Origin of the sequence: Veillonella sp. 3310 (assembly GCF_003999875.1) — a bacterium.
GTDB lineage: Bacteria > Bacillota > Negativicutes > Veillonellales > Veillonellaceae > F0422.
Genome location: NZ_RQVJ01000007.1, coordinates 1 through 57,671, shown reverse-complemented (window position 1 = coordinate 57,671; position 57,671 = coordinate 1). Strand labels below are relative to the sequence as shown.

Genomic DNA, 57,671 nt, shown 5'->3' with positions numbered 1-57,671 from the left:
TCCGCAATATGATGCATAGTTGTTTAGATGTACATGACCATATTGTGCATTTCTATCATTTGCATGCTCTTGACTGGGTAAGCCCAGTAGAAGCGTTGAAAGCAGATCCTAAGAAAACGGCAGAATTGCAACAACAAGTATTAGATACTTACAATGTGAGTGGATTGCAACCAAACGATTTGGAATCTTCCACATCCGCCTACCCTAAGGAGTTCCCTAAAGGGAATGCTACGTATTATGCAGCTGTCCAAACAAAAGTGAAAAAAATTGTAGAAAGTGGTCAATTAGGCATTTTCTCCGCCCAATGGTGGGATCATCCAGATTATCAATTATTGCCTCCAGAAGTGCATTTGATGGCTATTTCTCACTATTTGACAATTTTGGATCGTCAACGTGATATTGTGACACCACATGTTATTTTCGGCGGTAAAAACCCACATCCTCATTACATTGTAGGAGGTATGCCTTGTTCTATTTCCATGGATGATATGAATGCCCCTGTGAATGCAGCTCGTTTGGCAAGTGTGGACGAATCCATCTCCTTGGCGAAAGATTTGGTGAACTATTTCTACTTACCAGATTTGTTGGCTATTGGTCATCTATATGTGAAAGCCGGTATGGTAGACGGTGGCGGATTGGCGAAAAAACGCGTCTTAGCCTACGGTGGCTATCCAGATGATACGTTCACTGGCATCAGCAATGGAGATTATTTCAAAAAAGCTCTAGTTCGTGCGAATGGTGTAGTAGAAAACTTTGAGCTTGGTTGGGAAAAAGCAACATTTACAGCACTAGAAGGGGAAGATTTGATGAACCCTGACTTCTTGTCAGAAGAAATCAATCATTCTTGGTTTGAATATCCAAATGGTGAAACCTCATTGCATCCAACAGAAGGTGTAACGAAACCAGCTTTCACAGGTCCTAAAACAGGAACCAACAAAAAATGGGAATTCTTGGATGAAGAGAAAAAATATTCTTGGATTAAATCCCCTACTTTCAAAGGTAAAGCTTGCGAAGTGGGCCCATTGGCAAAATATATCGTTGTCTATGTAAAAGTAAAACAAGGCGTCATCAAAGACCCAACTTGGGCTGAAAAAATGATGGTGGACCAAATTGATGCGGTGTCCAAAGTATTGGGCGTGCCAGCTCATGTATGGTTATGTTCCACAGTGGGCCGTACGGCAGCTCGTGGATTAGATGCACAAGTGGCAGCTAACTTGAGTCAACATTTCTACAATCGTTTAGTGGAAAATATCAAAACTGGTGATACTGTAGTGGCGGATACGCGTAAATTTGATCCTAATACTTGGCCAAAAGAGGCAAAAGGTGTAGGCGTACTAGATGCTCCACGTGGTGGCTTAGGCCATTGGTGTGTCATCAAAGATGGTCGTGTAGATAATTATCAATGTATCGTACCAACTACTTGGAATGCGTGCCCTAAAACAATTGCTGGCGAACATGGTGCATATGAAGCAAATATGATGGATACAAAAGTTAAAATTGCAGATAAACCATTGGAAATTTTAAAAGGTATTCATTCCTTTGACCCTTGCTTAGCATGTGCGACACACTTGTATAATAAAAAAGGTGAAAAAATTGTATCTGTTAATACAGATGCCCTATGTAAATAGGGAGGAGGCGCATCTATGTTACCATTAAATAAAAAGCCTTACCGTGTATTTAGTTTATGGCTCCGCATTTTTCATTGGACCATGGTGCTTTGCGTAACGGCTCTATTCTGGACTGGCTTATACATTGGAAATCCAGGGTTCCAAGCTACACCAGGTAGTGTGGAACCGACAATCGCAGTGGGCGGTTGGTTCTCTATGGAAATGATTCGCAAGATTCATTTCATTGCAGCCTTTATTTTAATTGCCTCCTTGGTATTTCGTATTTACGGAGGAATCCGATATCGTGGTGATCGCTTGTTCCCACGATTCCATAAAAAATCCTATTGGATTGGCATTTGGGATACTATGAAACATTACATGATGTTGCCACAACAACGGGAGCATCGTTTCTTACGTAACTCTTTGGCTCGTACAAGTTACGTGGGTGTCTATGTGATGTTGTTTTTAGAAATTTGTACAGGTCTTGCTATGTATGCACAAGTGTATCCAGATACTTGGGTGGCACAAATTTTTAATCCAGTGAATTTGTTATTTACAGAATATCAAGTGCATATGATTCATCATTATATTGCTTGGGGATTCTTGTTATTTACTATTATTCACGTATATTTGGCATTCCGAGAGGATGTTATGGAAGAATCTGGAGAAGTATCCAGTATGGTTTCAGGTATGAAATTTTACCCTACAGATCCAGAAGATATAGAGGACTTATATGGACCAAATAAAAAGTAATCCCATCGTACTATTAGGGGTAGGCAATATTTTGCTCACTGATGAGGGATTCGGTGTCCATGTGGTGAACCAATTACGGGAGGATTATGTATTTAATCCTCCTATTACCATTCTAGATGGGGGAACCATGGGCATGGAGCTTCTTACCTATATGCGAGGTATGACAAAATTACTATTAGTAGATGCTATCAATGGTGGTGATGCACCGGGTACAGTGTATGAGTTTCCACATGAGGAAATGAATAGTTATTTTACAGAGGCTATTTCTGTGCATGAGGTAGGAATGCAAGATATCTTACGTATCCGTGCGTTACAAGAAGATCCTCTAGAGGATGCCGTTGTCATCGGTGTAGAACCTGCAAGCTTAGAATTAGGCCTTACTTTGAGTGATGCTACGCAAGCTGCGGTAGCTGAAGTGAAAGAACGGGTGCTGAGGGTTTTATCTAATTGGCATGTAACAGCTACCCCTGTGAATGAAAAAAAGGCATAGGATGCTACACAATATGAAACTGTAATGATTAGATAAGGAGTTTCTATGCAAAATGAATTTGGCCGTGTAAAAGCGGTATTTCAAGAATTAAAAAATGCTCTGCAACAGTTGCGCAAAACAGGTGAAACCTATACGATTTATGTGGAAAACACTGGGCTTACGATGGAAGAACAAGTGGAAGTGTTAGAAACATTAGGTCGTGGTGATGTAACAATACATCTAAAGGATACAGATCAACCGGTAGAGTGGTATGAATCTACCATTCGTGGTGTATGGATTGGCACTTTCCGCAATGGTCGAGATGAAGCCATTCTCTATACCATCGAAGTATGTCGCTATCCAGAGCTAGCAGGTGCTTATGACGAAGATATCATTGGTGGGGAAGCAGATTTACAAGAGTGGATCGAAGCAGCGGACCTATAATTGGTATGATTGTCTATAAAAAATGTTACACCTATTAGGTGTTTACTGATGTTTACTATATCAATAAATCATAGTTGACATTATTTTTAAAAGAAAACATATAAAAAAGTATAGATAAAACTCTTTCATTATAATTTAGTGAGAGAGTTTTTCATTTGCGGGTACAATATTTTATGCTTAAACATAGTAGATTTTAGTAGGAAATAACGCATTGATAAGATTAAATATATGTGTATTTTAAATGGTTTATAAAGGGTGGATGTTTGTCCATCTGATGGATGTGGCATAGGATTTATAATACCTCTACAAATAGAGAACTATATGCATTTTTCAATAAATGATAATAGATTCTATCATAATAAACAGTTATAGCACCTATTCTTAAAGAATTGAAAAAGATAAGGCATGGTGTTACAATAATACACAAGAGAAAGGTCTCTGTTTTAAGTTGAGGAGGGATTACTTTGCGTAACATTCACGTTGAGAAAGTAACAGAAAAGGTAGCAGAATTATGTATGAATGCAGCATATCATCTTCCAAAAGATATGTATAATGCATTGAAAAAAGGCTATGAATGTGAGAAATCTCCAGTAGGTAAAGGGGTACTAGATCAAATCATTAAAAATGCGGAAATCGCTGATGCTGAAGATCGTCCAATCTGCCAAGATACTGGTCTTACTATCGTATTCTTAGAAGTTGGTCAAGATGTTCATTTTGAAGGTGGAGATCTTGAAGAAGCGGTACAAGCTGGTGTAGCAAAAGGATATGTTGATGGATATCTTCGTAAATCCGTAGTAGCTGAACCTTTGTTCAACCGTGTAAACACTAAAAATAATACTCCAGCAGTTATTTACACTAAAATTGTTCCAGGCGACAAAGTTGATATTAATGTAGAGTTAAAAGGCTTTGGTTCTGAAAACAAATCTGGCGTAAAAATGTTGGTTCCTGCTGATGGCGTTGAAGGCGTTAAAAAAGCAGTTCTTGAAATCGTTAAAAAAGCTGGCCCTAACCCATGCCCTCCAATGGTACTAGGTATTGGTATCGGTGGTACAATGGACTATGCAGCATTCCTTTCCAAAAAAGCTCTTCTTCGTTCTGTAGAAGTACGCAATGCACATCCTGAATATGCAAAATTGGAAGAAGAAATCAATGCAATGGTTAACAAAACTGGTATCGGACCTCAATTAGGCGGTACAACAACAGCAGTTTCCGTTAATATCGAGTGGGCAGCAACACATATCGCTGGTCTTCCTGTAGCAGTAACTATCTGCTGCCACGCTAGCCGTCATGCTCACGGTGAAGTTTAAGAGGGGGAATAACCATGGCAGAACAAATTCGTATTCAAACACCTTTAACTGAAGAACAATCCCGTAAATTAAAAGCTGGTGATATGGTTCTTATCTCTGGTAAAATCTATAGTGCTCGTGACGCAGCTCACAAAGTAATGACTGAAGCATTGGCACGTGGCGAAGAATTGCCAATCGATTGGCATGATAAAATCGTTTACTACTTAGGACCAAGCCCTGCTAAACCAGGAGACCCAATTGGTTCCGCTGGCCCTACAACATCTGGTCGTATGGATGCTTACACTCCAACAATGCTTGATCAAGGTATCAAAGGCATGATTGGTAAAGGTTCCCGTAAACCAGAAGTTATCGAATCCATGAAGAAAAATGGCGTAACTTACTTTGCAGCCGTTGGTGGTGCAGCAGCTTTAATTGCTAAATCTATTAAAAAATATGATGTTATTGCGTATGATGACTTAGGTCCAGAAGCTTTGGCTGAATTAACTGTAGAAGATTTCCCTGCAATCGTTGTTATCGATAGCGAAGGAAACGATTTCTACGAAATCGGTCAAGCTCCATACCGTGAAGACGTTTAATGAATCACTAAGAGGCTTTCTTTAGAAGGCCTCTTTTTGTATTACATATGTATTAAAGAGGAGAATAGAGATGACAGAATCTAGATTTGAAGGGACAGTATTGGGATATATAGGATATAGCATTATAGCTAGTTTAATCAGCATATGCACATTAGGTATTGGACTTCCTTGGGCTATCGTAATCTTTCATAAATGGGTTTGTGAAAATACAATAGTTGATGGTAAACGACTCTATTTTGATGGTACGGGTTCTCAATTATTCGGCAATTATATAAAATGGTTTGTTTTAACTATTATTACATTGGGGATTTATGGGTTCTGGTTATTTAATAAAACTACACATTGGGTTGTGAAACATACGCATTTTGCAGATTAAAAGGTAAAAGCTAGTATAGAATGTATTCTATACTAGCTTTTTCATCTTTTATATAAAAAGATTGTGATATAATACAGGTAGGTTAGTATATAACTAGAAAGGAGAGATTATGATAGGACTTATAGTAAGTGGTATTATTTTGCTCCTCATCGAAATGATGATACCTGGGTTTGGTATCTTTGGTCTAACAGGCCTGTTGCTATTTCTCTGGGGTATTTATGATTGGATGGGTGGAGGCCCTATGGCATTGATCACGGTTACAGTGCTTTCAGTGGTAGGTGTACTCTTGTTATGGTGGATTGTGTCGATTTTCCCTAACACACGGTTAGGAGAGCGATTGACATTACGGTTGCAATCTACGAAGGAAAAAGGCTATGCTAGTCATCCTGACCCTAATCGTTGGTTAGGTAAGGTTGGAGAAACCAAAACGGTATTACGGCCAGCAGGGACGATGATAGTGGAAGGAACATTCCTCGATGTTGTCACCGATGGCGAGTTTTATGAACCGGGTACAGAGGTAAAGATTATTTCTGTTACAGGTGGTCGTATTGTAGTGAGAGCTACAGATAGATAGGAGGTACTATGGAAACAATTATTGGAACTGTGGGATTCATTGTTTTTCCGATTATTCTCATCATCGGCATTTCTTTATTTTTACATTTTGTCCCATTAGGACTTTGGGTATCTGCCTTAGCAGCAGGCGTGAACGTAAGTATTATGACCCTCATTGGTATGCGCCTTCGTCGTGTATCGCCGTCTCAAATCGTGCTTCCTTTGGTGAAAGCCAATAAAGCAGGTTTAGATGTGACAGTAGACCAATTAGAGGCCCATTATTTAGCGGGTGGCGATGTAGACCGTGTAGTTGATGCGTTGATTGCGGCAGAACGGGCGACTATGGAGTTAACCTTTGAACGTTCTGCAGCCATCGATTTAGCGGGTCGTGATGTATTAGAAGCGGTACAAATGTCGGTCAATCCAAAAGTGATTGAAACACCAATTATTTCTGCAGTGGCTAAAAATGGTATTGAACTAAAAGTTCGTGCCCGTGTCACAGTGCGTGCTAATATTGACCGTTTAGTGGGTGGTGCTGGTGAAGCCACAATCATCGCCCGTGTTGGGGAAGGTATCGTTACTACTGTAGGTTCCTCTGAAGAGCATACGGACGTGTTGGAAAATCCAGACCATATTTCTCGTACTGTATTGAATAAAGGTTTAGATGCAGGTACAGCTTTTGAAATCTTATCCATCGATATTGCTGATGTGGATGTAGGACGTAATATTGGTGCTCAATTGATGACAGACCAAGCGGAAGCAGATAAAAAAATTGCCCAAGCCCAAGCGGAAAAACGCCGTGCTATGGCGGTAGCGCAAGAACAAGAAATGCGTGCCCATACACAAGAAATGCAAGCAAAGGTAGTAGAAGCCCAAGCAGAAGTGCCAAAAGCCTTGTCCCAAGCGTTACGTGAGGGTAATTTAGGGGTTATGGATTACTATTCGATGAACAATATTATGGCGGACACTAAGATGCGTGAAAGTATTTCTGAAGGTGATTATGCGTCTACTATCGATGGTAAAGGTACACATGAATAAAATGGAGGAGGTATCCGATTATGGAAATAGGGATACTCATTCTGATTATCTTAGGTTCCTTTATATTTAAAAAAGGAAAGCCCAATGAAGAGTCTTCACAAAAACCAGTTCCGAATAAGGATATGACTTGGGAGGAAATGGAAGAATACTACGGGATTACACTGTCACGGGATTCAGATGAATCTGTGAAAATGGAGCCTGATGTAATGAAGGGAACTACCTCTGAAAGGGCTGAGAATACAAGTAATTCAATGGGTGTGGATACCTATGAGAAACCGGTAGATTCGTCGAGATACACTACAGAGGAAATGTGTGCTGAAGTTCATGAACGAACAGGAGATACAAGAAAAAATTTTGCAAGATCATCTGTTGAAGAGGTTCGGGAAAAAAGAACTGGTTATCCTAGTACCTCTAGGCAGGAATCTTTGCGTTTGGCTGCTAGGCATGGCATGGTGTGGTCTATGATTTTAGAAAAACCTAAAGGAGTACGTATGTTACGCCGCCATAATCGATAGCAGTGTAGTAGTATCTATGGAAAATAGCTATCTTTACTGCAGTGGGATATATATGCACAATTGATTGAGACTTACATTCCGGACTAGATAATAAGCTATATAGTATATATAAAGATGAGCTGTTATGATGGGGAATCCCCTTCATAACAGCTCATTTTTCCTATAGCCCCACATATATTTGGTTCGTGCATAATCTAAAAGCGACCCTACTTAGTAGAGTCGCTTATGTTGATTATAAAGTTTTAATATCTGTTTCTTCTAAGGAAGTAACGATAGCATCAGCTAATTCTTCAAACAATGGTAATTGTTCGTCGTGTAATGCCCCTTTAATATCAAGTGGTGTACCAACGATTTCCATGTTTTTGAATTCGTTTGTGAAGTACTCAACCATGCGTTTCATAGCACCGGATGCCCAAGAGTGGTTGCCGACGATAGATACTTTATGGTTATGGAAGTTTAATGCATGTAATTCATGTAATAAGTTTTCCATAGTCAAGTACAAGCCTAAGTTATAGGTTGGCGACATACATACTAAATGGCTATATTTCCATGCATCAGAGATTATGTAGGATGGATTTGTTTTAGATACATCGTAAATACGGATATCTGTTACACCGCGTAAAGACAATAATTTTGCCAATTGTTGTGCCATTTCAGCAGTGTTGCCGTACATAGAACCGAAAGCGATGACAACGCCTTTTTTCTCAGCATTGTAAGTGCTCCAGTGCATATATTTATTAAGGATGTAAGAGATGGTTTCAGGAGTTCTCCAGATTGGTCCATGAAGTGGAGCAATGATTTTAACATCTAAAGCAGATGCTTTTTTCAATGCGTTCTGTACTTGTGCACCGTATTTACCTACGATATTTGTGTAGTAACGACGAGCTTCATCCTCGTAAACACGATCGAAATCTAATTGATCAGCGAAGATGTTGCCGTTAATAGTGCCGAAGGTACCAAATGCATCCGCAGAGAATAAAGTACCAGTTGTTGCTTCATACGTACAAGTTACTTCTGGCCAGTGAACCATTGGCATAGTATAGCTGTGAAGTTTATGGCGACCAAGATCGATGGTGTCACCTTCTTTTACTTCATAGTAGTTCTCAGGCGCTGGACGGCCATAGAATTGTTCAAAGAAACGGAATGTAGTTTTGTTACCTACCATTTTTACATTTGGATAACGGTCTAGTAATTCGACTAATGTTGCACAATGGTCTGGTTCCATGTGATTTACGATTAAATAATCTAACTCACGACCATTCAATAAATGTTCTACATTGTCAAAGAATTCTTGACGAATGCTATCATCTACAGAGTCTACGATACATGTTTTTTCGTCATCAATAAAATAGGAATTGTAGCTTACACCATTTGGAATTGGGAATAGATTTTCAAATCGTTCAGTGCTCCAATCGTTGCTACCAATCCAATAAATATGATCAGTCAATTTTTGTGCGCAATGCATAGTTAAATTCCTTTCATACATACGGGGGATTGTTATGCCCCAGATTTTCTTATCAAATATATATTACTAGTTTATAAGCTAGAACGCAACTATTTTATATAGGTATATAAGAAATACATAGATAAAGTTCAATTTATAATTTGACAATAGTTATAAATGTAGGTAAACTTATAAGCATATATAATAGTAAAATATGATAAAAATGATATGATTTCATAGTGGATTGAGGTTATTATGTCTGTATCTGCAGAATTACTGCGTGCCTTTGTAGGTGTAGGGTTGCATTTATCTTTTTCGAAAGCAGCCAAAGCAAATGGTGTTTCTCAATCGGCCATCAGTCAAAGTATTAAACAGTTAGAAAAAGATTTAGGAATTCCTTTATTTGAAAGAACAACTAAATCAGTAGCTTTTACAAAAGCAGGGCGTGAACTCTTTGAAACGTCCGTAGAAGCTTTTTCTATTTTAGATAACGGAATTGTAAAATTACAGGAACGATTATCTCGTGAATATAAAAGTTTACACTTGGCGGCTACAGATACATTGAGTAAACATTTTTTATTGCCTGCTTTCAAAAGTTGGCAAGAGAAAAAATTAGACATTAGTCTACGAGTGACCAATCGGCCGTCACGAGAATGTGTGGCAATGATTGAATCTGGAGAGGCTCAAATTGCTGTAGTGAATGCCTATGATGAGCTATATGATAACAATCATCTTGAGGTGATGGAACTAGCATCTATGCAAGATATATTTGTAGGAGGCACTACGTATCAAGATGAGTCAAAGGTTTGGACCATCGATGATATTATGGCAGAGCCTTTGTTGCTGCTGACAATCGGTGCTAGTAGTCGAACATTTTTTGATGCAGTTACGTATAATCGCTGTACAAGTCCGGCCTTTGAATTAGGCAGCTTAGATGTACTGATGGATTTGGTAGAAATTAATTTAGGCATTTCTCTAGTGCCTGAATTAGTAGCTAGAGAGAAATTAAAACTTGGTTCATTAGTGGAACTGAAAACAAATTTGCAGATTCCTGAACGGCGTATCGTACTGGTACGGTCTAGGATGGATGCATTAACAGAAGGCGTTTCGCAATTTATCAATATATTGAAAGACAGAAAACAATAAGGAGGATCATCGTGGAATTATTAAAACAACGTATTGATGCAGAAGGTATTGTATTGAACAATCGAGTGTTGAAAGTAGATGGATTTTTAAATCATCAAATTGATCCTAAATTGTTTGTTCAAATTGGCAAAGAAATTGCTAAGCAATTTGAAGGACGAGGTATTGAACGTATCGTTACTATTGAAGCCTCTGGGATTGCTATTGCTTTGCAAGTAGCTATCGAATTGGATGTGCCATTGGTATTTGCGCGTAAGAAAAAATCAATTTTGATGACAGAAGATGTATATCACTCTGTGGTATATTCCTATACAAAAGAAGAAAACTACGATGTCACGATTTCTAAAAAATTCTTGCCTTCTGGTGAAAAAGTATTAATTATTGATGATTTCTTAGCTAGTGGTGAAGCAGCTATGGGATTAGCAAAGTTAGTAGAAGGTGCAGGGGATACAGTGGAAGGCATTGCTATTGTCATTGAAAAATCCTTTCAACCAGGTCGTGAACGCTTAGAAAAAGCAGGCTATGATGTGCACTCCCTAGTGCGTATTGCGCGATTTGAAAATGATCGTTGCATTTATGTAGAAGATGAAAAGTAATAATGATTGAAATGAAACCTAATTTTGTGGTATCATTATGGTAATGAGTTTTAATTTACATGTAATAAAAATGGAGATAAGACAGTGAACAAAAAAGCGGAATTATTTCAACAGTTTATTGAAGAAAATGAATTAACAAATCTTTTCACTCTTCGCGAGATTGAAAATGACCCATATAATACAGTAGTATTTGATGCAACTGTAGAATACAATGATATTGTATTCCCATTGTTTGTGGTATTAGATGATACACCATTCGGCTTTGTTCGTTTAGAAATTGCAGGTGGTCGTTTTACCCCAGAACAACGAAAAGCAACATTAGATGTATTGAATCAATTAAATAGTGAATTTAAATGTTTCAAACATTATTTGATGGAAGAAGATGGATATGAAGCAATTCTTCTAGATGTAAGCGTATTGAGTGGAGAGACATTCGATCCTGCATTGGTAGCATATACCATTTTTGAAGTATTGTATCCACATACACAAAAAGATTTAACACGTATTATTGCAGCTGTGGAAAGCGTGAAAGTAGAATCTCCTGCTGAGGATGTAGCGACAGAAAAAACGACTGAAGAAGCTTCTAAAAAAGCAAGTAAACCACGTAAAACCACAAAATCTAAAAAAGGTTAAGATGTAGTAAAACTAACTTATATGGGCATTGTGACAAACAATGCCCTTTTTTTAACGAGGTGATATCCATGAATGAAAAGGCTAGAGTATTTGAACAATTTCTTGTAGATGAGAAATTGACATGCTTTGAAAAACGTGAAGTGGGAGATGAAGATCATACAGTTGTATTTCGCTCCTATGTACAAACAGAACTAGGGGATATTCCCGTGTTCTTATTATTAGATGATACGATCTATGCTACCATTCGCTTATTGATTGGTGCCGGCGTTGTGACTAAAGAAAATCGTCAAGATATCTTAACGTTTATCAATCGTGAAAATAGTACATATAAAAGTTTTAAATACTATATTGAAGAAGACGATGATAGTGTGTATTTAGATTGTATTAATCAAAGTGCTAATTCTAACTTTGATCCACGGTTGTTATATGTATTAATGACTCAAATTGTTGAATACATCCCAGGAAAAATTCAAACTATTGGCGAGGTATTCCGTGTTGAGCAATTACCGCCACCAGAACATGCACATGAATGATTTAAATAATTAATGAGTGAAAATGATTAGAATAAAATAAAAACCATCACTTTTGATTGAAATTAATCAAAAATACGCATGTGCACTTGGGATAAACAATTCAATTCGTGTAATGTAATTCAAAAATGCTAAAAAATGTAGAGAGATACACAATTCGTGAGATGTGAAGTAGTGGTTTTCTATAGCATATCTATTGTATCTCATGCTATAATAGGGATAGGTTATTTATACTATAGATTCACGTAGTATAAGGGGTGATACAATGGCATTAGGTGAAAATTTAAGACATGCCCGTAAACGGATTGGGCGGAGTCAACTAGATGTGGCTCGTGATATTGGTATTAGTAATGCTGCCCTGTCAAATTACGAAACAGGATATCGAGAGCCTGATTTGGAAACCTTAAAGCGATTAGCTAATTATTATGATGTAACGATTGATGAATTGGCAGGCAATGCAAGCATGGCCAGAGAAATTCTTTACGATTTGAGTAGCATCGTAAAAAATGGGCGAATTGCACACAATGGTGTAGAATATGTATTAAGTGATTCACAACGATTAAAATTGAGACGCCAAATTGCACATGCATTTGAAATGTTCAATGAAGGAAAATCCAATTGGTAGGATAAACATGTTATTCTAGGGACGTTTGTGGAATAGCATATCATCGTATAGAAAGCGTAGAAGCTCTCGGGTACGTTTGAGAGTGCAAGTTACTGTATCTACAAAATGAAAAGCACAGTTCTATGAAAATAGGACTGTCTTTTTTATTGTCCAAGTATATATGATATAATTTACTGAAGAGGGTTCGTGCCTATTTGCAGTAGCGGAGGAATGAATCTTATAGAATATATTCATACAGTATATAGATAGATAAGACGAGTGAAAGCGAGGTTGAACTATGGATAAACCAGTTGTAGTAGTGCCAGGGTTGGTGCGCAAAGATGCAGTGGCTTATTTGAGCGAGCATGTGACAGTACGTCAGTGGACAGAAAAAGAAAAGATGCCTAAAGAAGTATTAAAGGAATGGCTTCGTGATGCAGATGGTCTGTGGAGCATTAATCATTTTACAGTAGATGAGGATCTAGTGAAAGATGCACCTAATTTGAAAGTAATTGCACAAGCCTCTGTAGGATATGATAATATTGATGTTGATGCTTTAACAGCGCGTCACATTCCTTATGGCAATACGCCTGACGTATTGACAGAAACTACGGCGGAGCTAGCTTTCACATTAATGGCAGCTGCGAGCCGTAGAATTTATGAGAATGCTCAATTTGTTAAGGATGGTAAATGGGCTGAACGTCCTTCTAATATAAAAGGGAAGGATTTAAGTCGTATGACATTGGGTATTATTGGCATGGGTAAAATTGGTGTGTCCGTATCTCGTCGAGCACGTGCTTTTGGAATGACCGTGCAATATCACAATCGTAATCGCCGTAATGATGATAGCTTGTTGATGACCACCTATGTATCCTTAGGAAAGCTATTAACTACTAGTGATGTGATATTAGTAATGGCTCCATTGACAGAAGAAACCTATCATTTAATCGATGCAGAGGCCTTTGAAATGATGAAGGAAACAGCATTACTTGTGAATGTAGGCCGTGGAAAAATTGTGGACACTGATGCATTAGTAAAGGCATTAGAAACGGGTCAAATTGACTATGCCGCGCTAGATGTGGTGGATCCAGAACCAATTGGGGCAGACCATCCTTTACTTAAAACAGGCAAATGTTTAGTGGTGCCACATATTGGGTCTTTCACAGATCGTACACGAAAAGATATGGCGATGTTAACGGCGAATAATCTGATTGCTGGTGTGCATGGTAAACCACTGTTGACTTGTGTTAATGAAAGTGTCAATTATAAGGCCACTGAGGAGTAGTTTCTGGTGTTTTAACAGGTGTGCTAGAAAATGATGAGATTCATAAGAAACCGATGAAACATAGCTAGTCCTGTGGTATAATAAAGAGAATGTGCAGAACGTGCACTTGTGTATAATCAATGTAAGAGAGGAAGAATCACATGGAATCGAAAGAGACGATGATGAGTACGGAAGAAACAACGCCTCAAACTATTAACTTTATTGAAGCGATTATTAATACAGATAATGAAGAAAATACCTATGGAAAACGTGTGCATACACGATTTCCACCAGAGCCAAATGGGTATTTACATATTGGACATGCAAAATCCATTTGCCTAAATTTTGGCCTTGGGAAAACATATCAAGGGCTAACTAACTTGCGTTTTGATGATACAAACCCAGTGAAAGAAGATGTGGAATATGTAGAGTCTATTGAAGAAGATGTAAAATGGTTGGGTTTTGAGTGGTATGGAGATGTGCATTATGCATCTGATTATTTTGGTAAACTATATGAATATGCCCAAGTGTTGATCAAAAAAGGTAAGGCTTACGTAGATGATCAAACACCAGAAGAAATCCGTGCTAATCGTGGTGATTTTACAACACCTGGTACGAATAGCCCGTACCGTGATCGCAGTGTAGAAGAAAATTTACGACTCTTTCAAGAAATGAAAGAAGGTAAATACAAAGATGGGGAAAAAGTATTGCGTGCCAAGATTGATATGGCGGACCCTAATATCGTGATGCGTGACCCTGTATTGTATCGTATTTTGCACGCTGACCATCATCGCACAGGTTCTGAATGGAATATTTATCCTATGTATGACTATGCGCATCCGGTATCTGATGCGATAGAACGCATTACCCATTCTGTATGTACCTTAGAGTTTGAAGTGCATCGTCCACTATACAATTGGGTATTAGAAGATTGGGAAGATACAGAAAAACCAAAACAGATCGAATTTGCTCGCTTGAATGTAACAAATATGGTCATGAGTAAACGTAAATTGCGCCAATTGGTTGAATTGAATCTTGTGAGCGGTTGGGATGATCCTCGTATGCCGACGATTTCTGGTTTGCGCCGTCGTGGATATACACCAGAGTCCATTCGTGATTTCTGTGAGCGCATTGGTGTAGCCAAAGCAGATAGCCTAGTAGAAGTAGGCTTATTAGAGTTTTGTATTCGTGAAGATTTGAAATTGAAAGCTCCGCGGTACATGGCAGTGTTGGATCCTGTAAAAGTTGTCATTACTAACTACCCAGAAGGTCAAACAGAAACATTAGTGATCGAAAATAATACAGAAAATGAAGCCATGGGCACTCGTGAAGTGACATTTGGTCGTGAAGTATACATCGAACGTGGTGATTTCATGGAAGAGCCGGTGAAAAAATTCTTCCGCCTAGCACCAGGTAAAGAAGTACGCTTAAAAGGTGCCTATATCATTGAATGTCAATCTGTGGTTAAAGATGACAATGGCAATATTACTGAAATCCATTGTACCTACGATCCAGATACAAAATCTGGTACAGGATGCCAAAAGAAAGTAAAAGGTATATTACATTGGGTAGAAGCATCTACAGCAGTGGATATGGAAGTACGTCTTTATGACTATCTATTAAAAGCTGAAGATGATGAAACAGCAGATAAGGATTTCTTACAACAGTTAAATCCAAACTCTTTAGAAGTGAAAGCTGCTAAAGGGGAAGCTGCATTCCGCACGACACAAGCAGGTGACCACTATCATTTCTTGCGTACCGGCTATTTTGTAACTGATAAAGATAGCACACCAGATCATATCGTAATGAATCGTACCGTAGGTATGCGTGATACTTGGGCTAAACTACAAAAGAAACAAGGTTAGGCGAATACCATGAGTAGAAATATAACATATCTTTCATGGGCGATAGTTTTTGCTTGGTTTATGACTAGTATGATGACTAGTGTAGAAGCAGCGGATAAGGCGTCTATCAAATGGCCGTCCACCATGTTGGTGCAAGAAAGCTCAAGCAATAGTATCCTTTCTTCTGGGGTAGGAAAACCGTTAGAAGAGGGGTTACGTGAAATTGGCATTGATATGAGTACATCGTATCAGATACTGGATAAGCGAGGGAATAATTACTATTATGCCCGCTATGGAGAAGGAGCTTTGCTCTATGGGTTTGGTCCACAGAGAGAATCTTGGTTTCCTACAGTAACATCGGTTGGATCAAAATACGCGATATCTATGGTTCAGGACTATGAAGCCTATGTAAAGGAGCATCCAGAACTATTCAAGCTGGTTGTACCATTTCGAGAAGTAAAAAAGAATGTATACATAGGTGAAATCATTGTGAATACATGGTTCAAACAAGTGGAATACCCTATGTATCTGCAGATTGCATTCTTCACAGATGGAACAGGGGCACCACGGTTACGATATGTCATGACCCATGTGAAAGATGAAATGCTGAGAAAACAACTAAATTATTTATTATAAACAAAAGTTGCAAACTTTAAGAGTGACTATAGGTCTAGAGGACGTTGAAATAGTGATATCTTAGAGAATGCAACTTTTGTTTTTAAATGAAAAAACTTCTCATGCTTATTGACAGATGATAGGATTGTTTGTATTATAATAATAGAAATAATTTTCATTATTTTGATTCATCTTTCGAGATGATATATATCCGGATTATCTATTTGCTGTGAGAGCAAGTGTTCTCCCCAAAATAAGTAAAAAGGCAGGTACAACAAATGGAATCCATCGAGCAGATTATCGGTTACCATTGTGCGCCCGCGATTCGAGGAATTAAAGTGGCAAATCTTGTTGCTTTACCTCAGCATTTAGGGGCTAAGATGGTAGAAAAAACAAATGAGTATAATGATAAATTTAATCAAAAAGGACTGTTCTTTTATGAACTGTGCCATTGTGAAAAACGAAAATTATTACTCGTATTTCGTGAACGTATGCTTGAGGACTATTTGAGACAACCTGAGGTGCTAGCATTTTTACATCATTATGGATATGAATCCTATGAAACATTGGCAGATTGGTTATTACATTTGCGTGAGCGTATTGAAATGAGCGATGTGTTTCCTCATGAAATCGGTGTATTTTTAGGATATCCATTAGAAGATGTAAAAGCGTTTATTCAATTCCGAGGAGCAGGCTATAAAGTCTGTGGTGACTGGAAAGTATATGGAAATCAAGCGTCAGCTATGCACGCATTTCATTGTTTTCGAATGTGCCGTGACTACTGTCACGCACAGTTGAATAAAGGAAAATCTTTAGAGTCTTTGGTTGCCGTAACGGCATGCTAGGAGGTAACATTATGATCGCTGTAATTTATTGGTCTGGAACAGGTAACACAGCTGCAATGGCAGAAGCTGTAGGTAAAGGCATCGCTGATGCTGGTCAAGAAGTGGTAGTAAAATCCGTTTCTGAAATCACTGCTGATGAAGCAGCTGGCTATGAAAAATTAGCATTAGGCTGTGCTGACATGGGTGCTGAAGAATTAGAAGACGGCGAATTTGCACCATTCTATGAAGCATTAGAACCTAAATTGGCAGGCAAAAAAGTAGTATTGTTCGGCTCCTACGGTTGGGGTGGCTCTTGGTTAGATGACTGGGCTGGCCGCGTAGAAGGCGCTAATGGCGTTGTAGTTGACAAATTACCAGTAATGGGTGAACCTGATGATTCTGGTAAAGAACAATGTGAAGCATTAGGAAAAGCTTTAGTAAATGCATAAGCCAATATACGGCATATGATACACCAATATACTAGCTCTTAATCATAAGGGGTGGATAGATATATCTATTCACCTCTTATTTTATTTTTGCAACCTGATTGCTAATTCGGAATCACTCACAGATTGACCGTGCACGTTAAACTTTACTATAATAAAGAAATAGTTATAGTTATTAGTATAGGAGGTATTGTATGCAAGTATTACAAAACTGGAAATTACATGCATTGGCTCTTGTGATTACCATCATTGCAGAAATGATTGGAATCCAACGATTTGGAGCTGTGGTATTCTTACCGCTTCTTTACGCGTTGATTATGGGTTTATTTGTATCCATTCCATCATTCAAAATTTTAACAGTGGAAACCATGGAAAAATCAGCGGATTATCTTGGGATTGCAGTGATGCTCTTAATGGTTAAAGTAGGATTAGGGATTGGCCCTAACTTAGAAATCTTATCTACAGCTGGATTAGCTCTTATGTTACAAGAGTTAGGTCATTTCTTTGGTACTATTTTATTCGGCTTACCAGTGGCATTACTAGTAGGAATGCGCCGTGAAGCAGTAGGTGCATGTTACTCCGTAGACCGGGAACCTAATGTGGCGATTATCATCGATAAATTTGGCTTTAGTTCTCCTGAGGGTCGTGGCGTGATGGGTATGTATATCTGTGGTGTATTGATTGGCGCTATGTGGGCCTCTGTACTAGCAGGATTCTTTGCTCAAATGGGCTGGTTCCATCCATTGGCATTGGCTATGGGGGCAGGTGTAGGTAGCGCTAGTATGATGGCTGCTTCTACAGCTCCTATTATTGCGGTGTATCCAGAGTATGAAGCTCAAATTGCAGCCTTAGCAGGGGCAGCTAATTTGTTGACTACCGTATTAGGTGTGTATTTTGGTATTTTCGTATCCTTACCGGTGATGGAAAAAACATATAATTTCTTTACAGGCCGCACACGTGAACAAGATTTAGCAGAGGAGGGACAATAAGATGACTATGAGTGAAAAAATTACGCAATTTGTCATTGTCATATGCATTGCAGCGATTATGACTGCCGTGGGGAACATCATTGATGGTAAGCATCTATTGGGCCCAAGCCTTGTAGGTGTGTTTGTTATTGCAGGCTTAGCTATTATTGGTGCTATTATTTCTTATTTGCCATTAGCAAACCGTTTCCCTATGGTATTCTGGGTATCTTTAGTAGGTGTCATTGCCTCCTTGCCAGTCATGCCAGGACAAGCATGGATTATTGCACAAACAAAAGAAGTAACATTCTTAGCCACTACTACACCTGTATTGGCTTACGCAGGTCTTTCCCTAGGAAAAGACTTGGGAGCATTCCGTCGTCTATCTTGGAGAATCATTCCAGTAGCGTTAGCGGTAACAGCTGGTACATTTGTATGTGCTTCAGCAGTAGCACATTTTGTATTGCATATGCAAGGTGTAATTTAAATACAATGATATAGGTTATAGCTGAACCTAATGAAAGAGAGTTGATGAATTCTTATCAACTCTCTCTTTGTTTTCATGATACAATAGGATGTAAGAGTCATATATAGATACCTTTTAGTGAAGGTATTTTCATACAATGTAAAAGGAGACAGACTATGTTAACGAAAGAAGAAGTGAAACAACGTGTATGCGATGCCATTGTAGCAGGGCAAGATCGCTTGCGTATGTTGGCGAGTGCCATTATGGATGAACCAGAATTGGGATATAAAGAACATAAGACATCTCAAAAAGTACAAGATATGTTTACGGAATTAGGGATTCCTTTTACAACGGGGCATGCCATTACAGGTGTGAAAGGACGTCTGCAAGGCGGCAAATCTAAAAAAACAGTAGCCATGATTGGTGAACTGGATGCCATTGTATGTCATCGACATCCAAAGGCAGATCCTTTAACAGGGGCAGCCCATTGTTGTGGTCATAATGTGCAAATTGCCAATCTATTTGCAGTGGCTATGGGCTTACAAGCAGAAGGTGTTATGGAATCTCTCGGTGGGGATGTAGTTTTATTTGCGGTCCCAGCAGAAGAGATGATCGAAGTAGATTATCGCAATACATTGCGTGAAAAAGGAATGATTAAATATTTAGGCGGTAAGCAACAGCTGATTTATGAAGGAGCTTTTGATGATATCCATATGGCGATGCAAATGCATGTGGAAACAGCGGACACACCGACTGGAGAAATGAATTTAGGTAGTACCTCCAATGGATTTGTGGCAAAACTGATTGAATACCATGGTAAAATTGCCCATGCAGCGGCATCTCCTCATGAAGGGATTAATGCATTAAATGCAGCTTTGATGGGGGTGATGGGAGTCCATGCTATTCGTGAGACTTTCAAAGAGAGCGATTATTTCCGTTTCCATCCTATCATTAATCAAGGGGGAACCTTGGTCAACTGTGTACCAGATTATGTGCAAGTTGAAAGCTATGTGCGTGCTTCTAATGTACAAGCTATTGTGGATGGGAATCAACGTGTCAATCGTGCCTTGAAAGCTGGCGGAGATGCAGTGGGGGCTACTTGTGTGATTCATGATCTACCGGGCTATTTACCGATGCGTGATAATCCAGATATGAACAGTTTATTGCGGTCTAACTCAGAACCGCTATTTGGTACAGACAATGTACGTCAACGGGTGCATATGACAGCAAGTACTGACATGGGCGATGTATCCCATTTAATGCCTGTTATCCACCCTTGGGTGGGATGTATTGAAGGGGTGCTCCATAGTGCGGAATATAATATTACCGTACCAGATGTAGCCTATATTAAAACGGCTCAAGCCTTAGCCATGACTATTGTTGATTTATTATATGATGAGGCACAGGTTGCGGAAGAAATTTTAGAAAACTTTGAAGCTCCTTTAATAAAAGAAACGTATATTGAATTGTTAGATTCTATTGCCAGTGGAAAATAGTAAAAATTCTCATATCTAAAATAGTCGATGTATGATATACTATATACAAAGAATAAAGATTATCCATTGGTTTAGAAAGGATGACGTAAATGAAACAATATGATGTAATCGTAATTGGTACTGGTGGTGCCAGTTTAGTAGCTGATGCAGCATTAAAAGCAGGCAAACGTGTAGCTGTTATTGAAAAAACAGGCTTTGGTGGCACTTGTTTAACACGTGGCTGTATTCCAACAAAAGTAATGGTTACTGCAGCGGATGTGGTACATGAAAGCCATGGTTGGAAAAAAATTGGTGTAGAAACTGCCACACCGACTCTTAACTGGGATGTAGTGAGTGAACGGGTTTGGAAAGCTATCAATAAAAGCAAAGGGGTTAAAGAGTTTTATGAAAGCTTTGATAATGCTGATGTATACCATGGAGCGGCGACTTTTGTAAGCGATAAAGTGTTATATGTAACATTACAAGATGGTACAAAAACAGAAGAAATTACAGCACCTACGATTATCATTGGTACAGGCGGTCATTCTAAAGTGAACCATGTAGATGGCTTAGAAGAAGCGGGATATATTACGAGTGAGAAATTATTTGGCAATGAATATCCAAAAGTACCATATAAACGACTAGCTGTATTTGGTGGTGGTCCTATTGGTACAGAATTTGCTGGCGTGTTTGCTGCAGCGGGTACAGAAGTGACATTGATTCAACGTAATGTGCGTTTGTTGCCAAAAGAAGATGAAGCGATTTCTGCTCATATTTTAGAAGAAATGAAAGCCATCGGCGTAAACGTATTAACAGATACTGTATGCGATAATGTGCGAGTAGACAATAGTGATAAAGTGATCACTGTGAAAAACCGTACTACTGGGGAAGTATCTGAAATCCGTGTAGATGAAATTTTGGTGGCTACTGGTATTGCTCCGTCCGTAGAAGATTTGCACTTAGAAAATACGCACATTGAACAATTACCAGGCGGTTGGATTAAAACCAATGAATTCTTAGAAACATCGGTAGAAGGTGTGTATGCTTTAGGTGATGTAAATGGTAATGCAGCTTTCCGTCATCGCGCTAACTATGAAGGGGATATTATCTCTCATAACTTATATCGTGCTACGTCTCCAACAGACTATCGTTGGGCTCGTTATGATTTGATTCCTATGGTGACTTTCACCTATCCAGAAGTCGGTCGTATTGGTATGACAGAAGCGGAAGCAAAAGAAGCCGGTTATGATGTAGGAGTTGGTATCAACCATTATTCTAACTCCGCCAAAGGCATGGCCCTAGGCATTGATAAAGGTGATGTACACGATGGATTCATCAAAGTGGTAGTTGATAAAGCTACAAATCGTCTATTAGGGGCTCATATCGTGGGACCACAAGCATCGATTTTGTTCCAACCATATGTACATTTAATGAATAGTGGTGAAGTGAAATTAGTGCCGGTTCATGAAGACATCGGTTCTAGCACAACAAAAGAACTACGTGCACAAGGATTGACACGGTATTTGGATCCACAATCGGTTATCTCCATTGGTGAGGCGATGGCTCCACATCCAACATTGTCAGAGGTTTCTATGTGGACACAAGTGTTCTACGAACATAAATGGTAATCCATTAATAATATATAAATTTAAAAACTGTAGTGATGGGGAGGCTATCACTACAGTTTTTTAGTTCTATGACAGATAGTAAAGTATATAATCGTACCCTAGTAGTATAAAGGAGGCTACTAAGGATACTTGTAAAACTACTTCGTGGCAATGCTAATGTGGATGATTAGTTTACAATATGATCCTATATCCTATGAAAATGGAATGAGCTATTCCTGTAACACTTAGGGTATGATAATTTTGAAAACTATCGTTCTCAATTAAAAATATAGTTGATAAAAGAAAAATAAAAGTATATAATGAGAAAGTAATTGAGAATAAAAGGTTTGCTACACAGAGTAATACAATACTTGTGTTATATACCTTTATCATAAGTAGTACAGAATAAAGAAAGGAAGGAAGTATGTATGACAGAAGTTTTAATCCGTTTATTTGTTAAGAACAAAGATGAAGTAAAAGATACTAGTGTACGCCAACAATATGGTATTATGGCAAGCATAACAGGTATTATGGTAAATGTGTTAGTTTGTTTAGGCGAATTAGTCATCGGTTTTCTTATCGGCTCCATTGCCATGATTAGTGATGCCATCCATAATGTAGCAGATGCAGGAGGATCATTAGTATCCTTTTTGAGTTTTAAATTATCTGGACGTAAAGCAGATGCAGAACATCCATATGGACATGGTCGAATGGAGTATTTGTTATCCATTGGTTTTTCTATATTACTCTTTGTCGTAGCTGCTCAATTAGGCATTGAAGCGGTAGAACACATTATGAACCCAGAGGTAGTGGAGTTTTCCATGTCTGCACTAGCTGTTATGTTAGGCGCTATGGCTTTAAAGATTTGGTTATCCTTCTTCTTGCGTTCCATTGGTAATCGCATTGATTCCCCTATCTTGCGTGCCAATGGGAAAGAAGCTTTATCTGATGTATGGGCTACCGCAGCAATTGCTATTGGCTTATTGTTAGGTGGCATATTCCAATTGAGTGTTGACGGGTATTTGGGATTAATTGTAGCATTGATCATTGCAAAAGCTGGTTTTGAGGTGCTGAAAGAAGCGACAGACCGTTTATTGGGATTTGAACCTACAGCAGAGCGTGTGCAAGAGATTATTAGTTTTGTAGAATCTAAGCCCGGTATCTTAGGCACTCATGACTTAATGATTCATGACTATGGTCCAGGGCATGAGTACGCCTCCATTCACGTGGAAGTAGATGCCAAGCAAGATGCGATGACCATTCATACTATGGTTGACCGTGTAGAACGACAAGCTTTAAAAGAATTGCAGTTAAAGCTCACAATCCACATGGACCCAATCGTCGTGAATGAGCAAACTGTGGCCTTACAACAACGGTTAGTATCAGTTATCCAAGCCTACGATGATAGTTTCTCTTTGTATGATATCCGCATCGATGTGGAGAATAGAAAGATAGGCTTTGATGTACAAGTACCGCATAGTGTGAAATATACAAAAGAGGAACTTTCACAGAAATTGAGTCAGTTAGTGGAAGCGGTACTGCCGACATTTGTCGTGAAACCGAATGTAGTGCACGGCTATACTGGTGTATAATGATAAGTAGACAAAATCTAGGAACTATAAATATATAAAATATAAGAGGCAAGATGAACAATGGATGTCAACTTGCCTCTTATTTTTCTATTGCTTATTGGTGTCCCTAAATATATTATAAAACCAGTATATTTATATGTTATTACAGTTCTTATATAAAAGAAACTGAGCAGATTAATTGCTGTCTTCAAAACTTAGGAAAGAGCCAAAATAGTATACAAGGGATACTAAAAGGACTGGTACAGATTGTGCCAGTCCTTTGTAGTGCTTACTTTTATAAGCTATATGTATTGTATATTCTATTGGGCGTCCCATACCAAAGAACAAGTAGACCTTTCAAACGCTATGTATGAATTGTTCTCTTATACTTTGTCTGCTGGATAGCCATTGCGTGCATAATCTACAGCAGCTGTAAATAAGATATCTGTAGAAGAGTTCAATGCTGTTTCCGTAGAGTCTTGGATTACACCGATGATGAAACCAACACCTACTACTTGCATAGCTACGTCATTGGAAATACCAAATAAGGAACAAGCAAGTGGGATTAATAATAGGGAACCACCAGCCACACCAGAGGCACCGCAAGCGGAGATAGTAGCAATAATGCTAAGCAAGATAGCAGTGGCTAAGTCTACGTGGATACCCAATGTAGATACAGCAGCTAATGCCATTACAGTGATCGTGATGGCTGCACCGCCCATGTTGATAGTAGCGCCCAGTGGAATGGAAATGGAATACGTATCAGGTGTAATACCTAAGCGTTTTGCTAAATCCATGTTTACTGGAATGTTCGCAGCGGAACTACGAGTGAAGAAGGCTGTCACACCAGATTCACGAAGACAACGGAATACCAATGGATATGGATTGCGTTTCATTACGATAGCTACGATTAATGGGTTGATGATGAGTGCTACGGCAAACATGCAGCCTAATAATACTAATAATAATTTACCGTAAGTGAGTAAAGCACCTAATCCATTTTCGCCGATGGATTGAGCCACTAAACCCATGATACCAAGGGGAGCAAATTTGATGATCCATTGTACAGCTAGTGTGATTGCATCAGAGATAGAAGACATCACATCTTTTGTTTCATTTGCTGCATGGCGAAGGGCGAAACCAAATAATAAAGCCCAACCAAGAATACCGATGTAGTTACCACCTAAGATGGCTTTCACAGGATTTTCTACGATATTTGTTAATAAGGTAGAAAGTACTGCGGTGATACCGTTAGGAGGTGCTGTATCGGCTGGAGATGCGGATAATAACAAGGTAGTTGGGAATAAGAAACTGCCTACTACAGCGATAGCTGCGGATGCAAATGTACCGATTAAATACAAGACGATGATGGAACGCATGCCTGTTTTTTGACCAGAACGATGGCGGCTAACTGCTGCGATGACCAAGAAAAATACTAACACCGGTGCTACACCTTTTAATGCACCTACGAAGATGGTACCTAATAAAGATAACTTCACAGCATTTTCTGGTGACCATACGGCAATACCGGTACCGATTAAGAGGCCTATGCAGATCTGCTGGATAAGGCTAAATTTATTGATAAATTGAAATAATGCCCTCATAGAAAACTCCTTATACTTATAAATACTTAAAATCGAGTACAAATATCTACTCATAAAAGACATAAGCACATTATAAACGGAATAGATTCTTTTGGCAAGAGAAAAAAATCACAAATTATGGAATATCCTTAGCCATTCGTGTATAATGAATAGCGATATAATTAACTGGAGGTATATTGTGGAATTTAAAACACATGAAGATAAAAAAGCCTATGTGCAAGATGTATTTTCTCATATTGCGAAACATTACGATATGATGAATACCTTATTGAGCTTTAACCAAGATGCGCGGTGGCGTAGATTTGCTATCGAGCAATTAGAATTGACAGAAGGTATGCGATTGGTTGATATTGCATGTGGTACCTGTATGTTAACAAAAACTGCATTACAAGAAATTCCGTCCTTACATGTAGAGGGACTTGACTTTAGTCCTGAGATGCTTGCAGTTGGACAGAATCGGTTAGAGAAAGAAGGGTATACAGATCGTGTGACCTTAACCCAAGGGGATGCGATGGATTTACCTTATGAAAGCAATTCTTTTGATGGAGCTGTATCTGGTTTTGCCTTGCGCAATGTGCCAAGCATTGAACAAACGATTCGAGAAATGAAGCGTGTTGTTAAACCAGGTGGCAAAGTGGTTACTTTGGAATTAGCAAAGCCAACTATGTTTGGATTTAAACAAGCCTATTATTTATATTTTGAAAAGATTTTGCCTGTGTTGGGTAAATTGAGTCGTGATCAATCATCCTATGCGTGGCTCCCAGAATCCTTGCGCCGTTATGTAGGGCAAGAAGGTGTTCTTCAAATTTTTAAAGATGTGGGACTACAAGATGCTAAGTATTTTAAACTTACAGGTGGCATTGTAGCAGTTCATGTGGGCACGGTACCCGAAGAATAGAAAAAAGCTGTCATCCACGGCGACGTGATGACAGCTTTTGTTTGTTTTATTCATGTCCAAAGCGATTTGGATTTTTTAATGTTTCTTCATAGATATGATTTACAATCTTCCAGTTCACAATGGTGAAGAAGTTGTTAATATATTCTTCACGGCTGGAATGGGAATACATATACTCCCATAGATTGATACCTAATATTGCAGTTTGCATATCCATAATTGGATTATCTTGTTCTTTGGTGGAAGTAATGGAAAGGGTATTATCTGGGTTGATGACAAGCCAAGTCCATCCATTACCAATATGAGCGAGAGCCTCGTCAGTAAACTTCTTTTGGAATGTTTCCAAGGAACCAAAGCATCGATTGATAGCATCTTTGACTGGTCCGTCGATAGTACTTGTATTCGGGCTTGTCAAGGTGTGCAAAAATAAGGTTAGATTCTTATAGGTACCACCATAAATCTGAATGTCTTCACGAATTTCTTGTGGTACATGGCTTAGACCACCTAGTAGACAATCAATATGGCCGAAACGAAGGTCCGTAAATTCTTCTACTAGTTCATTAAGTTGAGATATGGCATGGCTGTATACATTAGTATACAAAGACGTGAGTATTTCTCTGTCGATGATTGGCTCTAAGGCGCGGTCAGAATAAGGCAGTGGTTCTAATTCAAAATATTTCATGGACACCTCCGTTGCAAAGACTTGATAATGATATATATTATCACAGTTAACTCTATGGTAATAGATAGGGAATTAAAAGTCAAGAAGCAAAGGACGTTTAAAAGATGCTTTCTATATACAATTGCACATTGAATAAACAATACAAAATCGGTATAATAAGAGATAATCAAAATACATGGAGTTACATCAATGGTTGAAAGGAGTTTTGTATGAAAACACAAAGTAAACATTGGATACTAGGCGCTGCTATTATTGGTGTGATAGCCTTAGGTCAAACGGCGTATGCGGCACAAGATCCGTTAATGTTACCAGAGCAAGAAGGCTTACAAGTTATTTCAGAAATACAAGCTAAGATTACAGTGGAGAGTCCCAATTGGGAAGTAAAGCAAGTGGTGGATACCTTTGCTAACTATGGGCAAGATCATAGTAAACAATTATATGAATTGCAAACGCATCAAGTTATCTCTGCAGGGCAATTGGACGTCATTAATGCATTGTATTATATGAATGTGCGGAAAAACTTTTACATTGAAAGCCATCGTTGGAAAAAAGATAGCTATGGAAGAAAAGTGTTAAATAGCTTATACGCAGATTATCAAAACTATTTAAATAGTCATCGTTATGTATCAGCCAATGAAGTAGATGCTTACAAGGAAGAGTTCTTAGGTATTTTGGCGCGTCATGCAGAGAAAGTGCACAATGATGAATTGCGTACATATATGAACGAAATGGTCATCTTTGGGCTAGAGCAAGCTATGAAAGATCATAACCCTTCCGTCCAAGAATACAAAGGAAAATAAGCCTTAGCCTACTCGTCATAGAGTAGGCTAATTTTTTGACAAATTATATAAGTTATGGTTTAATGTAATGGTGTTGTAATTAGTACAACTTCTTAATAATGTAAAAATGAATGGAGAGATGACATGAGTGAGCTCGCTAAACAGGTCCACCCTGTTGACGAAATGTTACCCCTATCTAAGTTGTTTTCCTATGGATTACAACACGTATTGGCTATGTATGCAGGTGCAGTAGCTGTGCCTATTATTTTGGCAAATGCATTGGGATTATCAACACAGGATTTAATACGCCTCATTAATGCGGATCTATTTGCTTGTGGTATTGCCACATTGATTCAAACCTTAGGAATAGGACCAGTAGGTGCACGTATTCCTATGATTCAAGGCGTTACCTTTGCATCAGTAGCACCTATGATTATTATCGGAACAGAGCATGGTTTACCAGCTGTATATGGTGCCATCATTGTGGCAGGATTATTTACCTTTTTGATTGCTCCTTATTTTAGTCGTCTCATTCGATTATTTCCGCCTGTAGTAACGGGGACGATAGTTACTATTATCGGTATTAGCTTGATGCCTGTAGCCATCATGTGGATTGCCGGCGTATCTCCGGAAGATCCGAACTATGCTAGCTCCACGAATCTATGGTTAGCAGGATTAACATTACTCATTGTAGTATTAGTCAATCGATTTGCAAAAGGTTTTCTCAGCAATTTATCTGTTCTCATCGGATTATTGGGGGGGACTATCATCGCCTATTTCTTAGGCGTTGTCAACTTTACAGAAGTTGGCCAATCAGATTGGTTTGGTATTGTGACACCATTAGCGTTTGGTATACCTACCTTTGATGTGAGTTCTATCATCGCTATGCTTGTGGTCATGTCTGTCTGTATGGTAGAGACCACGGGAGATGCCATTGCTATAGGTGAAATTGTGGATAAAAAAGTGGACAAGAAAACATTGAGCTCTTGTTTACAAGCGGATGGATTGTCTACTTGTATTGGAGGTTTTTTAAATAGTTTTCCTTATACGGCATTTGCACAAAACATTGGTTTGATTGCAGTAACGAATGTGAAAAGCCGTTTCGTGGTGGCTACATCTGGTGTAATCTTGATGGTGTTAGGATTGTTCCCTAAATTGGCTGCTGTAGTAGCATCCATTCCGAGTCCTGTATTGGGTGGTGCAGGGATCGCTATGTTTGGTATGATTATTGCTAGTGGTATCCGTTCCTTAGGAAAGGTTGAGTATGAGGATAATCATAACTTAGTGATTGTGGCTTTAAGCATTGGTGTGGCTATGATTCCTATCGGAGCCCCTCAGTTTTATCATAATTTTCCACCTGCTGCAAAAATTATTTTTGAAAGTGGCATTACCTTTGGCAGCATCTTAGCTGTCGTGTTAAACATGGTCTTTAACGGACTAGGTCATACAGATACAAAAGAATAATTGCTTTCATCTGTAAACATTGATGAAAGAATGAGCACGTCTCTAAAGAAATGCATTTATTGTGTTTCAAGATGACGTGCTTTTTATTATAGATTTACTGTGTAAACGTGATATAATAGGAACTATATAGGTAATTTTAAATATAATAATCTAAGGAGATATAATGGACGCAAAAATTATTGCTATTTCAATTAGCAGAGCAAAAGGACAAAAGAAAACAAACATCCCTGAAGCGGAGTTAGTAGTAAATCATGGTATTGAAGGAGATGCTCATGCAGGCCCATGGCATCGTCAATTGAGCTTGCTTGGTATTGAAAGTATCGAATTAATGCGTAAAAGCGGTGCTGATGTGAACCCTGGTGATTTTGCAGAAAATATTACTGTAGAAGGCTTGACTTTATTCCAATTGCCAGTGGGTACTAAATTAGCCTTAGGTAAGACTATCGTAGAGGTTACACAAATCGGCAAAGAGTGTCATCAAGGTTGTGAAATTATGCAACAAGTAGGAAGTTGCATTATGCCTACGCAAGGGATTTTTGGACGTGTTTTAGAAGGCGGAAAGATTCAAGTAGGTGATGCAGTGCGTATTGTTGAGGAGCCAGTCAATGCGTGATAGCCAAGGGCGTGTCATTGAGTATGCACGTATCTCCTTAACGGAAGCGTGTAATTTTTGTTGTGCCTATTGTCGGCCTCAGGAGATTACAGAAGCTATGGCGCCTGTGTTGCCGCCAAGCTTTTGGTTGCCTTTGTTAGAGGCATTGCACTTAGGAGGCGTCAAAGCTTTGCGCTTAACTGGGGGAGAACCATTATTGTATCCATATCTATATGAGTTGTTAGAGCGTATACAAGAGAGCCAATGGTTTTCCGATATTTCTATGACTACCAATGGTAGTCTATTAGAAACTCAGGCACAACGTTTATTTACAGCAGGGGTACAGCGATTAAATATTAGTTTAGACTCTGTGGAAGAAGAAGGATTTGCCAAAGCTGTAGGTCGCAATGGACAATTAGCTGGCGTGCTTCGTGGTATAGAAGCTGCAAAAACTGCAGGCTTTCAAAATATAAAAATCAATACTGTAGTGCAAGCGCCATTTTCTGACAAAGAAGTGGAAACCTTGTTGCATTATGGAAAAGAGTGGGATGTGGTCTGGCGATTTATTGAATATATGCCATTCCAAGGGAAACAAAGTCATGTGCCAACCTTTGGAGAGTGGAAGGAGCAGATTGAACGCATTGTGGGATCTGAGTTAACTCCAGTCACAGACCGATTGGGATTTGGACCAGCTCAATACTTCCAATTGCCAGATGGACAACGAATTGGCTTTATTTTTCCTTTGTCCAATCAATATTGTTCTTCTTGCAATCGCATTCGTTTCACTGCAGATGGATCGCTACGCTTATGTTTGTTGCGTGATGAAGATTTAGACTTGCGTGGACTTATACAAAATGGCGGTACACCAAAAACTATATTGCATTGCATTGAAGAGGCATTACAAGGTCGATACGCGAGTCATGATGGAAATTCCATTGAAAAAGTGGAACGTCCTATGTGGCGTATCGGAGGTTAGGAGTTATGATGAAAGTAGAATCTTTTGGACACTTACAAACAGGCCAAGAGGCTCATGTATATACAATAGAAAATGACGCACTGCGAGTACAAATTAGTAATTATGGTGCCACCATTGTCGCTGTCTATGACAAAGTGTTGCAACGCCATTTAGCATTGGGCTATGATTCTGTGCAGGACTATGAAACAAAGCATGGACAGCTAGGTGCTACCGTGGGTCGTGTGGCAAATCGTATTGCCAATGCAGCCTATACGTGGAATGGAACAGTTCACCAGCTAGAAGCAAATAATGGACCCAATTTATTACATAGTGGTAAAGGAAATATAGGGCATCGTTTATGGGATGTAGTGGAGGAGAGTTGTTCTGATACAGTGGTACATCTATCTCATTCCATTACATCTGCTGAAGATGGATTTCCAGGGGAGGTCTATGTAGAGGCGGTATTTAGATTGGTAGAACAGACGCTAGTAGTAACGTATGTTTACACAACTTCAGAAGATTCCTTTGTCAATTTGACGAATCATGTATACTTTAATTTACATGGAGAAGGTGACTTATCGAACCATGTATTAGAATTAGGATCTCATCAGTATATGCCATTTGGAGACCATCAAATTCCTCAGCTTGAACCAGCATCTGTAGAAGGAACACCGTTTGATTTTAGAAAAGGCATGGATCTACAAAAAGCATTGGACTATTATGCTGATGCCTTGAGCCAATATAAAGGATATGACCATGATTTTCTAACGGCTCCGGTAGAAGGAAGTAATGCAGTAGATTCTGTTGTGCCTTTTGCGGTGTTACAAGGTAAGGATGTGACAGCAGTATTCCATACGGATGCGCCACATTTTCAGGTATATACAGGAAATTGGTTAAACGAGGATGGTCGAGATCGTCATTATGGCAGTCATGCAGGGATTGCCATTGAGCCACAATTTGTGCCGAATGATATCAATATGAATGGTGAAAGCAAGACCAAAGCAGATACTGTCTATGAAAGAACAATTGCCTATTCATTTTATCATCGGTAGGCGTATCTACTAGCAAGGAGATAAGAGGCTAATGAAATCATTTACTTATTATAATCCAACCAAAATTGTATTCGGTAAAGATTGCGTGAAAGAATCATTAGTTGCTGAATTAAGCAACTATGGAACCCGAGTACTACTCACCTATGGTGGAGGTAGTATTAAAAAGAATGGCATTTATCACGCGGTAAAAGAAGCCTTAGAACAAGCGGGTAAAGAAGTGTTTGAGCTAAGTGGTATTATGTCAAATCCACGGACTACGAAAGTACGGGAAGGTATTGCTTTATGCAAAGAGCATAACATTGACTTTATCTTAGCTGTGGGTGGTGGATCTGTGATTGATTGCACTAAATTCATTGCAGGCGGAGCTAAGTTAGCAGATGCGGTTGATTTTTGGCAAACCTTCTTTTTAGACCATCAACCTGTAACGGAAGCATTGCCATTTGGGGTGGTCTTAACCATGGCAGCCACTGGTAGCGAAATGAATAATGGTGGTGTGATTACAGACTGGGAAACACAGAAAAAATTAAGTGCTTATGGACCTGTATTATTCCCTCAATTTTCTATGTTAGACCCTACCTATACCTATACATTACCGAGAGAACAAGTTGCTTATGGTATCGTAGATATGTTGTCTCATCTATTGGAACAATATGTGTCTACACCAGATGATGATAATGTGACGGATTCTGCCATTGAGGGAATCTTTAAAAATATAGTGCGCAATGGTCGAAAATCTATGGAAAACTTAGAAGACTACGAAGCACGTTCTAATATTATGTGGGGTGCTACCTTAGCCTTGAATCGTTCCTTAGGATTAGGAAAAAATCAAGACTGGATGACCCATGCCTTAGAACATGCTCTATCAGCTTTTTATGATATTCCTCATGGGGCAGGCTTAGCGATTATGCATCCAGCGTATTTGCGTTGGATTTTGCCTAAGGCTACAGCACGGTTGATGCGGTTTGCTAAGGAAGTGTGGGACATTGAACAAGGTACGTTGAGTGATGCAGACTATGCCTTAGCAGGTATTGAAGCTTTAGAAACATACTTCAAAGAAATAGGGGCTCCATCTACCTTGGAAGAAGTAGGTATTCCGAAAGAATCCTTACCACATATTGCGAATAGTTGCGTCCGCTATCCGACTGCATACAGCAATCTAACAGCGGAGGATGCCTTAGCTATCTATGAAAGTGTTTATAAAAAATAGTATCAGATCTCATGTGTGTCTTGCTAAGATAGGCTTTCAGATTGACATTTATAAGAGAAGTCAGTATAATTATAGCTATTGTTAATAAGAAATTTAAGTAACTTTTTCATAAGGGAGGCAGTGTCGTGTGGCACTGTTTTCTGTATATGAGGAATAGAAACGGAGAGACATACATGGCAGAGGTAAAAGAAACCTTACTTACAGCCGAAGGGTTGAAGAAGCTAGAAGAAGAATTAAATCATTATAAATCTGTACGTCGTATCGAAGTGGCTGAACGTATTAAAATTGCTATTTCTTATGGTGATATTTCAGAAAACTCTGAATATGATGATGCGAAAAACGAGCAAGCTTTCATCGAAGGTCATATCATCGAGTTGGAAAATAAAATTAATACGGCTAAAATCATCGATGAAAATGTAACAGGTGATACAGTAACGGTAGGTAGTAAAGTGACTTTGTTGGACGAAGAGTTTAATGAAGAATTAGAATATACTATCGTAGGTTCTTCTGAAGCGGATCCTTTCAATAATCGTATTTCTAACGAATCCCCTGTGGGCGTAGCGATTTTAGGAAAAGCGAAAGGTGACAAAGTAGAAGTGAACACACCAGATGGTATGGTGAGTTTTAAAATATTAAGCATTCAATAAGGGTAAAGAAGTATAAGGAGGCCCCTCATGAGCGAAGAAAAACATGTGCCGGAACAATTGGATTTAAACGATCAAATGTTGGTACGCCGCGAAAAGTTGGCGCAATATGAAGAGGATAATATCTATCCATTTGGACAACGATTTGTTGTTCAACATAAGGCACTCCAAATTAAGGATGAGTTCCGTGATTTTGATGGTCAACCAGTTGTGATTGCTGGTCGATTGATGACAATTCGTTCTCATGGTAAAACAGCCTTCGCTAATTTGCGCGATTTATCTGGCGATATTCAAGTATACTTCCGTAAAGATGTGATGGGAGAAGAAGATTACAAATATGTAAAAATGCTTGATATGGGTGATATTGTAGGTATCGAGGGCCATGTGTTTAAAACACAAAAAGGTGAAATTACTGTTAAAGTTAATAAATTGACTTTATTGTCTAAATCCCTTCGTCCATTACCAGAGAAATGGCATGGTTTAAAAGATACAGAACTTCGCTATCGTCAACGCTATGTGGATTTAATTGTAAATCCAAGTGTTCGTGATACATTTGTAAAACGTACGAAAATCGTAGCAAAAATTAGAGAGTATTTAAACAGCAAGCAATTCATGGAAGTAGAAACTCCTATGATGCATGCTATCCCAGGTGGTGCGGCGGCACGCCCATTTATTACGCATCACAATGCCTTAGACATTGATATCTATATGCGTATTTCCCCTGAATTATACTTAAAACGTTTAATCGTTGGTGGTTTAGAGCGTGTGTATGAAATTAACCGTTCTTTCCGTAATGAAGGTGTATCTATCCGTCATAATCCAGAATTTACTATGATGGAATCCTACCAAGCCTATGGTAACTTTGAAGATGCTATTGCTTTAACAGAAGGTGTGGTATCTTACTGTGCTCAAGAAGTACTAGGTACGACAAAAATTAACTACCAAGGCATGGATATTGATTTGACTCCACCGTGGAATCGTATCACTATGCAAGAAGGTATTAAACAATACACTGGGGAAGATTTTGATGCTATTGAAACATTGAGCGAAGCACGTGCGATTGCAGATCGCTTAAATGTAGAATATGGTGAAGCCGATGGTATTGGTAAAATTATGAATTTATGTTTTGAAGAATATGTAGAAGAAAACTTGATGCAACCAACTGTAGTATATGGACATCCAGTTGAAATTTCTCCATTGGCAAAACAAAATCGTGAGAAACCATTGACTACAGAACGATTTGAAATCTTCATTTATGGTCGTGAATTAGCAAATGGCTATTCCGAGTTAAATGATCCAATCGATCAAAAACAACGTTTTGAAAATCAATTAAAAGAACGTGAAGCCGGTGATGATGAAGCCCATCGTATGGATGAAGATTTCGTAACGGCCTTGGAATACGGTTTACCACCAACTGCAGGTTTGGGTATCGGTATCGACCGTCTCGTAATGTTCTTAACAGACTCTGCATCTATTCGTGATGTGTTGTTATTCCCTCTTATGAAACCAGAAGCGGTGAAAGTAGAAGAGGAAGAAACAGTAGAAGAATAATATATGTATGCGTAGGTCACAAGATATTGTGGGATGCGTAGATGGACAGCGACTAAACACTAATGCGTTTGGTCGCTGTTTTGTTATCCTCTGAGAGATAGGGAGAGGGCAAGAGGAAATTGCCCAAGTAAATGCCTATAAAGGTAGAAAAGTAATAGTAAATGTGCTAATATTAAAGATAGATTAATTAAGTACTTAAATGAATTCTATGAGGTCATGATTATGTTGGATTTAAAATTTGTCCGTGAGAATATTGAAACGGTACAAGAAAACCTAGATCGTCGTCATACAACGGGCGACTTGGCTAGCTTTGTGAAGTTCTACGATGAAAGACGTGCTATTATTCAAGAAGTAGAACAATTAAAAGCAGTACGTAATGCAGTAACAGCAGAAATCAGTCAATTAAAACGCAATAAAGAAAATGCAGATGATAAAATTGCAGAAATGCAACGAGTTGGTGATGAAATTGGTGCATTGGATAACAAATTGCGCGAAGTAGAAACAGAGTTGCAACAAGTAGCCTGGATGCTACCTAACATGTGTGATTCCTCTGTGCCAGTAGGTGCTGATGAAAATGAAAATATCGAACAACGCCGTTGGGGTACACCTCGCTCCTTTGACTTTGATGTAAAAGCGCACTGGGATTTAGGAGAATCTTTAGGGATTTTAGATTTTGAAAGAGCGGCTAAAGAAAGTGGTGCTCGTTTCACGATTTACAAAGGAATTGGTGCTCGCTTAGAACGGGCGTTGATTAACTTTATGTTAGACAAGCACGGTAGTGCTGGTTTTACAGAAATGATGACGCCTTACATCGTTACTCGTGAAACCTTGACAAACACAGGTCAATTGCCAAAATTTGCTGAAGACATGTATAAAGTGGAAGGGGAAAATTATTTCCTAATTCCGACGGCGGAAGTGACATTGACAAACTATCACGCCAATGAAATTTTGACAGCTGATGAATTGCCTAAATATTACACAGCTTTTACAGCTTGTTTCCGTGCCGAAGCAGGTTCTGCTGGTCGTGATACACGTGGTTTAATTCGCCAACATCAATTCAATAAAGTAGAATTAGTAAAATTTGCAAAACCAGAAGAATCTTTTGCAGAGTTAGAAACATTGACAGCGCAAGCAGAAAGCATTTTACAAGCCTTAGAATTGCCGCATCGTGTGATCACATTATGTACAGGTGATATGGGATTCGGCTCTGCTAAAACATACGATATTGAAGTTTGGATGCCAAGCCAAGGCGTATATCGTGAAATTTCTTCCTGCTCCAACATGACGGATTTCCAAGCACGTCGTGGTAATATTAAATTCCGTCGTGAACAAAAAGGTAAACCAGAATTTGTACATACGTTAAATGGATCTGGTTTAGCTGTAGGTCGTACAGTGGCTGCGATTTTAGAAAATAATCAAGAAGCAGATGGATCTGTACGTATTCCGACAGCGCTTCAACCATATATGGGTGGTTTAACTCATATTCATCCAGAGGTTTAGAAAGGAGTCCGCTATGAAATTCTTCATTGATACAGCTAATTTTGATGACATTAAAGCAGCCTATGAAATGGGCTTTATTGCAGGGGTAACAACAAATCCATCCTTAATCGTGAAAGAAAAACGTGACTTACACGAAGTGATTCAACAAATTGCTGATCTTGTAGAGGGACCAGTGAGCGCAGAAGTTATTGCTACGACAGCACCAGAAATGGTGAAAGAAGCCCATGAATTAATTAAGTTGGGTGACAATGTAGTGATTAAAGTACCTATGACAGCAGAAGGCTTAAAAGCAGTATCTGTACTTTCTAAAGAGGGAATTAAAACAAATGTAACATTGATTTTCTCTGCTAACCAAGCATTATTGGCAGCTCGTGCAGGTGCTACCTATGTAAGTCCTTTCGTTGGTCGTGTAGATGATATTTCTATGGATGGAATCCAATTAATCGAAGATATTGCTGAAATTTTTATGATTCATAATATTTCAGCAGAAATCATTGCAGCTAGCGTTCGCACGCCTATGCATATGACACAATGTGCCAAAGCAGGCGCACATATTGCTACAGTACCGTTTAATGTGTTACAACAATCCTTGAAACATCCATTAACAGATGCAGGATTAGCACGTTTTCTAGCGGATTGGGAAGCAGCCAATAAATAGTAGACACAAGTGGGAGGATCAAAATGGATCGCACATTAGCCTTAGAGTTTGTTCGTGTTACAGAAGCAGCGGCATTAAAAAGTGGTCGTTTATGTGGTCGCGGAGCCAAAGATGCAGCGGATCAATTAGCTGTTGATGGTATGCGCCAAACCTTCGATACAGTGCCAATTTCTGGTACCGTTGTGATTGGAGAAGGTGAAATTGATGAAGCGCCAATGTTGTACATTGGTGAACGTGTTGGGGCAGGCGGAGAAGAAGTAGATATCGCCGTAGACCCTATTGAAGGTACAAATCTAATTGCAAAAGGTCAAAATGGTGCTATTGCTGTATTGGCTATTGCTCCTAAAGGCGGTTTATTACATGCCCCAGATATGTACATGGAAAAATTGTGCGTAGGACCACGTGCCAAAGGTGTTATCGACTTGAATGAATCTATGACGGAAAACTTACGCCGTGTAGCTGCAAAAATGGAACGTGCCATTGATGATTTAACAGTAGTGATGTTGGATCGTGAACGTCACCAAGGATTAATGGATGAATGTCGTGCTGTAGGAGCGCGGATTCGTTTGATCACGGACGGTGATGTGAACCCAGCTATGGAATGTGGTTTAGAAGGTTCTGGTATTCATATGGTTGTGGGTACTGGTGGAGCTCCAGAAGGGGTATTAGCAGCAGCTGCTTTAAAATGTACAGGTGGGGATATGCAAGCTCGTTTGAAACCAGCTACAGATGAAGAAATTCGTCGCTGTCATGAAATGGGTATCACTGACCTAAACAAAGTCTTGACTATCGATGACTTAGTAAGTGGAGATGATGTTATCTTCTCTGCTACTGCTATCACAGAAGGAAACGTATTATCTTCTATTAAATACTTCCCAGGTGGCGCTCGTACTCATTCCGTAGTGATGCGTTATAAAACAGGAACCGTTCGTTTTGTAGATACTATCCATCGATTGGATAAGAAGCTTTCTATGAAAGTGAAATAAATAGCATACATCTATTCTAGGAAAGGCCGTCATAAGACGGTCTTTTTCTTGCGTATCAAGGAAAGATTTAGTATACTAGAGTATGAATGTTTGTCAGTCAAAACATGTTTGAAAGGTGATAGGGTATCACCATTGAACGATAACAATAGATAAGATTAGGAGGAATTCAGTTGGAAAAGCTTATTATTCAAGGAGGTACGCCTCTAGAAGGTCGTATTCGAGTAAGTAGTGCAAAAAATGCGGTACTACCAATTATTGCAGCGACTTTATTGGCGTCTACTCCAAGCACCCTGCTTGAAATTCCAGATTTGGAAGATGTTCATACTATTTGTGATGTAATCGCATCCCTTGGTGTGAAAGTAACAAAAGATGGAGAAAATATTACTTTTGATGCGTCTACAATTTCTGCTACAGAGGCGCCTTATGATTTAGTGCGTCGTATGCGTGCGTCCTTTTTGGTGATGGGACCTTTATTGGCGCGCAAAGGGGAAGCTCGTATTGCCTTACCAGGTGGTTGCGCTATTGGCAGTCGTCCTATTGATTTGCATTTAAAAGCTTTTGAAGCACTAGGTGCGACTATCACTATGGGAGAAGGTTTTGTAGAAGCAAAGGCTCCAGAAGGTTTGAAGGGTAACTTAATTTATTTAGACTTCCCAAGTGTGGGGGCTACTGAAAATGTCATTATGGCAGCCACTTTTGCAGAAGGTAAAACCATCATTGAAAATGCTGCAGAGGAACCAGAAATCGTTGATTTAGCTACATTCTTGAATAGTATGGGGGCTAATATTCGCGGTGCTGGTACGGATGTGATTCGTATTGAGGGTGTGAAAGAATTAAAGGGCGCCGTACATACAGTGATTCCAGACCGCATTGAAGCGGGTACGTATTTAATTGCGGCGGCTATGGCTGGTGGCGATGTATATGTAGAAAATGCCCTTTCAGAGCATTTAAAGCCGGTGGTAGCTAAGTTAAAAGAAGCTGGTGTTACCGTAGAAGAAGATATTGATGGTATTCGTGTTATCAGCGATGGACAGTTGAAAGCAACATCTATCAAAACATTACCATATCCTGGATTCCCTACAGATATGCAAGCCCAATTTATGGCGATGACAACGATTGCAAAAGGTACAAGTACTGTGATGGAAACAGTCTTTGAGAATCGTTTCATGCATGTAGATGAATTGAAAAAAATGGGGGCATCTATTGAGGTAGATGATCGTAAAGCCATTGTTACAGGCGTAGAGCAATTGGTAGGTGCTGAAGTGGAAGCTACCGATTTACGCTGTGGCGCTGCCTTAGTATGTGCAGGGCTAGCAGCTTCTGGTGTGACTAAAGTAGGCCAATTAACACACATCGATCGTGGCTATGATAATTTAGTGACAAAATTAAAAGGAATAGGTGCTAACATTGTTCGGGTGGACGAGTAAGCCAAAACAACCTCAAACAAAAGAGGATAGACGTAAACAACGTCGTGTACGTAGAAAACCAATAGGAACGACTACAAAACAAACATCTTTTAAACGAGAAAGTCGTCCTGTATCATTCCTTGAAAAAATGAGCCTTTTATGGACTACAGATATTGGCATCGATTTGGGAACTACCAATGTAGTCATGTATGTTAAAGGACGAGGTATTGTACTAGATGAGCCTGGATTTGTGGCGTGTGATACAAAGACTAGAGAAGTGATTGCCGTAGGTCATGAAGCACGAGCTATTTTAGGTAGAACCCCAGAGGGCATTGAAGTGATTCAGCCTTTGAAAGGTGGGGTCATTGCCGATTATGATACTACAGCGTATATGTTGCGTCATTTTATCCGCCGTGTAGTACCTGTATCGGGAATCATTCGTTCTCGCATCATAGCCTGTGTACCTTCTAGTATTACTCCAGTAGAAAAACGGGCTGTCTTAGAAGTACTATTACAAGCTGGGGCTCGTAAAATAGTTCTCATGGAAGAACCGTTAGCAGCAGCTATTGGGACAGGTTTGGATAAAGCGGAACAAGTAGGGGCTATGGTGGTTGATATCGGTGGTGGGACCACGGATATTGCTGTGATTTGTGATTCTGGTGTGGTAGTCAGTGAGAGTTTGCGTATCGGTAGTGATACCTTTGATGAAGCATTACTACAATATATGAAGCGGAAGAAAAAACTTCTCATAGGGCCACTCACTGCGGAAGACTTAAAAATTGAAGTGGGAACCGTAGATCCTAGGTCGGATGAGGAACGAGCTATCGTAAGAGGTCGACATAGTGTGACAGGCTTGCCACGGGCAGTGGAAATTACTTCAAAAGATATGAAGTTTGCTCTAGAAAGACCAGTACAACATATCATTGAAGGGATTATTAGCATTTTAGAAAAAACACCGCCAGAATTATTGGCGCAAATTAATGACCATGGTATTATTTTGACTGGTGGAGGCTCTCAGCTTCGTGGCTTAGACCGCATGATTACAGAAAAAACGGGTCGTCCTGCTTATGTAGTGGAACATCCTAGGTATTCTGTTATCTTGGGTACAGGAAAAGCGCTGTCAGAGTTGAATCAATTACGTGATACCTTAGAAGAACTACGATAAGCGGCTCTTGACTTCATGATTCTTTCACATACAAAGTATATGATAAGGAAAGTAAGATAATGTATGAAAAGATAGACTATTTTACTAGGAATTGATTGTTCTGACTCTTGAAAATATGATATACTGTACATGTAAGAAAAATGTAGGAGGTGTATATATATGAAAAAAGTTTTTCTATATAGTTTGGGGGCATTGTTAGCAGCATTTTTAGTGACATCTACTGCAGAAGCTGCACCGGTAAGTCATGAAACTGTGTTATCTGGTGAAGTCGTATCTGTGGTTAGTGTAGGAACTTCTGTCAAAGAAGGGGACCCATTGCTAACAGTACAAACATTAGGGGGACCTATGGTAGCATCCCGTGCCACCGTGAATGGCGTGGTACAAACAGTCTCTGTGGAGCCAGGTGCTACAGTGGAACGAGGTCAAATTATAACAGTAATCAATAACTAATTATTAATAATCAATAAGAAGAGGCGATATAGATGCAATTACATCGTTTTTGGCGTCGGTACACGAAGGGTGTGCTGGCGCTCTTATTGTGTGGGGCAACTTTTACAAGTGCTCATGCAATAGAATTTATGAAAGTAGAGGATTTACACCGTGGCATGGTAGGTCATGCGGATACAGTAGTACAAGGGGATAAAATTGATTCTTTTAAAGTGGAAGTCCTAGGCGTTATGAAACAACGTGGTCCATCGGGTGATTTGATTCTAGTGAAAGTATCAGGTCCCATTATTGATGCATCTGGCGGTATTGTTCATGGTATGAGTGGTAGTCCTGTATACATTGATGGAAAATTGGTAGGTGCCGTTGCCTATGGTTGGGGATTTACAGACGGTACTTTGGGTATGGTAACACCTATCGGTCAAATGGTGAAACTGTGGGACGAGAAGTACCAAAAAGATTTACCGAATCCGTGGAAAGATACACAATTGATTCCATTGGGTACACCATTGATGGCGGATGGCTATGATGAAACATCCTTAGCGTATTTGGGAACAAAATTTAAGGATTTTGGCTATAAAGGATATGCTACGGCTAGTGATAGTAGCGATGACATGGTGAAACCGATGGTGCCTGGTGGCTCTATTGCGGCATTATTAGTAAAAGGTGATTTGAAGATGGGCGCCGTAGGTACTGTTACCTATGTAGATAAGGATAAAGTGGTTGCTTTTGGACACCCATTTGATAAACGAGGCTCTACTGGATATTTCATGAATAACTCCAGTATTTTTACAGTAGTAAAGAGTATAGACTCTGGTTTTAAATTGGGATCCTTAGGGCGAGAAGTAGGTGTTATCACAGAAGATCGTGGAGCAGGTATTGCGGGTACCGTTGGGGTATTTGGAAAAGGTGTTCCTGTGCGTATGCAACTTCGTGATTTAGATCGTGGAGTAGAGCGAAATGCGGCGGTCACTGTCGTGGAATCTTCTAAACTGACGCCGACCTTGGTGGCGACCTCCGTATATAGCTTGCTGAACAAAACACTAGACCGTGTAGGTGGTGGTACAGCTAAGATCAATATTAAGATTACACCTGTAGATCTTAAGTTGCCTACGTTGGAACGACGGAATATGGTGTACTCTAGTAGCTCAGTATCTGAAAAATCCATCGATGAATTATTTGATATTGTGGAAAGTTTAATGAATAATGCGTTCAAAGACTATGAAATCCGTGATATCCAAGTAGATGTACAAGTGGAAGAAGCAAAACGCACGGCTACAATTATCGATGCTAGTGCAGACCAAGTCATTGTATCCCCTGGGGACAACATTGTGATTACCGCTAATTTACAAGCCTACCGCGAAGGAAAGATTCAACGAGAAATTATCTTTAAAGTGCCAGAAGATCAAAAGCTAGGAACCTATACACTTGAAGTGCGTGGGGGCGGCGTGATTCCGTTGCCATACTTGTTTGAAAAACAAAAATATAATTTGACAGATGAAATTGTAGAGCGATTGAAAGTGCATAAAAACTTTGATGAATATTTCAAAGATCTCAGTGAAGATGATCAGAATAACCAAATTGTAGCAGAGTTTTTAGCCGATGATATCAGTATGGTAGAAGAGTCTGGGGACAAGGCGAAAAAGCAACGCCTAGAAGCAGACGAGGAAGATGTGGACGATGATGAGTTGCCAAATGGGGGCAAACATAAAAAAGGTTTGAAAGCATCTGATGATGACGAAAAAGAAAATAACGAGGCTACACGGGTAGTCGTTGATTATGTTGTCTTAGGTGATGGACAGTTTACGGTACAAGTAGTAGATAAAAAAGATAGAGACCATTTGCGTAAACAGCGGATCAAAGAAAAAATTTCAAAGTTAAAAGAGAAAGTAAAAGTAGAAGAGTCAGACCAAAAGAAAACTAAATAGCCTCATCTAAAGAGAGCAGGAAGTGATATACCATCATTTCCTGCTTTTATTATGAAAACTCCGATGGTACTACTGCACATTCAAAGAGTTTTGTGATATACTAAAGATTGATACAAATACTCAGGAGGAACTATGATTTGGTTAACATGGATTGGTAAGCAAATGATCTTTTTCCTATCCCAGATAGGTGAGGCCATGTTGTTACTATGGAGAACCATAGGACAATTACCAAAAATAAATTGGAAACTCACAATCGAACAAATGGCACACTTAGGGGTGTATTCCTTGCCGATTTTATCATTAACTATGTTTTTTGCCGGCGCTGTGATGACATTGCAAGTAGCCGATGTATTGATTCATTACGGAGCACAAGGAACCGTAGGTGGTATTATGGCGATTGCCATGGGTCGTGAATTGGGACCAGTACTGGTAGGGGTTGTCTTATCAGGTCGTGTGGGTGCGGCGATAACGGCAGAGCTAGGAACGATGAAAGTAACAGAGCAAATTGATGCACTCAAGGTAATGGCAGTAAATCCTATCGGGTATCTGGTGGTGCCTCGTGTGGTGGCTTGTATGATTATGGTACCTATCTTGACATTTTATGGTGTTCTTATCGGTACAGGTGGTGGATACTTGGTGGCTACCATGGTGAAAGGTCTAGCCGGTTCTACCTATTTAGATTCCATTCAAATTTTTGCCATCCTATCTGATTTGACCTATGGATTAATAAAATCTTGCGTGTTCGGCGCGGTGATTGCCCTAGTGGGATCCTATAAAGGAATGTACACAGATATGGGGGCTACCGCTGTTGGCTATGCCACTACCAGCTCTGTAGTAACCAGTATCATTTTAGTCTTTATATTAAATTACTTTTTATCGGTGTTATTATTCTAGGAGGACCTATGATTGAATTACAAAATGTGGTCCTAGCCTATGAAAATAGAACGATTTTAGATCATGTAGATTTAACTATCCATGATGGAGAAACTCTAGCAATTTTAGGGGGCTCTGGAGCGGGCAAAAGTACTTTGCTTAAATTGATTATCGGTCTTTTACGACCTACAAGTGGTACGATTTTAGTAGATGGTGTAGATATTACGCAAATCGATGAGAATGAGTTCGACAAATTACGACAAACTATGGGAATGGTCTTTCAGTATTCTGCCTTGTTTGACTCTATGAGTGTAGGTGAAAATGTAGCCTTTGGATTACGTCAACATACGACTATGAGCGAAGAGGAGATTCAGCGTACTGTAGCTAAGAAGCTACGTATGGTAGGATTGCCAAAGACTGAACAGTACATGCCGAGTGAACTATCAGGAGGTATGAAAAAACGGATTAGCTTGGCTCGTGCCATTGCTTTAGATCCTAAAATCATTTTATATGATGAACCGACATCAGGATTGGACCCGATTACATCGGGCACCATTAGTCGTTTAATACGGAGCATGCAATCTCATTTGCAATGTAGTTCTATCGTGGTCACTCACGATATGAACTCAGCCTTTTTTGTGGCAGACCGCATTGCCTTACTAGATAAAGGAAAGTTTATTGAAGTATCACCAACGGAAGAATTTAGATATTCTAAGAATCCGAAGGTGCAACAATTTATAGAGGGACGTAAATCTGTAAAAACAGAGATACAAGAAGAAGGAGATATGCCATGAAGTGGACAACAGAAGCGAAAGTAGGCCTATTTACCGTAGTGGGGGTAGTCCTATTTGCTGTGTGTATTGTATTTTTAGGACGATTTGACATATTTGCAGCTCCTACTATGCATATTGCTGGGAATTTTCAATCTGTAACGGGGTTGAAAGAAGGCAATACAGTGCGCTTTTCTGGAGTGAAAGTAGGTAAAGTTAAATCTATGCAAGTCACTGACAAAGGGATTACGGTGGCTATGGACATCGATAAGGATGTAAAAATTCCTACAGATTCTGCATTTACCATGGAAAGCGATGGTATTTTAGGAGATAAATTCATACAAATTACGCCGGGTCGTAGTACTCTGTATTTAGATGATGGTGCTTTCATTACAGGGGATGGAAAAAGTGAAATCGATAAAACCATGGCGCAAGCTACGAAATTGATGGAAGCGGCCACCACTACATTGCAATCCATGAATGGCATCATTGGTGATGAAAAAACACAAAGCGCTTTACGCAATGCCTTACAATCGACAGAGTTAATTGCTCAAAATACAGCAAATTTGACGGCTCAAATGAATGCTATGTTAGCGAATAATAGTGACAATATTTCAGCTTTAACAGCAAATATGGTAGGTATTACACGAAATATGGAGTCCTTGACAAATCAAATGGATACGAATATGAAACAATTTAATGCAGATGGACAAGCAGGTACAGAGATGCGTCAAATTGTGAATAATTTGAAAACGACTACAGATAGTATTTCAAAAATGGCAGGCGCTATGGAAGGGGTTGTAACAGACCCTAAAAGCGCTGCAGATATTAAGGAAACTTTGCATAATACAGCACAATTGACGACTAAGCTAAATCGTCTTACCGGTGGGGACGTGAAAGCAGGTTCGGATGGAAAAAAGTCGGATCTTAAGACGCAAATAGGAGCAGAGGTATTGTATAATCCAGAGGATAAAAAAGCTCGTACTGATGCAGATGTGCGCCTTATGACGAAAGACTCTATCTATACCTTAGGGATTTCCAATATAGGAAATGGTTCTAATGTAGACCTTACCTATGGGAAACGAGTGCTAGATCAAGTATATCTGCGAGGTGGTTTATTTGATGGAAAATTAGGTATTGGAGCTGATTTTGGAATGGGAAAACCACTTTCACTATCTGGAGCTCTATTCGATATCCGCCATGGTTCCTATCGGATTCGTTCAGATGTTCAATTATGGAAAGATACCTATGCGGTAGGTCAATGGACTTGGTATGGTCATGATCATAACCGTGTGAATTATTTTGGGCTAAGAAAAACATTTTAGGAGGACTCAATGAATACAAAAATAATGACAGTAGCAGCGATGTTAGCTGCCTATGCATGTACAGTAGGAGCAGCGGCACCGCAAACAGATACAGTAAAATTAGTAGATTTTCAACAAAAAGCAACGGCGCAAGCGGCAATAATGACAAAGGTATATAAAAACCAAGCACAGACAAACGGTCAATCTGTGTCGGTTACATTGCCACAATCCATTGCATTAGCGTTGAAAAATAATAGAACATTACATCAATCTCAATGGGATTATGAAGCGGCAGTAGCGCAAGTAGGGGTTGCTACCAGTGGTAGAAATCCATTAGTGACGTATAATTATAGTGCTAACCATACAGGAAATGAAGTGAACGGTGTTAGTAAAACTGGAAATGCCTTTTCGCATCAATTAGGTGTGGGAGTATCTGTATTTAATCGTGCTTTGGATGCGCAAATTGAAGCAGCTAAATACAACCGTGATGGCAGTAGCGCAGCATTAATGGAAGCGGCACAAACAGCAAAATTAACGGCAGCAACTAATTATTTGTCCCTTATCATGTCTCGTAATAAGGTAAATGTAGCAGAACAAACAGTCCGTGATTACGAAGAACATTTAAAAAATGCTAACTTACAATATCAAGTAGGTATTGTATCTAAATCTGATGTACTGGCTACGAATACACGATTAGCGAATGCAAAAACTGCTTTAGTAGAAGCGAAAAACGCTGCTAATTTAGCAGAGGCAAAGTTCAATAATCATGTAGGGTTACCAGTGTCTACGCCGGTGGTAACGGCAGATAAAGAGCTATCTTATACACCATATGCTATTTCATTAGAATCGGCTAAATCCTACGGTGTTTTACATCGTGGCACGATTGTACAAGCAGCGATGCTAGTAAAAGGGGCTGAAGAAAATCTAAGACGTGCTGATGCCTCAGATATTCCAGTGGTCAAAGCGAATGCTAGCCGTGGTATGAATGGTACTCACTGGGCTGGTAATGATACTAAAAATTGGGCTGTAGGGGCTACACTATCTTGGAATGTATGGGATGGTGGACAATCAAAAGCAAATGTGACAGCAGCAAAAGCTAATGTAGAAAAAGCGAAAGAAGCCTATGCACAAACTATTGAAACTGTACAATTGCAAATCCAAGAAGGATACTTATATTTAAAAGCAGCAGAACAAAAAATTCAAAGTACTCATGCAGCAGTAGAAGCAGGACAGGAAGATTTCCGCATTAAAACATTGCGCTACCGTTCTGGAGTAGGCACGAACGTGGATGTCCTTGATGCAGAAACTGCCTTGGCCACAGCTCGTAACAATTATGTAGATGCTTTATATAACTATAACTTAAGCATGGCTACTTTGGAAAAAGCTATGGGTATTCCTGTAGAAGCCACAGTGGGTAGTGGTGTAAAATTTGTTAATCAAGGATAGTGATCATACCGATATGAGGTGAATCATGAAGAGGAAACACTGGCTACTAGGTATTGTACTCAGTGGATGTGTAGCAGGCGTTGGATTCGGCTTACAACCATTGAGTGAAACCTATGTAGGGCCTTATGTGCAAGAACAATTACATACAGCACTGAATGGAACTGTTTCCTATTCAACATTTCACATTGGTTGGGATGGTTCCGTTCAAATGAAAGATCTTATCGTAGACGATGCGAAAGGGCAACGTGTGCTTACCGCAGAGGCGTTGACGTTATCCATTCAATGGCTCAAGGTATTGCAATATCCTTTTGGACAGGTATCACCAGATGCTTTAATCGGTACGGTTACTGTTAGTTCACCGCATGTCAATATGGTGAAAGATGAACAGGGACAATGGAATGTACTACAGTTAGTGAAGGAACGAGAGTCGGATAGTCCTAGTCAATTTAGTGGATTACTACGATTAGAGAATGGGAGCGTATCTCTTTATTTACCTCATGCAGAACCGTTGCTCTTATCGGATGTAAATGTGACCGTCCTAGGTGATGGTGGACATATGCTAGATGGAGTAGTGGATGCCCAATTAGGAAAGGATCGTATTCATTCCAACATACAATGGGCGTTGGATGACAGTGGTAATCGATCATTCTATGTGGAAACACCACATTTAGATATGACTCCTATTATGAGTCGAATCTCTTTACCTAATACGGTAGGTTCTATAACTGGTGAGCTGACAGATGTAGCATTGACAGTCACACAACGTGGGGGCTTCTGGTATGGGGAAGGTGGACTTTCCTTCCAAAACGTGGGGACAACTATTCAAGGCTATCGGTTAACATCTGGGAAGGGGACACTTCAAATCCATGGAGATGTGTTGTTCTTGGACGGAATTGAAACCAATGTGAATGATGAGTACCTTCGTGTGAGTGGGACTGTACATCATGTCTTTGATGAGGATCCTACATTACATGTCAACGTAGGTTTAAAAGAATGGAATCTAGCCTCGTTTGGTCAATGGCCACTGACAGGAACTATTACGGCAGAGGCACTGCTAATAGGACCTATGTCTAATGTAAAAGCTAGTGGCGATGTAGAGGTACGAGATGTTGCCTATGAAGGGATCACAGTGAACCATGGGAAAGCTCATCTTTCCTATGGAGATCAAGTGATTCATGTAGGAGATGCAGAACTGAGTACGCAAGGTGGAACTGTGACTGGTACTGGCTCCTATCATATGGATACAGAAGATTTCTCCGCACAAGTAGAGGTACAAGATGTATCCTTATATGGACTGCCTCTTGAGGGCTTGCCTTCTGTACAGGGCACAGTGAGTGGGTCCTTAACCATTGAAGGGGAACAAGGATTGATTTCCAATATAAACGGATCTGTACATGGAAGCCACATTGGGTATCAATCTATCTTAGTGGATACCTTGGATGCCAGCGTATCTTGGGATGGTACACAGCTAGTAGTGCCGTACCTAAATGGTACTTGGGGTCAAGGCACTTTCACGGGTAATGGTCGATTAGGCAATGGTACATTTGGTATTAATTTACATGGTACTAATATTGGATTAGAACAGTTCAATGAGTGGAGCCCTAAACCGTTGGGCGGTACTGTTTCTGTGGAGGCTAACTTACAAGGGGCCCTAGAAAATCCGACAGGAACGGTTATGATTGCTGGTGAAACTCTTTCCTATGGAACAACCAAGTTTGACCGTGGACTTATTAAAACAAAGTTAGATGATAATACCCTTACTATTCTTGAAGGGGAGCTGGAATATAGAAAAAGCACTTATGACCTAGATGGATTTATCCAGTTAGACGGTGCGATGGATATCAAAGGCTCTGCAAAGGATGTGCGTATCGAAGATGTATTGCCAACCTTTACAGATATTCCTATGATGGGATGGCTTAATACGGATATTCATGTGCAAGGAACGTTACAAGAACCGCAAATAGAAGGTCATCTAAAAGCTTGGGATGGTTCCGCATATGGTAAACTTTTTACATCCATTGAAGGGAATTATACATATCATGATGGTCATCTCCATTTGCCAAGGTTAGATATCAGTACTTATGGATCCTCTATCATTGTAGATGGGGATATACAAGATAAGCAGTTAGATATTAATTTTGTAGGCGATGCAGTACCTATTGAACCTTTCGTTCGTGATGCGGGACTCCACATGGTTGGCTATGTAGGGGCAGAAGGTCATCTCGGTGGCACGGTGGATGCACCGATCTTTGAAGGAAACGTGCAGTCCGATACGATGCAGGTGCAAGATACTACCTTGCATGATATAGCAGGTTCTGTGTATATTACACCACAGGTAGTACATCTACAAGGGTTAACTTTCACAGGCAGTGGCACTAGTCAATACGAAGTGAAAGGTGGGGTTCAATTAGAGAATCCAAAACGCTTATTTGGGTATGTACGTGTCCGAGATGGAGATTTGCATCAATTATTGGCATTAACCAATGCACAAGTACCAGATGTGAATGGCAAGTTGCAGGCTACCATTGAGTTAGGTGGTACTAGTGACAGTCCAAGATTAGATGTAAAAGGGACTCTTGAGGATGCGACTATTCGTGATGAAGTGGTAGGAACGGCTACGCTTGACCTAGGTTATGGTGGAAGAACCATTGATATTCGTACCTTCAAGTTACCTATTAAAGAAGGGGTCATTGTGGGCAAAGGTAAAGCTGATTTAGATGGCTCATCGGATATTCAATTAGTGGCGTCAAAAGTGCCAGTGCAAACCGTATTGCCGCTAGTTACAAAAGATGTAAATGCACAGGGAAATTGGAACTTTATCATCAATGTACATGGACTTACAAAATCGCCAAAGGTAGAATTTTCCAGTGAAGTGGAACAAGCAGTCATCAATGGTATTAGTCTAGATCAGTTGAGTATATTAGGAACTATGGAAGACCAAGTAGTGAATATTCAACAAGGAATGATTAAAAAATCAGACTCTTCAATAAAAGTTCGTGGTAAGCTACCATTGAGCGCTTTTGTAACCAATGAATACGTAACGGATGATAAAAGCAAGCAATTTGACGTGTACGTGGATATGAATGAAGCAAACTTGTCCGTTCTGCCCTTGATGTTTAAAGAAGTGCAGTCCGCTGACGGTGCTATTCGTGGTGTTGTTCATGTGACAGGCAATTCGTCGAATATCTTGGCCAATGGTACTGTAGAGCTCCCTAGTGGGTCCATGCAATTACAATCTTTGAAAAAGCCAGTGACTCAACTAAAAGGGCAGTTGTTGTTCCGTGGTAATCATGTAGATATTACAGGTAGCACCACCATGGGAAAAGGCAATGCAGGCCTATCTGGGAATATTGGTTGGATGGGTTCTCGTATTACATCCTACTATGGTGCGTTACAGATGAAAGGCATTGAAATTGGTCATGAGTTTTATACAGGACCGTTAGATGGAGAACTATATATTGTGGATACACCGGAAATGCCGAAATTGGTGGGAGCTATTACATTGCATGACGTGGTGGGTTCGATTCCATTGAGCTTTGAAAGTTCAGATACATCGATTCCAGTGGGTTTAGACTTGACCATCGATGCAAAAGAAAACGTGCGTCTTTATAATCCATTGCTTTACGATATGTTCTTACAAGGTAAGGTTAAATTTGAAGGAACTGTAGGGGAACCGAAGGCGAGTGGTAAGTTATCCGTCAACAAAGGATATGTAAAATATTTGAAAAATCGCTTTAAAATCACAGAAGGACAGGCGAAATTTGTCACGGGCAGTATCATTCCTGAGCTGAATGTACGGAGTATGGCGAATGTGAAAAACTATCGCATATCTTTACAAGCGGAAGGACCTGCGACGCAGATGAAATTAAAATTAACGTCTGAACCTAATTTGTCGGAACGTCAAATCATTTCGCTGTTGACATTTGGTCGAAATGTGGGCAATGCTAGTGGAGTTACATCGGAAGATGCCAATGCATTACTGACATCTAGCTTACAGTCTTTGGCATTTGGCTATATTGAAGATGTGTTGCAAGATACCTTGGGATTGGATTTGGTGAATATTACCACAGGTTCTTTAGATGGAAAAGACTCTCGTGATTTGCAGGAAAAAAATAATTTTAACGTTACTATCGGTAAATATGTAGTACCAGATTTGATGATTACCTTAACTAGGGGCCTTAAAAATGACCATGTGTCATATGGTTTTCAGTATGATATCAATCGTAGCATTAGTGCTACAGGATGGATTAATAATGAAAATAAACACTACTTAGGGGCGCAGTGGCGTTATCGATTCTAAAGGAGGTGAAAGTATGCTCAATGATTATATTGCCAGTGTGGATACAATTGAATTGTTGACCTGGGAAGAAGAACAAAAGCTCTGGAAGGCTTACGAGGAACAAGGAGACTTAGAGGCTCGTATGACGATCATTGAGCATTACCAACCTTTAGTGTTGAAAGAAGCTAATGTGTATCAATCTTCTAAGGTAGATAGGATGGATTGCATTCAAGAGGGTACGATAGGGCTCATTGAAGCGGTAGAGCGATATGATTCTAAGAAAGGCGTAGCCTTTTCCCTCTATGCAGTGCATCGTATTCGAGGTCGTATCTTGGACTATCTTCGTAAGGAAGGTAAGGAAGGGATTGTGCTACAATCGGAAACAGAAGATGGTGAAACTTGGTGGGAACAATTGCCCGCTGAAGGTCCGTCTACAGAAATTGTTTGCGAGGAACGCATGTATGGAGCTATGGTTACATCGGCTATGAAACAGTTACCTTTAGCGGAGCAGCACGTAGTGGAAGAAGTGTATTACAAAGATCACAGTGTAGCATCCATAGCGGATACCTTGGAATGCAGTCATAGTTATATCCATCGATTGCGAAGAAAAGGCTTAGCACGTCTTAAAGGTTTGTTGGAAACCGCAAAAGAAACATGGGATAAGAGTTAAATATGAAGTACTACCCAAGTATCAACTGATAAGTTGATGACAAGGGTAGTGCTTTTTATCTATAAGGGCATATCGAAAAAACTCCCTTGACATGGATAGGGTTTTTGTTTATTATAATTATATTATTATATAAGCAACAGTGATGCGAAGGACATGACCCTAACCATCTATACTTTCAGAGAAAGATACCTTGGCTGTGAGTATCTAGTGTAGACTTAGACGTTACCACCTTCAAACTGGTTCAGTGAAGGCTAGGCTTGTAATTGAATCCGTATGGACCCGTTATCGTCCGTAAGAGTGAGTCCTATGAATAGGGACTAACTAGGGTGGAACCGCGAAGATCTTCGTCCCTTGTGTGGGAGAGGGTCTTTTTTTGTTGGTAAAAAATATTGCCATCCCCAATGGCATAGTAGTATTAGACCTAGGGAGGTAACCTATGAGTGAAGTAAATATCATTTTACCTGATGGAAGTTCTAAAGCCTTTGCAGCAGGAACAACATTAGGTGAAGCAGTAAAACAATTATCAAATAGTTTAGCAAAAAAAGTATTAGCCGCAGATGTAAACGGTGAATTAACAGATTTACGTGAAGTATTAGTGGAAGGCTCTAAAGTAAGCTTTTTAACATTTGCAGAAGACGGTGGCAAACACGCATTCCGTCATACTGCATCTCATGTGATGGCACAAGCTGTGAAACGTTTATGGCCAGATGCACAATTAGCGATTGGACCAGCTATCGAAAATGGTTTTTACTATGACATCGATATGGAACATAAATTAGTGCCAGAAGATTTGCCAAAAATCGAAGCGGAAATGAGCCGTATTGTAAAAGAAAACTTACCTATCGAAAAAGTATTGATGGAACGCCAAGAAGCATTAGATTTCTTCGCGGCTAAACATGAAAATTATAAAGTAGAGTTAATCAATGATTTGCCAGCGGATGCAGTGATTTCTGCGTACAAACAAGGTGAATTTACAGACCTTTGTGCAGGCCCACACTTAGCAAGCACCGGTAAAGTAAAAGCTTTCAAATTACAAAGTATTGCAGGAGCATACTGGCGTGGCGATGAAAAAAATAAAATGTTGCAACGTATTTACGGTACTGCTTTTGAAAAGAAAGAAGAACTAGAAGAATACTTACACTTATTAGAAGAAGCGGCTCGTCGTGACCATCGTAAATTGGGCAAAGAGCTTGGCTTATTCGTCATCAAAGAAGAAGGTCCAGGATTCCCATTCTTCTTACCAAAAGGTATGGCAGTGCGCAATGCCTTAGAAGATTTTTGGCGTGAAGTACACCACGACTATGATTATGAAGAAGTTCGTACTCCAATTATTTTGAGCCAACATTTGTGGGAAACATCTGGTCACTGGTTCCATTACCGTGAAAATATGTACACTACACAAATTGATGACGCAGAATATGCAATCAAACCAATGAACTGCCCAGGTGGTATCTTGGTATATGCAAATGAAATGCATTCCTACCGTGATTTGCCAATTCGTATGGCAGAACTTGGTTTAGTACATCGCCATGAATTGAGCGGTGCTTTGCATGGTCTATTCCGTGTACGTAGCTTTACACAAGATGATGCGCATGTATTCATGACACCATCTCAAATTAAAGAAGAGTTAATGAGCGTTATCGATCTATTCGGTCGTATCTACTCTCAATTCGGATTGTCCTATCATGTAGAATTAAGTACAAAACCTGAAGGCGCTATCGGCGACGATGCCATTTGGGAATTGGCAACTGAAGCATTGCGTGAAGCGATCGAAGCAAAAGGTATTCCATACCGTATCAACGAAGGTGATGGTGCGTTCTATGGTCCTAAATTAGACTTCCATATTCGTGACTCCATCGGCCGTACATGGCAATGTGGTACTATCCAATTGGATATGAACTTGCCAGAACGTTTCAACTTGGAATACATCGCAGAAGACGGACAAAAACATCGTCCAATTATGATTCACCGTGCGTGCTTCGGTTCTATGGAACGTTTCATTGGTATCTTGATCGAACACTTTGCAGGCGCATTCCCAACTTGGATGGCACCAGTGCAAGTGAAAATCCTTCCAATCAGTGAAAAACATGTAGAATATGCTGAAAAATTACGTAAAGCATTTAAAGATGCCTATGTACGTGTGGAACTAGATGATCGTAGCGAAAAAATTGGTTACAAAATTCGTCAAGCACAAATGGAAAAAGTATCCTACATGCTTGTGGTGGGTGACAAAGAAGTGGAAGAAGGAAAAGTGGCAGTTCGTAAACGTGGCGTAGGCGAACAAGGTGCGATTCCTTGGGAAGAATTCTTGGCCAACATCCAACAAGAAATTAAAGATCGTGCATAATATTAGCAATTCATAGATATCTATAAGTATATGGAGTGCCAACGGAGATACTTGTTCTGACACAAGTATCTCTCATAGATTCAAGTGTGTAATCCTCCTTAGGATATGCACGATACAAGTATTGTGTATACATAGGAAAAGCATCTTCACAAGAAGATGCTTTTCGTCATATAATAGGGGCAGAAAGAAATTTGTCTTTCCTTTTCTAGTATTCCGAGTAGAGGTGATGGAATCATGATTACATTCGATGATGCGGAAAAACAAAAATTAAGTCCAGAGGATTTGAAAAAGCTGAAAAAGCATAATGATATCAATGAATGGCCTTGCCCATTAACAGACGATATGAAACAACAAATGCATGATAGCTTTAAAGTAGTGCCTAAGAAAAAATAAGAAAAACCGTAGCTACCGATGAAGAGGTTCGCTACGGTTTTTTATGTATCATTATATCTCAGTATAGATGCGTATACACCTTATTGTAAATAGAATACTACACTTGCTGTTTTATTAGCAGACATATCACCATTTTCTACAGGTGTGGAAGTAGATATATCTGCAGATTTTACAGCCAACATAGCATATCGTGGATTCACTTCCATCGTATGAGTCCGAGTAGTTCCTAAGCTAATCGATTTTACAGGGCCTACAGTATGACCTAAAGCGCGAGCAATAACTTCTGCTTGGTGACGTGCATCGCTAATGGCAGAGGTAGATAATTGATCTTCAACCTCTTGCGATACATCTGTTTGGAAGGTAAGAGAATTAATATCAGAAGCACCACTAGCGATAGCAGCATCGATAGCTTTTCCAATCGAGGATGTATCATATACCCTAACAACGACAGTGTTATTTACATTATAGCCATTTAATTTTGAGTTTCCATCGATATAATCGTAATTAGGATTGATAGTAATGTTAGATGTTTGAATATTATTTCTAGAAACTCCTACATGTTGTAAAGAGGAGATGAGTTTAGACATAACAGCATCATTTTGTGCTTTGGCAGCTTGTACAGAGGTGTTTTTGTTGGATACCCCTAAATTAAGAAGTGCATAGGATGGCGCCACTTGACGAACGGCTTGGCCAGTAACGGAAATTTCACCTGGCGTCATATCTGCTGCCATAGATCCGATTGTAGCAGATGCCATGAATGCACCGATAGTGAAAGCTTTCAAAAGAAATGAATGTTTCATAGGTTCTTCCTTTCTATGTGGTGTACATATTGACAAATAAAAAATGAGTGCCCTACAATAATATACGCAGTACACCTTGTATTGTTATTATACTACACAATCTGTATGAAAATATGATGAAAGTTAGGAGTGAAATTATGAACCCTATTGATATTATGTTAGATCATAAAAGTATTCGCCAATATAAACCGATGCGTGTATCTCCGCAACATTTGAGTATTTTGCTAGATGTAGCGAAGCGGACTGCCACCAGTATGGGCATGCAAACGTTTAGTATCATCCGTATTGTAAACCCAGAAATAAAAGCAGCCATTGCAGAGGTGTGTAAGCAAGACTATGTGAAAGATATGCCAGAATTGTTTGTATTCGTGGTAGATGCCTATCGTAATGCACAAATTATGAAAGAAAAAGGGCTAGACCTTGATACAGCAAGTGATGCAGATCGATTCTTTCAAGGGTGGACTGACGCTTGCCTAGCGGCACAAAATATGGTGACCGCCGCAGAACTAGCAGGATATGGTACAGTGTATCTAGGTAGTGTGTTAAATGATGCAGAAAAAATAATCGAAATTTTGAAATTGCCTGAATTAACATTTCCTGTGTTAGGACTTGGATTAGGTATGGCAGATCAAAAACCGGCATTGAAACCACGCATGCCAAGAGAGGCGAATGTATTTGATGATGCATACAGTACGTTTGATAACTACCATGAATTGTTGGAAGATTACGATGAAGAGATGAACCAATACTACGATCTTCGTAGTCCAAATTACCCATTGCCCAAATTTACGGATCAAGTAGTGGGTCGATTGAAACTAAAAGATGAGAAGAGAAGTGCATTGATTAGAATAGCGGAAAAACAAGGGTTTCACTTTTGATACTATTCTGCCTTGTGGCGGTTATTAACTGAATATGATGAAGGGAAGAGCACGGTATACTCCTCACAAACGGTATTTCATAATGTTTGTTCGGAGCACACCGTGCTCTTCTTGTATATGTGTAATTTAGATAGTAAAAAAGCCACAAAGCGTTCTACGCATGATGACGCTCCAAGGAAGGTCATAGAACATCTTGCTCGTTTTTGCGTTTCTACATTTAGGTAGAAAGAACAGCGCAAAACGTTCTACCCATGATGACGCTCCAAGGGAGGTCTTAGAACATATTTATCGTTTCTATATTTAGGGAGAAAGAACGGCAAAAATATTCTACACATAATGGAGCTACAAGGGGTGGTCATGGAATATGTTGCTCGTTTCTATATCTCTATATTTAGGCAAATATGACGTCACAAAATGCTCTACCCAAAGATGGTGTTCCTTGGTAGATATAGTTTTTAATAAAGTTTGAAAATAATTGAGATAAGGGGTTGCAAATTATTTAAAAATATCATATAATACATTCAGTGCTTGAGACACAAGCACTTTTAATTTTCTTAGAACTTAGTAACTAAAGAAAATTAAAAAAGATTAAAAATAACTGTTGACACAAACTTGTGAATCTGTTATTATAATCTAGTCGCCACAACACAGTGTTGTGAATGACAAAGTTGATCTTTGAAAACTGAACAATGTAAGGTAATTACTTCGAAAGAAGTAAACATAAGCCAGAGTGCGG

The 57,671-nt window shown here is 39.5% G+C and carries 54 protein-coding genes (1 of these 54 running past the window's edge); 50 read left to right on the top strand and 4 right to left on the bottom strand.

Annotation, left to right across the window (positions count from 1 at the left end; genetic code table 11):
- From EO127_RS08105 to EO127_RS08060, 10 genes are all read left to right on the top strand, one after another.
- Positions 1-1,628: the 3' portion of a nickel-dependent hydrogenase large subunit gene (locus EO127_RS08105; RefSeq protein ID WP_127448873.1), read on the top strand. 274 nt of this gene lie to the left of the window's left edge; the window shows 1,628 of its 1,902 coding nt (coding positions 275-1,902); the start codon falls outside the window, past its left edge; it ends in the stop codon at positions 1,626-1,628.
- A 15-nt stretch (positions 1,629-1,643) separates the two neighbouring features.
- The gene (gene cybH, locus EO127_RS08100) at positions 1,644-2,360 is read left to right on the top strand and encodes a Ni/Fe-hydrogenase, b-type cytochrome subunit (protein ID WP_127448872.1); all 717 of its coding nucleotides are present in this window, start codon (positions 1,644-1,646) and stop codon (positions 2,358-2,360) included.
- Positions 2,341-2,850, top strand: coding sequence for a HyaD/HybD family hydrogenase maturation endopeptidase (locus EO127_RS08095; RefSeq protein WP_127448871.1), 510 nt, complete (start codon positions 2,341-2,343; stop codon positions 2,848-2,850). The genes cybH and EO127_RS08095 overlap by 20 nt, the downstream gene beginning before the upstream one ends.
- Before the next feature lie 45 nt (positions 2,851-2,895).
- Complete coding sequence (locus EO127_RS08090) at positions 2,896-3,273, top strand: hydrogenase expression/formation C-terminal domain-containing protein (protein WP_127448870.1); 378 nt, start codon at positions 2,896-2,898, stop codon at positions 3,271-3,273.
- A gap of 464 nt (positions 3,274-3,737) precedes the next feature.
- Positions 3,738-4,580: a fumarate hydratase gene (locus EO127_RS08085; protein ID WP_127068248.1), complete on the top strand. Its 843-nt coding sequence runs from the start codon at positions 3,738-3,740 to the stop codon at positions 4,578-4,580.
- 14 nt (positions 4,581-4,594) lie between these two features.
- On the top strand, positions 4,595-5,155 hold the full coding sequence (locus EO127_RS08080) for a Fe-S-containing hydro-lyase (RefSeq protein ID WP_127448869.1): 561 nt from the start codon (positions 4,595-4,597) through the stop codon (positions 5,153-5,155).
- Between the two features lie 70 nt (positions 5,156-5,225).
- Complete coding sequence (locus EO127_RS08075) at positions 5,226-5,531, top strand: DUF898 family protein (protein ID WP_127448868.1); 306 nt, start codon at positions 5,226-5,228, stop codon at positions 5,529-5,531.
- 109 nt (positions 5,532-5,640) lie between these two features.
- Positions 5,641-6,105, top strand: coding sequence for an NfeD family protein (locus tag EO127_RS08070; RefSeq protein WP_127448867.1), 465 nt, complete (start codon positions 5,641-5,643; stop codon positions 6,103-6,105).
- Between the two features lie 8 nt (positions 6,106-6,113).
- Complete coding sequence (floA, locus tag EO127_RS08065; protein ID WP_127448866.1) at positions 6,114-7,121, top strand: flotillin-like protein FloA; 1,008 nt, start codon at positions 6,114-6,116, stop codon at positions 7,119-7,121.
- Between the two features lie 20 nt (positions 7,122-7,141).
- The gene (locus EO127_RS08060; RefSeq protein WP_127448865.1) at positions 7,142-7,636 is read left to right on the top strand and encodes a hypothetical protein; all 495 of its coding nucleotides are present in this window, start codon (positions 7,142-7,144) and stop codon (positions 7,634-7,636) included.
- Between the two features lie 232 nt (positions 7,637-7,868).
- On the opposite strand, the gene EO127_RS08055 is transcribed toward EO127_RS08060, so the two are convergent.
- Positions 7,869-9,101: an FprA family A-type flavoprotein gene (locus EO127_RS08055; RefSeq protein WP_127448864.1), complete on the bottom strand. Its 1,233-nt coding sequence runs from the start codon at positions 9,099-9,101 to the stop codon at positions 7,869-7,871.
- Between the two features lie 234 nt (positions 9,102-9,335).
- Here EO127_RS08055 and EO127_RS08050 point away from each other — a divergent pair, with 234 nt between their 5' ends.
- From EO127_RS08050 to EO127_RS07980, 15 genes are all read left to right on the top strand, one after another.
- Complete coding sequence (locus EO127_RS08050) at positions 9,336-10,226, top strand: LysR family transcriptional regulator (RefSeq protein WP_127448863.1); 891 nt, start codon at positions 9,336-9,338, stop codon at positions 10,224-10,226.
- A gap of 11 nt (positions 10,227-10,237) precedes the next feature.
- Positions 10,238-10,819: a xanthine phosphoribosyltransferase gene (locus tag EO127_RS08045; RefSeq protein WP_127068242.1), complete on the top strand. Its 582-nt coding sequence runs from the start codon at positions 10,238-10,240 to the stop codon at positions 10,817-10,819.
- A gap of 84 nt (positions 10,820-10,903) precedes the next feature.
- Entirely contained in the window at positions 10,904-11,452 is a 549-nt protein-coding gene (locus tag EO127_RS08040) for a hypothetical protein (protein ID WP_127448862.1), read from the top strand.
- A 68-nt stretch (positions 11,453-11,520) separates the two neighbouring features.
- Positions 11,521-11,985: a hypothetical protein gene (locus tag EO127_RS08035; RefSeq protein WP_127448861.1), complete on the top strand. Its 465-nt coding sequence runs from the start codon at positions 11,521-11,523 to the stop codon at positions 11,983-11,985.
- 262 nt (positions 11,986-12,247) lie between these two features.
- Positions 12,248-12,607, top strand: a complete 360-nt coding sequence (locus EO127_RS08030; RefSeq protein WP_009353094.1) for a helix-turn-helix domain-containing protein — start codon at positions 12,248-12,250, stop codon at positions 12,605-12,607.
- 277 nt (positions 12,608-12,884) lie between these two features.
- Entirely contained in the window at positions 12,885-13,871 is a 987-nt protein-coding gene (locus tag EO127_RS08025; protein ID WP_127448860.1) for a D-glycerate dehydrogenase, read from the top strand.
- Positions 13,872-14,011: 140 nt separating this feature from the next.
- Positions 14,012-15,715 (top strand): glutamine--tRNA ligase/YqeY domain fusion protein, encoded by a 1,704-nt coding sequence (locus EO127_RS08020; protein ID WP_127448859.1) that lies wholly within the window; start codon positions 14,012-14,014, stop codon positions 15,713-15,715.
- Positions 15,716-15,724: 9 nt separating this feature from the next.
- Positions 15,725-16,330: a hypothetical protein gene (locus EO127_RS08015; protein WP_164742324.1), complete on the top strand. Its 606-nt coding sequence runs from the start codon at positions 15,725-15,727 to the stop codon at positions 16,328-16,330.
- A gap of 257 nt (positions 16,331-16,587) precedes the next feature.
- Positions 16,588-17,154, top strand: a complete 567-nt coding sequence (locus tag EO127_RS08010; RefSeq protein WP_127448857.1) for a DUF3793 family protein — start codon at positions 16,588-16,590, stop codon at positions 17,152-17,154.
- A gap of 11 nt (positions 17,155-17,165) precedes the next feature.
- Complete coding sequence (locus EO127_RS08005) at positions 17,166-17,582, top strand: flavodoxin domain-containing protein (protein WP_127068235.1); 417 nt, start codon at positions 17,166-17,168, stop codon at positions 17,580-17,582.
- Between the two features lie 191 nt (positions 17,583-17,773).
- Positions 17,774-18,568, top strand: coding sequence for a DUF3100 domain-containing protein (locus tag EO127_RS08000; RefSeq protein ID WP_009353070.1), 795 nt, complete (start codon positions 17,774-17,776; stop codon positions 18,566-18,568).
- 1 nt (position 18,569) lies between these two features.
- Complete coding sequence (locus EO127_RS07995; RefSeq protein WP_127068234.1) at positions 18,570-19,031, top strand: hypothetical protein; 462 nt, start codon at positions 18,570-18,572, stop codon at positions 19,029-19,031.
- 155 nt (positions 19,032-19,186) lie between these two features.
- Positions 19,187-20,506 (top strand): amidohydrolase, encoded by a 1,320-nt coding sequence (locus EO127_RS07990; RefSeq protein ID WP_127448856.1) that lies wholly within the window; start codon positions 19,187-19,189, stop codon positions 20,504-20,506.
- 89 nt (positions 20,507-20,595) lie between these two features.
- Positions 20,596-22,113: an NAD(P)/FAD-dependent oxidoreductase gene (locus EO127_RS07985; RefSeq protein ID WP_127448855.1), complete on the top strand. Its 1,518-nt coding sequence runs from the start codon at positions 20,596-20,598 to the stop codon at positions 22,111-22,113.
- A gap of 407 nt (positions 22,114-22,520) precedes the next feature.
- Positions 22,521-23,684, top strand: a complete 1,164-nt coding sequence (locus EO127_RS07980) for a cation diffusion facilitator family transporter (protein ID WP_240646054.1) — start codon at positions 22,521-22,523, stop codon at positions 23,682-23,684.
- Between the two features lie 362 nt (positions 23,685-24,046).
- Here the strand turns inward: EO127_RS07980 and sstT are convergent, their stop codons facing one another.
- On the bottom strand, positions 24,047-25,267 hold the full coding sequence (gene sstT, locus EO127_RS07975; RefSeq protein ID WP_127448854.1) for a serine/threonine transporter SstT: 1,221 nt from the start codon (positions 25,265-25,267) through the stop codon (positions 24,047-24,049).
- 178 nt (positions 25,268-25,445) lie between these two features.
- Between sstT and EO127_RS07970 the strand changes: the two genes are divergently transcribed.
- Positions 25,446-26,165, top strand: a complete 720-nt coding sequence (locus EO127_RS07970; protein ID WP_240646052.1) for a class I SAM-dependent methyltransferase — start codon at positions 25,446-25,448, stop codon at positions 26,163-26,165.
- A gap of 46 nt (positions 26,166-26,211) precedes the next feature.
- On the opposite strand, the gene EO127_RS07965 is transcribed toward EO127_RS07970, so the two are convergent.
- A complete protein-coding gene (locus tag EO127_RS07965; protein WP_127448852.1) occupies positions 26,212-26,844 on the bottom strand; it encodes a superoxide dismutase in 633 nt (210 codons plus the stop codon).
- Between the two features lie 209 nt (positions 26,845-27,053).
- On the opposite strand from EO127_RS07965, the gene EO127_RS07960 reads away from it, so the two are divergent.
- The 23 genes from EO127_RS07960 to EO127_RS08755 all read left to right on the top strand — a co-directional run bounded on the left by EO127_RS07960 (position 27,054) and on the right by EO127_RS08755 (position 55,257).
- The gene (locus EO127_RS07960) at positions 27,054-27,644 is read left to right on the top strand and encodes a hypothetical protein (RefSeq protein ID WP_127448851.1); all 591 of its coding nucleotides are present in this window, start codon (positions 27,054-27,056) and stop codon (positions 27,642-27,644) included.
- Positions 27,645-27,767: 123 nt separating this feature from the next.
- The gene (locus tag EO127_RS07955) at positions 27,768-29,087 is read left to right on the top strand and encodes a nucleobase:cation symporter-2 family protein (RefSeq protein ID WP_127448850.1); all 1,320 of its coding nucleotides are present in this window, start codon (positions 27,768-27,770) and stop codon (positions 29,085-29,087) included.
- Between the two features lie 160 nt (positions 29,088-29,247).
- Positions 29,248-29,700, top strand: a complete 453-nt coding sequence (locus EO127_RS07950) for an MOSC domain-containing protein (RefSeq protein ID WP_038144922.1) — start codon at positions 29,248-29,250, stop codon at positions 29,698-29,700.
- Complete coding sequence (locus EO127_RS07945) at positions 29,693-30,655, top strand: GTP 3',8-cyclase MoaA (RefSeq protein ID WP_127448849.1); 963 nt, start codon at positions 29,693-29,695, stop codon at positions 30,653-30,655. The genes EO127_RS07950 and EO127_RS07945 overlap by 8 nt, the downstream gene beginning before the upstream one ends.
- Before the next feature lie 5 nt (positions 30,656-30,660).
- Positions 30,661-31,686, top strand: coding sequence for an aldose epimerase family protein (locus EO127_RS07940; protein ID WP_127448848.1), 1,026 nt, complete (start codon positions 30,661-30,663; stop codon positions 31,684-31,686).
- A 31-nt stretch (positions 31,687-31,717) separates the two neighbouring features.
- On the top strand, positions 31,718-32,893 hold the full coding sequence (locus EO127_RS07935) for an iron-containing alcohol dehydrogenase (RefSeq protein ID WP_127448847.1): 1,176 nt from the start codon (positions 31,718-31,720) through the stop codon (positions 32,891-32,893).
- A 173-nt stretch (positions 32,894-33,066) separates the two neighbouring features.
- Positions 33,067-33,540, top strand: a complete 474-nt coding sequence (gene greA, locus EO127_RS07930) for a transcription elongation factor GreA (protein WP_127069396.1) — start codon at positions 33,067-33,069, stop codon at positions 33,538-33,540.
- A 27-nt stretch (positions 33,541-33,567) separates the two neighbouring features.
- Positions 33,568-35,088, top strand: a complete 1,521-nt coding sequence (gene lysS, locus EO127_RS07925) for a lysine--tRNA ligase (protein WP_062401429.1) — start codon at positions 33,568-33,570, stop codon at positions 35,086-35,088.
- Positions 35,089-35,310: 222 nt separating this feature from the next.
- Positions 35,311-36,588, top strand: coding sequence for a serine--tRNA ligase (serS, locus tag EO127_RS07920; RefSeq protein ID WP_127448846.1), 1,278 nt, complete (start codon positions 35,311-35,313; stop codon positions 36,586-36,588).
- A gap of 13 nt (positions 36,589-36,601) precedes the next feature.
- Positions 36,602-37,246: a fructose-6-phosphate aldolase gene (fsa, locus tag EO127_RS07915; protein WP_127448845.1), complete on the top strand. Its 645-nt coding sequence runs from the start codon at positions 36,602-36,604 to the stop codon at positions 37,244-37,246.
- 23 nt (positions 37,247-37,269) lie between these two features.
- The gene (glpX, locus tag EO127_RS07910; protein WP_062401433.1) at positions 37,270-38,232 is read left to right on the top strand and encodes a class II fructose-bisphosphatase; all 963 of its coding nucleotides are present in this window, start codon (positions 37,270-37,272) and stop codon (positions 38,230-38,232) included.
- Positions 38,233-38,402: 170 nt separating this feature from the next.
- On the top strand, positions 38,403-39,659 hold the full coding sequence (gene murA, locus EO127_RS07905; RefSeq protein WP_127448844.1) for a UDP-N-acetylglucosamine 1-carboxyvinyltransferase: 1,257 nt from the start codon (positions 38,403-38,405) through the stop codon (positions 39,657-39,659).
- Positions 39,631-40,803, top strand: a complete 1,173-nt coding sequence (locus tag EO127_RS07900) for a rod shape-determining protein (protein ID WP_127448843.1) — start codon at positions 39,631-39,633, stop codon at positions 40,801-40,803. Before murA ends, EO127_RS07900 begins: the two co-directional genes overlap by 29 nt.
- 159 nt (positions 40,804-40,962) lie before the next feature.
- Positions 40,963-41,253 carry a biotin/lipoyl-containing protein gene (locus EO127_RS07895; protein ID WP_127448842.1) on the top strand — a complete coding sequence of 97 codons (291 nt, stop codon included), beginning with the start codon at positions 40,963-40,965 and terminating at the stop codon, positions 41,251-41,253.
- Positions 41,254-41,285: 32 nt separating this feature from the next.
- A complete protein-coding gene (locus EO127_RS07890; RefSeq protein ID WP_127448841.1) occupies positions 41,286-43,175 on the top strand; it encodes a SpoIVB peptidase S55 domain-containing protein in 1,890 nt (629 codons plus the stop codon).
- 132 nt (positions 43,176-43,307) lie between these two features.
- Positions 43,308-44,069 (top strand): ABC transporter permease, encoded by a 762-nt coding sequence (locus EO127_RS07885; RefSeq protein WP_127448840.1) that lies wholly within the window; start codon positions 43,308-43,310, stop codon positions 44,067-44,069.
- An 8-nt stretch (positions 44,070-44,077) separates the two neighbouring features.
- Positions 44,078-44,842: an ABC transporter ATP-binding protein gene (locus EO127_RS07880; protein ID WP_127448839.1), complete on the top strand. Its 765-nt coding sequence runs from the start codon at positions 44,078-44,080 to the stop codon at positions 44,840-44,842.
- Positions 44,839-46,143: an MlaD family protein gene (locus tag EO127_RS07875; protein WP_127448838.1), complete on the top strand. Its 1,305-nt coding sequence runs from the start codon at positions 44,839-44,841 to the stop codon at positions 46,141-46,143. The genes EO127_RS07880 and EO127_RS07875 overlap by 4 nt, the downstream gene beginning before the upstream one ends.
- A gap of 9 nt (positions 46,144-46,152) precedes the next feature.
- The gene (locus tag EO127_RS07870; RefSeq protein WP_127448837.1) at positions 46,153-47,568 is read left to right on the top strand and encodes a TolC family protein; all 1,416 of its coding nucleotides are present in this window, start codon (positions 46,153-46,155) and stop codon (positions 47,566-47,568) included.
- Between the two features lie 25 nt (positions 47,569-47,593).
- Positions 47,594-51,868, top strand: coding sequence for a translocation/assembly module TamB domain-containing protein (locus tag EO127_RS07865; RefSeq protein ID WP_127448836.1), 4,275 nt, complete (start codon positions 47,594-47,596; stop codon positions 51,866-51,868).
- Between the two features lie 13 nt (positions 51,869-51,881).
- Positions 51,882-52,517, top strand: coding sequence for a sigma-70 family RNA polymerase sigma factor (locus tag EO127_RS07860; RefSeq protein ID WP_127448835.1), 636 nt, complete (start codon positions 51,882-51,884; stop codon positions 52,515-52,517).
- 436 nt (positions 52,518-52,953) lie between these two features.
- Entirely contained in the window at positions 52,954-54,864 is a 1,911-nt protein-coding gene (gene thrS, locus EO127_RS07855) for a threonine--tRNA ligase (protein WP_127069402.1), read from the top strand.
- Positions 54,865-55,098: 234 nt separating this feature from the next.
- The gene (locus EO127_RS08755; protein WP_164723884.1) at positions 55,099-55,257 is read left to right on the top strand and encodes a hypothetical protein; all 159 of its coding nucleotides are present in this window, start codon (positions 55,099-55,101) and stop codon (positions 55,255-55,257) included.
- 80 nt (positions 55,258-55,337) lie between these two features.
- Here EO127_RS08755 and EO127_RS07850 read toward each other — a convergent pair whose 3' ends face one another.
- On the bottom strand, positions 55,338-56,057 hold the full coding sequence (locus EO127_RS07850) for an SIMPL domain-containing protein (protein WP_127448834.1): 720 nt from the start codon (positions 56,055-56,057) through the stop codon (positions 55,338-55,340).
- 137 nt (positions 56,058-56,194) lie between these two features.
- Here EO127_RS07850 and EO127_RS07845 point away from each other — a divergent pair, with 137 nt between their 5' ends.
- Positions 56,195-56,935, top strand: coding sequence for an NADPH-dependent oxidoreductase (locus EO127_RS07845; protein WP_127448833.1), 741 nt, complete (start codon positions 56,195-56,197; stop codon positions 56,933-56,935).
- Positions 56,936-57,671 lie beyond the last annotated feature (736 nt).

Excerpts from the sequence above, each read along its gene's own strand:
- EO127_RS07865 (WP_127448836.1), top strand. The coding sequence starts at position 47,594 with ATGAAGAGGAAACACTGGCTACTAGGTATTGTACTCAGTGGATGTGTA.
- EO127_RS08070 (WP_127448867.1), top strand. The coding sequence starts at position 5,641 with ATGATAGGACTTATAGTAAGTGGTATTATTTTGCTCCTCATCGAAATG.
- EO127_RS08060 (WP_127448865.1), top strand. The coding sequence starts at position 7,142 with ATGGAAATAGGGATACTCATTCTGATTATCTTAGGTTCCTTTATATTT.
- EO127_RS08075 (WP_127448868.1), top strand. The coding sequence starts at position 5,226 with ATGACAGAATCTAGATTTGAAGGGACAGTATTGGGATATATAGGATAT.
- fsa (WP_127448845.1), top strand. The coding sequence starts at position 36,602 with ATGAAATTCTTCATTGATACAGCTAATTTTGATGACATTAAAGCAGCC.
- EO127_RS07870 (WP_127448837.1), top strand. The coding sequence starts at position 46,153 with ATGAATACAAAAATAATGACAGTAGCAGCGATGTTAGCTGCCTATGCA.
- thrS (WP_127069402.1), top strand. The coding sequence starts at position 52,954 with ATGAGTGAAGTAAATATCATTTTACCTGATGGAAGTTCTAAAGCCTTT.
- EO127_RS08050 (WP_127448863.1), top strand. The coding sequence starts at position 9,336 with ATGTCTGTATCTGCAGAATTACTGCGTGCCTTTGTAGGTGTAGGGTTG.
- EO127_RS08755 (WP_164723884.1), top strand. The coding sequence starts at position 55,099 with ATGATTACATTCGATGATGCGGAAAAACAAAAATTAAGTCCAGAGGAT.
- EO127_RS07960 (WP_127448851.1), top strand. The coding sequence starts at position 27,054 with ATGAAAACACAAAGTAAACATTGGATACTAGGCGCTGCTATTATTGGT.
- EO127_RS07995 (WP_127068234.1), top strand. The coding sequence starts at position 18,570 with ATGACTATGAGTGAAAAAATTACGCAATTTGTCATTGTCATATGCATT.
- lysS (WP_062401429.1), top strand. The coding sequence starts at position 33,568 with ATGAGCGAAGAAAAACATGTGCCGGAACAATTGGATTTAAACGATCAA.
- EO127_RS08090 (WP_127448870.1), top strand. The coding sequence starts at position 2,896 with ATGCAAAATGAATTTGGCCGTGTAAAAGCGGTATTTCAAGAATTAAAA.
- EO127_RS07845 (WP_127448833.1), top strand. The coding sequence starts at position 56,195 with ATGAACCCTATTGATATTATGTTAGATCATAAAAGTATTCGCCAATAT.
- EO127_RS07990 (WP_127448856.1), top strand. The coding sequence starts at position 19,187 with ATGTTAACGAAAGAAGAAGTGAAACAACGTGTATGCGATGCCATTGTA.
- EO127_RS07880 (WP_127448839.1), top strand. The coding sequence starts at position 44,078 with ATGATTGAATTACAAAATGTGGTCCTAGCCTATGAAAATAGAACGATT.
- EO127_RS07860 (WP_127448835.1), top strand. The coding sequence starts at position 51,882 with ATGCTCAATGATTATATTGCCAGTGTGGATACAATTGAATTGTTGACC.
- EO127_RS07890 (WP_127448841.1), top strand. The coding sequence starts at position 41,286 with ATGCAATTACATCGTTTTTGGCGTCGGTACACGAAGGGTGTGCTGGCG.
- EO127_RS08020 (WP_127448859.1), top strand. The coding sequence starts at position 14,012 with ATGGAATCGAAAGAGACGATGATGAGTACGGAAGAAACAACGCCTCAA.
- EO127_RS08055 (WP_127448864.1), bottom strand. The coding sequence starts at position 9,101 with ATGCATTGCGCACAAAAATTGACTGATCATATTTATTGGATTGGTAGC.
- EO127_RS08080 (WP_127448869.1), top strand. The coding sequence starts at position 4,595 with ATGGCAGAACAAATTCGTATTCAAACACCTTTAACTGAAGAACAATCC.
- EO127_RS07875 (WP_127448838.1), top strand. The coding sequence starts at position 44,839 with ATGAAGTGGACAACAGAAGCGAAAGTAGGCCTATTTACCGTAGTGGGG.
- EO127_RS07895 (WP_127448842.1), top strand. The coding sequence starts at position 40,963 with ATGAAAAAAGTTTTTCTATATAGTTTGGGGGCATTGTTAGCAGCATTT.
- EO127_RS08010 (WP_127448857.1), top strand. The coding sequence starts at position 16,588 with ATGGAATCCATCGAGCAGATTATCGGTTACCATTGTGCGCCCGCGATT.
- glpX (WP_062401433.1), top strand. The coding sequence starts at position 37,270 with ATGGATCGCACATTAGCCTTAGAGTTTGTTCGTGTTACAGAAGCAGCG.
- EO127_RS07885 (WP_127448840.1), top strand. The coding sequence starts at position 43,308 with ATGATTTGGTTAACATGGATTGGTAAGCAAATGATCTTTTTCCTATCC.
- EO127_RS07965 (WP_127448852.1), bottom strand. The coding sequence starts at position 26,844 with ATGAAATATTTTGAATTAGAACCACTGCCTTATTCTGACCGCGCCTTA.
- EO127_RS08095 (WP_127448871.1), top strand. The coding sequence starts at position 2,341 with ATGGACCAAATAAAAAGTAATCCCATCGTACTATTAGGGGTAGGCAAT.
- EO127_RS07955 (WP_127448850.1), top strand. The coding sequence starts at position 27,768 with ATGAGTGAGCTCGCTAAACAGGTCCACCCTGTTGACGAAATGTTACCC.
- EO127_RS08030 (WP_009353094.1), top strand. The coding sequence starts at position 12,248 with ATGGCATTAGGTGAAAATTTAAGACATGCCCGTAAACGGATTGGGCGG.
- EO127_RS08015 (WP_164742324.1), top strand. The coding sequence starts at position 15,725 with ATGAGTAGAAATATAACATATCTTTCATGGGCGATAGTTTTTGCTTGG.
- EO127_RS07850 (WP_127448834.1), bottom strand. The coding sequence starts at position 56,057 with ATGAAACATTCATTTCTTTTGAAAGCTTTCACTATCGGTGCATTCATG.
- EO127_RS07935 (WP_127448847.1), top strand. The coding sequence starts at position 31,718 with ATGAAATCATTTACTTATTATAATCCAACCAAAATTGTATTCGGTAAA.
- cybH (WP_127448872.1), top strand. The coding sequence starts at position 1,644 with ATGTTACCATTAAATAAAAAGCCTTACCGTGTATTTAGTTTATGGCTC.
- greA (WP_127069396.1), top strand. The coding sequence starts at position 33,067 with ATGGCAGAGGTAAAAGAAACCTTACTTACAGCCGAAGGGTTGAAGAAG.
- EO127_RS08025 (WP_127448860.1), top strand. The coding sequence starts at position 12,885 with ATGGATAAACCAGTTGTAGTAGTGCCAGGGTTGGTGCGCAAAGATGCA.
- EO127_RS08005 (WP_127068235.1), top strand. The coding sequence starts at position 17,166 with ATGATCGCTGTAATTTATTGGTCTGGAACAGGTAACACAGCTGCAATG.
- sstT (WP_127448854.1), bottom strand. The coding sequence starts at position 25,267 with ATGAGGGCATTATTTCAATTTATCAATAAATTTAGCCTTATCCAGCAG.
- EO127_RS08035 (WP_127448861.1), top strand. The coding sequence starts at position 11,521 with ATGAATGAAAAGGCTAGAGTATTTGAACAATTTCTTGTAGATGAGAAA.
- EO127_RS07985 (WP_127448855.1), top strand. The coding sequence starts at position 20,596 with ATGAAACAATATGATGTAATCGTAATTGGTACTGGTGGTGCCAGTTTA.
- EO127_RS08000 (WP_009353070.1), top strand. The coding sequence starts at position 17,774 with ATGCAAGTATTACAAAACTGGAAATTACATGCATTGGCTCTTGTGATT.
- floA (WP_127448866.1), top strand. The coding sequence starts at position 6,114 with ATGGAAACAATTATTGGAACTGTGGGATTCATTGTTTTTCCGATTATT.
- serS (WP_127448846.1), top strand. The coding sequence starts at position 35,311 with ATGTTGGATTTAAAATTTGTCCGTGAGAATATTGAAACGGTACAAGAA.
- EO127_RS07940 (WP_127448848.1), top strand. The coding sequence starts at position 30,661 with ATGATGAAAGTAGAATCTTTTGGACACTTACAAACAGGCCAAGAGGCT.
- EO127_RS07980 (WP_240646054.1), top strand. The coding sequence starts at position 22,521 with ATGACAGAAGTTTTAATCCGTTTATTTGTTAAGAACAAAGATGAAGTA.
- EO127_RS07945 (WP_127448849.1), top strand. The coding sequence starts at position 29,693 with ATGCGTGATAGCCAAGGGCGTGTCATTGAGTATGCACGTATCTCCTTA.